The organism is Arthrobacter sp. ZBG10 (genome assembly GCF_001238605.1).
GTDB lineage: Bacteria > Actinomycetota > Actinomycetes > Actinomycetales > Micrococcaceae > Arthrobacter.
The window spans coordinates 1-56,808 of record NZ_LFQH01000050.1 but is presented as its reverse complement, the minus strand read 5'-3'; the positions used below and the strand labels follow the sequence as shown (position 1 = coordinate 56,808).

At 68.0% G+C, this 56,808-nt stretch carries 49 protein-coding genes, 3 tRNA genes and 1 riboswitch (1 of these 53 only partly in view); of the genes, 27 read left to right on the top strand and 25 right to left on the bottom strand.

Annotated elements, in window-relative coordinates:
• Together ACU18_RS13025 and ACU18_RS13020 are read right to left on the bottom strand one after the other, a co-directional pair.
• On the bottom strand, window positions 1-494 hold the 5' portion of the coding sequence (locus ACU18_RS13025) for an ABC transporter ATP-binding protein (protein ID WP_050686151.1). The gene continues 211 nt to the left of window position 1, outside the view; the window shows 494 of its 705 coding nt (coding positions 1-494); the start codon lies at window positions 492-494; the stop codon falls past the left edge of the window.
• 70 nt (window positions 495-564) lie between these two features.
• A complete protein-coding gene (locus tag ACU18_RS13020; protein WP_050686174.1) occupies window positions 565-1,677 on the bottom strand; it encodes an FtsX-like permease family protein in 1,113 nt (370 codons plus the stop codon).
• A gap of 165 nt (window positions 1,678-1,842) precedes the next feature.
• Here ACU18_RS13020 and ACU18_RS13015 point away from each other — a divergent pair, with 165 nt between their 5' ends.
• The 4 genes from ACU18_RS13015 to ACU18_RS13000 are packed head-to-tail and all read left to right on the top strand — an operon-like array spanning window position 1,843 to window position 5,069.
• Window positions 1,843-3,171, top strand: a complete 1,329-nt coding sequence (locus tag ACU18_RS13015) for a sensor histidine kinase (RefSeq protein WP_082178321.1) — start codon at window positions 1,843-1,845, stop codon at window positions 3,169-3,171.
• On the top strand, window positions 3,168-3,827 hold the full coding sequence (locus ACU18_RS13010; RefSeq protein ID WP_050686150.1) for a response regulator transcription factor: 660 nt from the start codon (window positions 3,168-3,170) through the stop codon (window positions 3,825-3,827). The genes ACU18_RS13015 and ACU18_RS13010 overlap by 4 nt, the downstream gene beginning before the upstream one ends.
• Before the next feature lie 28 nt (window positions 3,828-3,855).
• The gene (locus ACU18_RS13005; RefSeq protein ID WP_050686149.1) at window positions 3,856-4,845 is read left to right on the top strand and encodes a hypothetical protein; all 990 of its coding nucleotides are present in this window, start codon (window positions 3,856-3,858) and stop codon (window positions 4,843-4,845) included.
• A 38-nt stretch (window positions 4,846-4,883) separates the two neighbouring features.
• Window positions 4,884-5,069, top strand: a complete 186-nt coding sequence (locus tag ACU18_RS13000) for a hypothetical protein (RefSeq protein ID WP_050686148.1) — start codon at window positions 4,884-4,886, stop codon at window positions 5,067-5,069.
• Between the two features lie 129 nt (window positions 5,070-5,198).
• Here ACU18_RS13000 and ACU18_RS12995 read toward each other — a convergent pair whose 3' ends face one another.
• From ACU18_RS12995 to ACU18_RS12950, 10 genes are all read right to left on the bottom strand, one after another.
• Window positions 5,199-6,044, bottom strand: coding sequence for an aldo/keto reductase (locus tag ACU18_RS12995; RefSeq protein WP_050686147.1), 846 nt, complete (start codon window positions 6,042-6,044; stop codon window positions 5,199-5,201).
• Window positions 6,045-6,107: 63 nt separating this feature from the next.
• Entirely contained in the window at window positions 6,108-6,584 is a 477-nt protein-coding gene (locus ACU18_RS12990) for a hypothetical protein (RefSeq protein ID WP_050686146.1), read from the bottom strand.
• Between the two features lie 6 nt (window positions 6,585-6,590).
• Entirely contained in the window at window positions 6,591-7,226 is a 636-nt protein-coding gene (locus tag ACU18_RS12985) for a bacterial proteasome activator family protein (RefSeq protein ID WP_050686144.1), read from the bottom strand.
• A 78-nt stretch (window positions 7,227-7,304) separates the two neighbouring features.
• Window positions 7,305-7,508 carry a YbdD/YjiX family protein gene (locus tag ACU18_RS12980; protein ID WP_050686142.1) on the bottom strand — a complete coding sequence of 68 codons (204 nt, stop codon included), beginning with the start codon at window positions 7,506-7,508 and terminating at the stop codon, window positions 7,305-7,307.
• The gene (locus tag ACU18_RS12975; protein ID WP_050686140.1) at window positions 7,508-9,808 is read right to left on the bottom strand and encodes a carbon starvation CstA family protein; all 2,301 of its coding nucleotides are present in this window, start codon (window positions 9,806-9,808) and stop codon (window positions 7,508-7,510) included. The genes ACU18_RS12980 and ACU18_RS12975 overlap by 1 nt, the downstream gene beginning before the upstream one ends.
• A 358-nt stretch (window positions 9,809-10,166) precedes the next feature.
• Window positions 10,167-10,451 carry a DUF1540 domain-containing protein gene (locus ACU18_RS12970; protein WP_050686138.1) on the bottom strand — a complete coding sequence of 95 codons (285 nt, stop codon included), beginning with the start codon at window positions 10,449-10,451 and terminating at the stop codon, window positions 10,167-10,169.
• 142 nt (window positions 10,452-10,593) lie between these two features.
• Window positions 10,594-13,458, bottom strand: a complete 2,865-nt coding sequence (locus ACU18_RS12965; protein WP_050686134.1) for a hypothetical protein — start codon at window positions 13,456-13,458, stop codon at window positions 10,594-10,596.
• A complete protein-coding gene (locus ACU18_RS12960; RefSeq protein ID WP_050686133.1) occupies window positions 13,458-14,195 on the bottom strand; it encodes an ABC transporter ATP-binding protein in 738 nt (245 codons plus the stop codon). The genes ACU18_RS12965 and ACU18_RS12960 overlap by 1 nt, the downstream gene beginning before the upstream one ends.
• Window positions 14,192-14,797 carry a PadR family transcriptional regulator gene (locus ACU18_RS12955; RefSeq protein WP_050686132.1) on the bottom strand — a complete coding sequence of 202 codons (606 nt, stop codon included), beginning with the start codon at window positions 14,795-14,797 and terminating at the stop codon, window positions 14,192-14,194. Before ACU18_RS12955 ends, ACU18_RS12960 begins: the two co-directional genes overlap by 4 nt.
• Before the next feature lie 137 nt (window positions 14,798-14,934).
• On the bottom strand, window positions 14,935-15,918 hold the full coding sequence (locus ACU18_RS12950) for an NAD(P)H-quinone oxidoreductase (RefSeq protein ID WP_050686131.1): 984 nt from the start codon (window positions 15,916-15,918) through the stop codon (window positions 14,935-14,937).
• Window positions 15,919-16,026: 108 nt separating this feature from the next.
• Between ACU18_RS12950 and ACU18_RS12945 the strand changes: the two genes are divergently transcribed.
• The 3 genes from ACU18_RS12945 (at window position 16,027) to ACU18_RS12935 (ending at window position 21,885) form a co-directional block, all read left to right on the top strand.
• Window positions 16,027-16,114, top strand: a tRNA-Ser gene (locus ACU18_RS12945).
• A 166-nt stretch (window positions 16,115-16,280) separates the two neighbouring features.
• Window positions 16,281-17,072, top strand: a complete 792-nt coding sequence (locus ACU18_RS12940; RefSeq protein WP_050686129.1) for a VOC family protein — start codon at window positions 16,281-16,283, stop codon at window positions 17,070-17,072.
• Between the two features lie 262 nt (window positions 17,073-17,334).
• Window positions 17,335-21,885, top strand: coding sequence for an ExeM/NucH family extracellular endonuclease (locus ACU18_RS12935; protein ID WP_050686124.1), 4,551 nt, complete (start codon window positions 17,335-17,337; stop codon window positions 21,883-21,885).
• A 67-nt stretch (window positions 21,886-21,952) separates the two neighbouring features.
• On the opposite strand, the gene ACU18_RS12930 is transcribed toward ACU18_RS12935, so the two are convergent.
• A complete protein-coding gene (locus ACU18_RS12930) occupies window positions 21,953-23,890 on the bottom strand; it encodes an FAD/NAD(P)-binding protein (protein ID WP_050686123.1) in 1,938 nt (645 codons plus the stop codon).
• Between the two features lie 74 nt (window positions 23,891-23,964).
• Here ACU18_RS12930 and ACU18_RS12925 point away from each other — a divergent pair, with 74 nt between their 5' ends.
• The 4 genes from ACU18_RS12925 (at window position 23,965) to ACU18_RS12910 (ending at window position 28,533) form a co-directional block, all read left to right on the top strand.
• Window positions 23,965-26,193 (top strand): prolyl oligopeptidase family serine peptidase, encoded by a 2,229-nt coding sequence (locus ACU18_RS12925; protein WP_050686122.1) that lies wholly within the window; start codon window positions 23,965-23,967, stop codon window positions 26,191-26,193.
• A 5-nt stretch (window positions 26,194-26,198) separates the two neighbouring features.
• Window positions 26,199-26,714: a GNAT family N-acetyltransferase gene (locus tag ACU18_RS12920; protein WP_331456841.1), complete on the top strand. Its 516-nt coding sequence runs from the start codon at window positions 26,199-26,201 to the stop codon at window positions 26,712-26,714.
• 97 nt (window positions 26,715-26,811) lie between these two features.
• A tRNA-Ser gene (locus tag ACU18_RS12915) sits at window positions 26,812-26,899 on the top strand.
• A gap of 185 nt (window positions 26,900-27,084) precedes the next feature.
• Window positions 27,085-28,533: an MFS transporter gene (locus ACU18_RS12910; RefSeq protein WP_050686118.1), complete on the top strand. Its 1,449-nt coding sequence runs from the start codon at window positions 27,085-27,087 to the stop codon at window positions 28,531-28,533.
• Window positions 28,534-28,561: 28 nt separating this feature from the next.
• Here ACU18_RS12910 and ACU18_RS12905 read toward each other — a convergent pair whose 3' ends face one another.
• Entirely contained in the window at window positions 28,562-30,787 is a 2,226-nt protein-coding gene (locus ACU18_RS12905; RefSeq protein WP_082178319.1) for a RecQ family ATP-dependent DNA helicase, read from the bottom strand.
• 152 nt (window positions 30,788-30,939) lie between these two features.
• Here ACU18_RS12905 and ACU18_RS12900 point away from each other — a divergent pair, with 152 nt between their 5' ends.
• The 4 genes from ACU18_RS12900 to ACU18_RS12885 all read left to right on the top strand — a co-directional run bounded on the left by ACU18_RS12900 (window position 30,940) and on the right by ACU18_RS12885 (window position 34,638).
• Entirely contained in the window at window positions 30,940-32,358 is a 1,419-nt protein-coding gene (locus tag ACU18_RS12900; protein ID WP_050686117.1) for a phosphomannomutase/phosphoglucomutase, read from the top strand.
• 3 nt (window positions 32,359-32,361) lie between these two features.
• Entirely contained in the window at window positions 32,362-32,865 is a 504-nt protein-coding gene (locus ACU18_RS12895; RefSeq protein WP_050686114.1) for a hypothetical protein, read from the top strand.
• Between the two features lie 12 nt (window positions 32,866-32,877).
• Window positions 32,878-33,327, top strand: coding sequence for an RrF2 family transcriptional regulator (locus tag ACU18_RS12890; RefSeq protein WP_050686112.1), 450 nt, complete (start codon window positions 32,878-32,880; stop codon window positions 33,325-33,327).
• Between the two features lie 150 nt (window positions 33,328-33,477).
• Window positions 33,478-34,638, top strand: coding sequence for a globin domain-containing protein (locus ACU18_RS12885; RefSeq protein WP_050686111.1), 1,161 nt, complete (start codon window positions 33,478-33,480; stop codon window positions 34,636-34,638).
• Between the two features lie 144 nt (window positions 34,639-34,782).
• Here the strand turns inward: ACU18_RS12885 and ACU18_RS12880 are convergent, their stop codons facing one another.
• Window positions 34,783-36,609 carry a phosphoenolpyruvate carboxykinase (GTP) gene (locus tag ACU18_RS12880; RefSeq protein ID WP_050686110.1) on the bottom strand — a complete coding sequence of 609 codons (1,827 nt, stop codon included), beginning with the start codon at window positions 36,607-36,609 and terminating at the stop codon, window positions 34,783-34,785.
• Between the two features lie 276 nt (window positions 36,610-36,885).
• On the opposite strand from ACU18_RS12880, the gene ACU18_RS12875 reads away from it, so the two are divergent.
• The 6 genes from ACU18_RS12875 to ACU18_RS12850 all read left to right on the top strand — a co-directional run bounded on the left by ACU18_RS12875 (window position 36,886) and on the right by ACU18_RS12850 (window position 42,957).
• Window positions 36,886-36,962: transfer RNA gene (locus ACU18_RS12875), tRNA-Arg, on the top strand.
• A gap of 141 nt (window positions 36,963-37,103) precedes the next feature.
• Window positions 37,104-38,558 carry a dihydrolipoyl dehydrogenase family protein gene (locus ACU18_RS12870; protein WP_050686109.1) on the top strand — a complete coding sequence of 485 codons (1,455 nt, stop codon included), beginning with the start codon at window positions 37,104-37,106 and terminating at the stop codon, window positions 38,556-38,558.
• A gap of 77 nt (window positions 38,559-38,635) precedes the next feature.
• Window positions 38,636-39,469 (top strand): ABC transporter ATP-binding protein, encoded by an 834-nt coding sequence (locus ACU18_RS12865; RefSeq protein WP_082178318.1) that lies wholly within the window; start codon window positions 38,636-38,638, stop codon window positions 39,467-39,469.
• Window positions 39,466-41,502, top strand: a complete 2,037-nt coding sequence (locus tag ACU18_RS12860; protein WP_050686106.1) for a YhgE/Pip family protein — start codon at window positions 39,466-39,468, stop codon at window positions 41,500-41,502. Before ACU18_RS12865 ends, ACU18_RS12860 begins: the two co-directional genes overlap by 4 nt.
• Entirely contained in the window at window positions 41,499-42,266 is a 768-nt protein-coding gene (locus ACU18_RS12855) for a TetR/AcrR family transcriptional regulator (protein WP_050686104.1), read from the top strand. Before ACU18_RS12860 ends, ACU18_RS12855 begins: the two co-directional genes overlap by 4 nt.
• Before the next feature lie 7 nt (window positions 42,267-42,273).
• On the top strand, window positions 42,274-42,957 hold the full coding sequence (locus ACU18_RS12850; protein WP_231686074.1) for a hypothetical protein: 684 nt from the start codon (window positions 42,274-42,276) through the stop codon (window positions 42,955-42,957).
• Window positions 42,958-43,070: 113 nt separating this feature from the next.
• Here the strand turns inward: ACU18_RS12850 and ACU18_RS12845 are convergent, their stop codons facing one another.
• Complete coding sequence (locus ACU18_RS12845) at window positions 43,071-44,045, bottom strand: EamA family transporter (protein WP_197273576.1); 975 nt, start codon at window positions 44,043-44,045, stop codon at window positions 43,071-43,073.
• A gap of 72 nt (window positions 44,046-44,117) precedes the next feature.
• Here ACU18_RS12845 and ACU18_RS12840 point away from each other — a divergent pair, with 72 nt between their 5' ends.
• Entirely contained in the window at window positions 44,118-45,026 is a 909-nt protein-coding gene (locus tag ACU18_RS12840) for a LysR family transcriptional regulator (RefSeq protein ID WP_050686164.1), read from the top strand.
• Here the strand turns inward: ACU18_RS12840 and ACU18_RS12835 are convergent.
• Together ACU18_RS12835 and ACU18_RS12830 are read right to left on the bottom strand one after the other, a co-directional pair.
• On the bottom strand, window positions 45,004-45,531 hold the full coding sequence (locus ACU18_RS12835) for a SixA phosphatase family protein (protein ID WP_050686102.1): 528 nt from the start codon (window positions 45,529-45,531) through the stop codon (window positions 45,004-45,006). The two genes, ACU18_RS12840 and ACU18_RS12835, sit on opposite strands and share 23 nt — an antisense overlap.
• Window positions 45,532-45,597: 66 nt before the next feature.
• Complete coding sequence (locus ACU18_RS12830; protein ID WP_050686100.1) at window positions 45,598-46,461, bottom strand: winged helix-turn-helix domain-containing protein; 864 nt, start codon at window positions 46,459-46,461, stop codon at window positions 45,598-45,600.
• Window positions 46,462-47,162: 701 nt separating this feature from the next.
• On the opposite strand from ACU18_RS12830, the gene ACU18_RS12825 reads away from it, so the two are divergent.
• The 4 genes from ACU18_RS12825 to ACU18_RS12810 all read left to right on the top strand — a co-directional run bounded on the left by ACU18_RS12825 (window position 47,163) and on the right by ACU18_RS12810 (window position 50,992).
• Entirely contained in the window at window positions 47,163-47,903 is a 741-nt protein-coding gene (locus tag ACU18_RS12825) for a response regulator transcription factor (RefSeq protein WP_050686098.1), read from the top strand.
• 5 nt (window positions 47,904-47,908) lie between these two features.
• Window positions 47,909-49,420, top strand: coding sequence for a sensor histidine kinase (locus tag ACU18_RS12820; RefSeq protein ID WP_050686096.1), 1,512 nt, complete (start codon window positions 47,909-47,911; stop codon window positions 49,418-49,420).
• Window positions 49,421-49,539: 119 nt separating this feature from the next.
• Window positions 49,540-49,691: riboswitch (cyclic di-AMP (ydaO/yuaA leader) on the top strand.
• A gap of 5 nt (window positions 49,692-49,696) precedes the next feature.
• Window positions 49,697-50,449, top strand: a complete 753-nt coding sequence (locus ACU18_RS12815) for a hypothetical protein (RefSeq protein WP_050686095.1) — start codon at window positions 49,697-49,699, stop codon at window positions 50,447-50,449.
• Window positions 50,450-50,542: 93 nt separating this feature from the next.
• A complete protein-coding gene (locus ACU18_RS12810) occupies window positions 50,543-50,992 on the top strand; it encodes a YdeI/OmpD-associated family protein (protein WP_050686094.1) in 450 nt (149 codons plus the stop codon).
• An 86-nt stretch (window positions 50,993-51,078) separates the two neighbouring features.
• Here the strand turns inward: ACU18_RS12810 and ACU18_RS12805 are convergent, their stop codons facing one another.
• The 3 genes from ACU18_RS12805 to ACU18_RS12795 all read right to left on the bottom strand — a co-directional run bounded on the left by ACU18_RS12805 (window position 51,079) and on the right by ACU18_RS12795 (window position 53,017).
• Window positions 51,079-51,456: a glyoxalase superfamily protein gene (locus tag ACU18_RS12805; RefSeq protein WP_050686093.1), complete on the bottom strand. Its 378-nt coding sequence runs from the start codon at window positions 51,454-51,456 to the stop codon at window positions 51,079-51,081.
• 102 nt (window positions 51,457-51,558) lie between these two features.
• Window positions 51,559-52,194 carry a uracil phosphoribosyltransferase gene (gene upp / locus ACU18_RS12800; protein WP_050686092.1) on the bottom strand — a complete coding sequence of 212 codons (636 nt, stop codon included), beginning with the start codon at window positions 52,192-52,194 and terminating at the stop codon, window positions 51,559-51,561.
• Window positions 52,195-52,270: 76 nt separating this feature from the next.
• The gene (locus ACU18_RS12795) at window positions 52,271-53,017 is read right to left on the bottom strand and encodes a phosphatase PAP2 family protein (protein ID WP_050686091.1); all 747 of its coding nucleotides are present in this window, start codon (window positions 53,015-53,017) and stop codon (window positions 52,271-52,273) included.
• Window positions 53,018-53,078: 61 nt separating this feature from the next.
• Here ACU18_RS12795 and ACU18_RS12790 point away from each other — a divergent pair, with 61 nt between their 5' ends.
• Window positions 53,079-53,711, top strand: coding sequence for a nucleoside deaminase (locus tag ACU18_RS12790; RefSeq protein WP_050686089.1), 633 nt, complete (start codon window positions 53,079-53,081; stop codon window positions 53,709-53,711).
• Between the two features lie 98 nt (window positions 53,712-53,809).
• Here ACU18_RS12790 and ACU18_RS12785 read toward each other — a convergent pair whose 3' ends face one another.
• The 4 genes from ACU18_RS12785 to ACU18_RS20240 form a co-directional block, all read right to left on the bottom strand.
• Window positions 53,810-54,925, bottom strand: coding sequence for a glycosyltransferase family 4 protein (locus ACU18_RS12785; protein ID WP_082178315.1), 1,116 nt, complete (start codon window positions 54,923-54,925; stop codon window positions 53,810-53,812).
• 3 nt (window positions 54,926-54,928) lie between these two features.
• Window positions 54,929-55,324 carry a 6-pyruvoyl trahydropterin synthase family protein gene (locus ACU18_RS12780; protein ID WP_050686088.1) on the bottom strand — a complete coding sequence of 132 codons (396 nt, stop codon included), beginning with the start codon at window positions 55,322-55,324 and terminating at the stop codon, window positions 54,929-54,931.
• 3 nt (window positions 55,325-55,327) lie between these two features.
• Window positions 55,328-56,350: a zinc-dependent alcohol dehydrogenase gene (locus tag ACU18_RS12775; RefSeq protein WP_050686086.1), complete on the bottom strand. Its 1,023-nt coding sequence runs from the start codon at window positions 56,348-56,350 to the stop codon at window positions 55,328-55,330.
• Window positions 56,351-56,599: 249 nt separating this feature from the next.
• Window positions 56,600-56,808: hypothetical protein (locus ACU18_RS20240; RefSeq protein ID WP_231686073.1), on the bottom strand; the 209-nt coding region annotated here is incomplete at its 5' end.

The following is a 56,808-nucleotide window of genomic DNA, read 5'->3' as shown; positions in this document are numbered from 1 at the left end:
ATCAACGCGCGCGCAATATTGACGCGCTGGCGCTGCCCGCCTGACAGCTGGTGCGGACGCTTGCCGGCGCAGTCCGCCAGGCCCACCAGTGACAGCAGCTCCTTAGCCTTGGCGCCCGCATCCCGGAGCGGTGCACCCCGCAGGTGGGCGCCGATTACAAGCTGTTCGACGGCGGTCAGGGACGCCAGAAGGTTCGGCTGTTGGAAGATGATCCCGATGGTTTCCCGCCGCAGGGCACTGAGCTCCCGCTGCCCCAACCCGCCGGCGTCGGTGCCGGCTATCAGCACCAGCCCGGACGTGGGTTGGACCAGGGTCGCGGCAACGGCGAGCAGGCTGGATTTGCCGGATCCGGACGGACCCACCAGGGACATCATCCGGCCGGCGTGCACGGCGAGGTGGACGCCGTCGAGGGCCTTGACGGTGCCTTCGCCATCCGGATACTCAAGGGTGGCGTTGACGAGGGACAGCGGCGCGGAATCGGAGTTGGCTGACATGGGTTAAATCCTTCTGATGGCTGGAGATGGCGTGCAGGCTGGGTTGGCTGCGGCATTACGGCGGGGCGGGTCAGTTGCCACCGAGGGCAAGCAGTGGGTCCACCCCGGCGACGCGGCGCACCGCCAGCGCGGCGCCCGCCAGCCCTAAGCCGGTAATGCCGAGCACGGGCACCAGTGTGGTGGCCGGTGTGATCAGGAACGGCGCCGCCTGGCCGGCGAGCAGGCCGCCAACAACGCCGGCACCACCACCAACGGCCGCGCCGGCCACCAGGACCAGCGCCGCCTGCGCCATGGCGTCCCGCAGGATGTAGCCGCTGCCGGCGCCCAGGGCCTTCAGCACCGCGATGTCCCGGGTCCGCTGGATGGTCCACACGGTCAGGAACGCCACAATGACCAGCGCGGAGATGCCGTACAGGAACCCCTGCATCAACATCAGCGACCCGTTCTCGCTGCGGAACGAGCCCAAAGCCTGGAACGAGCCTGTGCGGGTGGCACTGACGGTGCCGGCCGCTGCGTTGGCCGCGGCTTCATCCGCGCCGGCCGGCCCGAGCGTGACAGCGGCGACGGTGCCGGCCTGGGCGGGCCCGGACACATGGGCCAGCGCAGCCCAGACGGGCAGGTCCACCCACACGACGCTGGTATGGGAGTACCACTGGTCGGCCACAACGGCGGCGACGGACAGTTCCATGCCGCCCACAGTCACCGGGTCGCCGACAGACAGCGACAGGTCGTCCGCGACCCCCGAGCCGAGCACAGCTGTACCTGCCGTGACCGGGCCAGGCGCCAGGCCGCCGTCGGGCGCTACCCCGAAGACTGCGACGTTCGCGGTGGCCGTGACCTCCCCGTCCGGGCCGGTGGCCTGCACGCGGGACTGGCTGATTCCCACCGCTTGGGCGGCCTCGACGCCTGGCTGGTCCCGCCAGAGTGCCACTTGGTCCGCAGAGACGGCGCTGTCGGTAAAGGATGCCTTGGCGCCCGCACCGGCCGGCCCGCCGAACACTATCCTGTCCACGGTCCCGGTGCCGCCGCTGCCCAGCCGGGCGATCGCGGACGTGGACTGGTCGGCCAGGCCTGCTGTCAAGCCGGAGAGCAGGACCAGGAGCAAGGTGATCAAAGCGACCACGCTGCCCATCAGGGCAAACCTGCCCTTGGCAAAACGGATGTCGCGGATGGCGAGGAACACGTTGGACTTCTTCCGGTAGGGCGGGGTGGCTTTCCCTTTCAACTCTCCGCCGGTGCACGCCGCGGGCCATCGTGCAGGCGGTTGATCCCTGCGGCCCATGGTGTGGAGACCGGACTCAACCGATCGGTTGATCCGCTGGTTGCCGCCGGCGCATAGGCTGGACAGATGCCAGCCACCGAACCAGCCAGCCCGCCTGCGGCGCCTGGTTCCGCCGCCCCTGCCGCGCCGCCGGCAGGTCATGAGGGCGGATCTTCGGCAGCCATCCTCCGCGTCCTGCGGATCACCCTGCATGTGGGCTTTGCGGTCCTGCTGGCCGTGGCAGCGGCAAGGCTGTGGCTGGCCGGCGATCCCCATCCGCTGCGGCCGGCCCTGATGGGCGGCGCCGCACTCCTGGCGGCCGCCTACCTGGCGGGCACCATCCTTGAAAAGCGGTTCTCGGCCAGCGGCCAGGGCTTCGATCCGCGCCGTTACGGCCTGCCGTGGCTGGCGACGGTCACGGTGCTGTGGGCCGTGCTCCTGGCCGGCAGCGCGGACTTTTCCTGGCTGGCGTTCCCGCTGTTTTTCCTGCACCTGCACCTGCTGCCCCGGCGGGCTGCACTGGTGGGCATCGCCGTGATGACGGCCGCGGTCATCGGCGCCCAGTGGGCTGCCGGCGGGCTTCCCGTTCCACATGCGGCGGTGGTGCTGGGGCCCGCGCTGGGCGCGGCGTTTTCGGTGGTAACGGGGCTGGCGTACCGGGCCCTCTACCTGGAGGCGGAAAGCCAGCGCCGGGCCGCCGACGAACTCCGCAGGACCCGGGCGGAACTCTCAGCTGCCCAGCACAACACCGGTGTCCTGGCCGAGCGCACCCGGCTGGCCCGCGAAATCCACGACACCCTGGCCCAGGGGCTTTCCAGCATTGTGCTGATGGCCCGGGCCGCGGAGAAGTCTTTGCAGGACGGCGACACCACCACCGCCCGCGACCGCCTCCGGGTGGTTCAGGATACCGCCGCCGGCAACCTGGCCGAGGCCCGCAGCTTTGTCCGCGGCCTCTCCGCCCCGCAGCTGCAGGACGCCTCCCTGGTGGTCAGCCTGCGCCGGCTCTGCGCGGCCACGGAAGCCGCAGTTGCGGCCCGCGGGAAGGTGCTCCGCTGCCGCTTCGAACTGGACGGTGTCCCCGTTGAACTGCCACCGCCGCACGCCGTGGCACTGCTCCGGGCGGTCCAGGCCAGCCTGGCCAACGTCACTGCCCACGCGCAGGCCTCCGCAGCCGTGGTGACGCTGGCGTTCCTGGGCAACGAGGTCACGTTGGATGTTTACGACGACGGCATCGGCTTTGACCCGGCAGCACAGGTCGCGGAGGTGCGCCCCGCAGCGGACGGGCGGGGCTTTGGCCTGGGTTCCCTGGCCGCGCGGGTGGCGGCGCTGCACGGCACCCTGGAGCTGCAGTCGGCGCCCGGGGAGGGCACCGTGGTGGCCATCCGGCTGCCGTTGCCCGGACCGGGCACCCCATGACCGCCATCCGGGTGCTGCTGGTGGACGACCACCCCGTGGTGCGGGCCGGCCTGCGCGCCATGCTCACCGATTTTGCGGGCATCCTGGTGGCGGCCGAAGCCGCGGACGGGCAGGCCGCCGTCGACGAACTGCAGCGCCGGCAGGTCCTGGGCGATCCAGTGGACCTGGTCCTGATGGACCTGCAGATGGGCGCCGGGATGGACGGTGTGACCGCCACCCGGCTGATCCGGCTGCTGGACCCGGCTCCGCCCGTCCTGATCCTCACCACATACGACACCGACGCCGACATCCTTGCCGCCGTCGAAGCGGGCGCCAGCGGCTACATGCTCAAGGACGCGCCACCGGAGCAGATCCAGCAGGCGGTGCTTGCCGCCGCTGCAGGCCAAAGCGCCCTGGCACCCAAAGTGGCCGCGCTGCTGATGGACCGGATCACCAACCCCGGCACGGCCCTCACCCGGCGTGAGGTGGAGCTGCTTGAACTGCTCGCCACCGGGCTGTCCAACCGGGCCATGGCGCAGCGGGTGTTCATCTCAGAGGCCACGGTCAAGACCCATCTGGTCCACATTTACGGAAAGCTGGGCGTGGACAACCGCACGGCCGCCATTGCCGAGGCGACCCGCCGCCGCATTATCCGGTCCCCCGGCCAGCAGGCCTGACTCCGCGCGCATGCCTAAGATGGCGTGCATGGACGACGACCAGCTGGCCGGCATCGCAGACACGCTGTACAGCACATCCCTGGACGACTTCGTGGCCGTCCGGGCGGCCGCAGCCAAGGCGGCGGCCGCCGGAGACAAAGCCCTCGGGGCCGCGGTCCTGAAGCTGCCCAAACCATCGGTGGCGGCCTGGGCCGTGAACATGCTGGCCCGAGACAAGCCGGACGTCCTGGCGGGCCTCGCGGACCTGGGCCACCGGATGCAGGCCGCGCAGGCGGACCTCGACGCGGCGGCCCTCCGCGGGCTGGCCCGGGAGCGCCGCACCCTCCTGGCAGCCGCGGTCGACACCGCCCGGACAGTGTCCACTGATCACGGCAGGACCATCAGCGGCGCCATGGCCACGGACGTCGAAGAGACGCTGCGGGCCCTGACGGCCGATCCCGGGGCCGCCGGCGCCGTACGCAGCGGCCTGCTCCTCAAGGCGCTCGCGGCTGATGGCGTGAACGCCGTGGACCTTGACGGCGCCACTGCAGTCCCGGGAGCAACAGCACCCGCGGGCGTTTCCTCCGCGTCGCGGGCAGAACCCGCCGTCGACGAACCCGCGGACACCGAACCACTGCAGAAGCGCCCGACGCCGGAACCCGCCAAAGCCCCGGCCCGCACCAAGCCACGGCTCGAGGCGGTCCGGCAAACCCCCCGGGCGGCCTCCGCACCAGCGCTGGACCGGGCGAAGGAATCACTCGCCGGGGCCAGCGCCGAGGAAGCCAGGACCGCGCAACTCGCGGCGGACCTGCTGGAACAGTCGGAACGCTCGCGTGCCACTGTCGCTGACCTGGAAACGGAAACCGGGCAGCTCCGCAGCCGGCTCAAGGCAGCCGAGGAGCAGCTCGCTGCGGAGCGGAAGGCCCTGGCCGCGGGCGCAGCGGAGGCCAAGCAGGCCGCCCGGGCAGCGGCGAAAGCTGAGCGGACGGCCATGCTGGCGCAGGAACGGGTGCTCCGCCTGGGCAACACGCGGGACTGATCCCGGGGAATGTCGTACCCCGGTTGCAGACTTGAAGCATGGAAACGCACACCGTTCAGGAATTTCACGTCACGTACTTTGACGCCGACTGCGGCCGCGCCCGGGCTGAAGTCTTCGACACCTTGGCCGGCGCCCGGCGGTTCGCCGACCGGCACAGCACCGGTGCGGACGGCTGGGCCGTGGTGGACACCGTCACCGTCGAGCAGGTCCGCCTCGCCGCTTAGCGCCGGGCACAGCGGGGCGCCGCAGCAACGCGGTTAACGCGGGAACCCGCACCGCCCATGCGGGCAGTACGGGTTCCGGCGGCTTCACGCGGCCGGCGTGGGGGCCGTGCCGGTGCCTGACCGTGGTGGTCAGGCGAAGTCGGAAACGGCCGGGTCGGCACCGATCCGGCCTTCGCCGGCAGCGGTGCGGTCCAGGCCGTTGAGGGCCTCGATGTCGCCGGCGTCCAGGGCCACTTCGAGGGCCGCGAAGTTCTCGCGGATCCGGGATTCGGTGACGGACTTGGGGATGACCACGTTGCCGATCGCCAGGTGCCAGGCGATGACGACCTGCGCCGGGGTGACCTGGTGCTTGGCCGCGACGGCAGCCACTGCCGGGTCTTCCAGGAGCTCGCCGCCCTGGCCCAGCGGAGACCAGGCCTGGGTGAGGATGCCGTTCGCAGCACCGAACTCGCGGAGTTCGCGCTGGCTGAAGTAAGGGTGCAGTTCGATCTGGTGGATGGCCGGAACCACGCCGGTTTCATCGATCAGGCGCTGCAGCCCGGCCGTGGTGAAGTTGGAGACACCGATGGACTTGACCCGGCCGCGCTTCTGCAGCTCCACCAGGGCCTTCCAGGTGTCAACGTACTTGTCCTGCTTGGGCTGCATCCAGTGGATCAGGTACAGGTCAAGGGTTTCCAGGCCGAGCCGGGCCATGGACTCTTCGAAAGCGGCCAGCGTTTCCTCGTAGCCCTGATCCGCGTTCCACAGCTTGGTGGTGATGAACAGCTCTTCCGGGGAGATGCCGGAGGAGGCGATGGCGCGGCCCACGCCGGCTTCATTGCCGTAGATCTTCGCGGTGTCGATGTGCCGGAAGCCTGCTTCGAAAGCCTGGCGGACCACTTTTTCCGCTACGTCGTCCTCAACCTGCCACACGCCATAGCCGAGCTGGGGGATCGTGTTTCCGTCATTGAAAGTCAGTGTTGGTGAAGAAGTCATGCCCTCATCCTGCCAAACCGCTGCCGCCTGAAGGGGTGAATCCGGCCGGACTATGCCAGGCGCTTAACCGGGAATATCCTGCTGTCCTGCTGCCGGAGCGTCCCCGCGAAGGTGCCTCTCGGCGTCGGCCACCTGTTCAAAAACCGATTCGGCCCGGCGCCGCACAGAGGCTGCCCCGACCGGAACCGGGCCAACGGCCAGCCGCAGCATGGCGGCAGCTTCAGCGGTGGTGGCCAGGGAATTGCCGGCCTTGGACAACGCCCGGTGCACCCCGGACAGGGCCACGGGAATGTCCAGCCCCTCGCTGGGGGAGCGCCGCTGGGCTTCCACGCAGATGATCCGGACGCGGTCCAGGAGGGCTGCGAGGCTGTTGGCGACCTCCACCAGCTCGGCATACAGCTGGTCGTCCTCGACGCCTTCCAGGACCTGGTGGAACCGGTCAAGGCCGCGGTGGAAGCGGTCGTGGGCGCGCCGCCACAGCCCCTTGCCCAGTTCTGTGTCGTCCTTGCGCCCTTGCCTGGCGGCGCTGAAAAAACCCAAGCTGGCCTACAGGTACTGTCCGGGACCGTGGTCCGGATCGTTGGGCTGGCCAGGCTGCGCGGGCGATCCCGGCGGGGTGCCGGCTCGTTGGGGTTCGCCGTTGTCGCCGATTACTACCCCGGGGGCAATCACAGTGCCGGGCGGCAGCTGGCGCAGCTGGAGCTGGGCGGAGTGTTCCCTGGCTGCGTGCTGGGCAGCGATGGCGGTTTGGATGCCGTGGAACAGGCCTTCCAGCCAGCCCACGAGCTGGGCCTGGGCGATGCGCAGCTCGGCGTCCGAGGGCGTGGCGTTATCGTCAAAGGGCAACCGGATCCGGTCCAGTTCCGCCACCAGCTCGGGCGCCAGCCCGTCTTCGAGTTCCTTGATGGAGCGGGCGTGGATCTCGGCCAGCCTGCCGCGTGCGGCGTCATCCAGCGGCGCGGACTTCACCTCGGCAAGGAGCTGGCGGATCATGGTGCCGATCCGCATCACCTTGGCCGGCTGGTCCACCAGGTCCTGCAGGTTGCCGCCTTTGGTCCGGGCGCCGGCCCCGGGCGCGGGTTCCGCCGGAGCGGACCCGCCGTCGCCGGGCCGGTCCCCGTCAAGGGTGGTGCCTTCCACCGGTAGGTCCTCGGCTGCCTGTGCGGGGATCGGATCGCTCATGCGTTCATACTCTCATGAGCGATCCGTCCCCGGCCCCCGTGTGAACGTCCCTGACGGGGTTGTCCGCTGCAGGCTCAATCAGCAGCAGCGGCCCTGGGGGTTGGCGTCCTGGCGGTCCGTACGGTCACGCCAGAACTCCCGCTCTGTCAGGGGCGCCGACTGGTGCCCCATAGCCTGGTGGTGTTCCAGGTACCGGGTGTAAGCGTCGGCGCCCATCACGCTGCCCAGGTAGCGGGCAGCGCCCCTGACGCCTTTGGCCAGGACCGCCATGGGCGCCGGCATCAGTGGTGTCCCGCCCGTTCGAACCGCTGGCTGGCGGGCACCTTGTCCCACTCAGCCAGCAGGGCACGCTCGGCGGCCGTGGGGATGACCCCGGCCGGGGCGAACACCTTCGATGGCACGGCCGGGTCCTCGTTGCCTTCAGGCCGCCCGGCGGCGTCCCGGGTCCGGAAGGCCTTTACGGTTGCCAGCAGGGCGGTGGCGATCACGATGATGCTCAGCACCACAAAGATCACCGACAGCCAGCCCTGGATCCCGGTGTTGCGGACCACTGCCTCCATGGCAGCCACAGACTTGGCCGAGCCGAACTCGGTTTTCCCGTCCGCCAGCGCCTTGCTGAATGCTGCGTTGTTGGCGAAGTAGCCCACCGACGGGGTGGCGGAGAAGATCTTCTGGAAGCTCGCCGTAATGGTGACGACGGCGGCGAATGCCAGGGGCAGGGCCACAATCCACAGGTACTTGAACGTGCCCTTCTTGGCCACAATGGCCAGACACACGGACAACGCGATGGCGGCCAGCAGCTGGTTGGCGATGCCGAACAGCGGGAACAGGGTATTGATCCCGCCCAACGGGTCCGTGACGCCCATCAGGAGCACCGCACCCCACGCCCCCACCATGATGGCGGTGCAGAGCCAGGCTCCGGGCCGCCAGGAGGCTTCCTTGAACTTGGGAATGAAGTTGCCCACCGAGTCCTGCAGCATAAAGCGGGCAACGCGGGTGCCGGCGTCCACGGCGGTCAGGATGAACAGGGCCTCAAACATGATGGCGAAGTGGTACCAGAACGACATCATGGCCGTGCCGCCGATGAACTGCTGCATGATGTGGGCCAGGCCCACTGCGAGGGTGGGGGCGCCGCCGGTGCGCGAGATGATGCTTTCCTCGCCCACGTTGGCAGCTGTCTGGGCCAGGAAATCGGGGGTGATGTTCACGCCGGCGAGGCCCAGGCTGTTCACCCAGGTGGCGGCAGTTTCGACGGTGCCGCCGGTCAGCGCGGCCGGGGCGTTCATGGCGAAGTACAGGCCGCGGTCGATCGAGATGGCAGCCACCAGGGCCATGATGGCCACAAAGGATTCCATCAGCATTCCGCCATAGCCAATAAAACGCGTCTGCCGTTCCTTCTCCACCAGTTTGGGGGTGGTGCCGGAGGAAATCAGGGCGTGGAAGCCGGAGAGCGCGCCGCAGGCGATGGTGACGAACAGGAAGGGGAACAGCGCTCCGGAGAACACCGGGCCGTTGTCGCGGCCGGCGAACTCGCTGAACGCCGGCACGGTGATTTCAGGCCGGACCACAATGATGGCAAGTGCCAGCATCACGATCACGCCGATCTTCATAAAGGTGGACAGGTAGTCGCGGGGGGCAAGCAGCAGCCAGACCGGGAGGATGGCGGCGATGAAGCCGTAGATGATCAGGCCCCACGCCAGGGTGACCTTATCCAGGGTGAAGAGTTCGGCGCCCCACGCGGTCTCGGCCACAAAGCCGCCGCCGATGATGGCGGCCATCAGCAGGACAAACCCGATGAGGGAAACCTCCATGATTTTGCCGGGCCGCAGGTAACGCAGGTAGACACCCATAAACAGCGCAATGGGGATGGTCAGTCCCACGGAGAAGACACCCCAGGGGCTTTCGCCGAGCGCGTTGACCACAACGAGCGCCAGGATGGCCACGATGATGACCATGATCAGCAGCGTGGCTACCAGGGCTGCGGTGCCGCCCACCACACCAAGTTCCTCGCGCGCCATCTGGCCCAGGGAACGGCCGCCGCGGCGCATGGAGAAGAACATCACCAGGTAGTCCTGGACTGCACCGGCAAGGACCACGCCGATGATGATCCAGATGGTGCCGGGAAGGTAGCCCATCTGGGCTGCGATGATCGGCCCCACCAACGGGCCCGCGCCGGCGATCGCGGCGAAGTGGTGCCCGAACAGGACGTTCCGGTCGGTCCGGACGTAGTCCTTGCCGTCAGCCTTATATTCGGCGGGGGTGGCGCGTTTGTCGTCAGGTTTGGTCAGGTAGCGCTCGATGACCTTCGAGTAGAAGCGGTAGCCGATGAGGTACGTGCAGACGGAGGCGAAGACGAACCAGATGGCGTTGACGGTTTCGCCGCGCACAATGGCCAGCATGAACCAGGCCACGCCGCCCAGCAGCGCAATGGCGGCCCACAGGGCGATTTTCGCCGGTGTCCACTTCCTGTCCTCGGCTTCCAGGACGGCGTCGTCCACGGCGACGGCGGGCAGGGCCGGGTCAGTGGCCACGGCACCTTCCCCCGGCGATGGATTCCTTCGTTGCTCAGGTGTTGGTGCCATGTCTCCTCCTTGAGAGTGTTCACTGTTGCTTGCAGGCACCTTACCAACGCATCCGGCTGCGGGGACGGCTTTCGGGTTATGCCGCCGGCGGGGTGCGGCGAACGGCGGGCATGGGGCGGCGAACGACGCCGGCACCTGGCTTGCAGGGTGTGCTCACGTCTTGGGCGGGCCGGGCAGCGGGCGTCCGGCCGGGCAGTCCGGCCGGTCGGATGGATGGGGTTTGCCGCTGTTGGGTCGGTACGGGATTGGCGGCTGGGTTGCAGCTGTCGGTACCTGCGTGGCAGTGCCGCCAAACAGGCAGGGCCCCCGGCCGGGTGTCCGGTCGGAGGCCCTGTCCCGGGACAGTGGTGTCCGGTGGTCAGGCGTGGGAGTAGGTGAGGCAGTCGGCGTTGTCCGCGCCCGGGCCAACGTGCACGGCGGGGGCGTTGCACATCAGGTGGTCGTTGTGAACGCATTCGGAGCGCTGGCAGGCCCCGACATCGGCCAGGACCTTGGGCAGGCCGCCACTGTGGCCGGTGTCGATGAAGGTGGCGCAGGAGGCGTGGTCTTCCGTTCCCCCCACAGTGATGGCATGCGCTGTGCAGCCTTCATGGTCGTTGAACGAACAACGGGTGACACTGCAATCGGCAACGTGGGTTGTCATGAGCTTCCTCCGTGGGCTCCGCCGCCCCTGGCAGGCGGCTCCTGCAACCCACGCTAGGCCTGTTGCGGTCAATCAAAAAGACCCAATTGTGTGACCTATTGGCTTCTGGCCCCAGCCCGGACCCGGCCATGCCCGCAGGCCGTCAGGTTCCTTGCTCCCGCCGGCCCGTGGGCAGGGCCGCCCTGGTGAACGTCCAGGCGAGGGCGGCGGCCACCAGCGGGACTGCCAGCACCAGGACCAGCAGGTACGTCCACGGGACCGCCAGCGCGATCCGCATTTCCGTGGCTGCCACGAGCAGCACAGCGGGGACCACGCCGGCCGCTGCACCCAGTGCCGCGCCCAGCCCGGCCGTGAAGAGCGCCTGGCTTCCGGCGAGCGCTTTGCGGAGCCTGGGTGCGGCACCCACCGCGGCCAGGGTCCTCTGATCCCGGCGGCCATCGGCGAGCGCCAGACCGGTGGTGATGCCGGCGGCGCTGACGGTGATCAGCGCGCTGGCCAGCACGATGGCCCACATCTGCCAGGAACTGTCCCTGGGGATCCCCGGTTCCACCCAGAGGGCGGCGCCGGGGTGTTTGTACGTCGAGGCAATAACGCCGTTGGCAGTGTCAACCTGGGCCGCGGAGGGGTGCTCCGTGAGCTGGACCAGCAACTCACTGGGACGCGGCTCCATCCCCAGCCGCGCTGCCGTGCCGGCGGAAATGACGCCGTAGTAGGGAACCGGAACCAGCGGTTCCACCACCGCCGCCACCAGGGGGACGCTGCCGACCGGGTCATACTGCATTTGGCGCCCCGCTGGTTCGGCCATGGGCCGGCGAAGGTCCAGGGTTTGAAGTTCCACCCTCCCGTCGCGGACAAAGACCTGGTTGGTCACCACCATTCCGCCGTTCGCCAGGACGGCCAGGGCAGCCGGCCCGGGTTCCACGCCCAGGACGGCACGGATCTCATCAGCGCCGCCCACCACGATGGACCGGGGCGAGCCGGTCCCCTGGGCCAGCGGTCCCTTACAGCGCGGGTCGCCGGGATCCTGCAGCCGCCCCATCGGCGTCACGGGGCAGGCGTTGCCCGGCGGGGTGCCCAGCGCGTACTGGAGGCAGTTCCTGGTGGCCGTCCGGGCGGGGGCAAGGTCTGCACCGGGACCATCGAAGCAGTTCAGCGGCGGGGCGGGCGTGGCGACCACCCTGGTCCAGGCCACGGTGCCCAGGGCTCCGCTGAGCGCTGCGGAAAGCTGCTCCGGCGCCACTGCCGTGGCTGGCTGCGGGGTGCCGTCCACCAGGGGCGGCTGCTCCAGCGACAGGGGCAGGAAGGCCTGGTTCTCAAGGGCGGTCCAGGAGTAGGTTTCGCGGATCCCGGCCTGCTGGCTCGCCGCCAGGACCAGGGCACTGCTGGCCAGCGCCGCCGCGGCCAGGACTGCGGCCACTGCGGGCACCGTGCGGTTGCGGTTCCTGGTGGCATCGCGGGCAGCCAGGCGGAGCGCCAGTGGCAGCCGCCCGGTCCGGCGCGGGAGAAGGGTAAGGAGCCACCCGGTCAGCAGTGACAGCGCCACCACGGTCAACACCGCACCCCCGGTCAGCAGGCCCGAGGCCGCGGGGAACAGCTCCGCCAGCCGGTCCGGATCGCTGGTGGAGTGTCCCACGAACCAGCTTCCGGCGAAGGCACCGGCGGCGGCCAGCAGTAGGGCAGCGCCGGTGATGGCACTCTTTTTCGCGCTTCCGGCCGGGGCGCGCCCGGTCTTCAGCGCCCCCAGCACCGCCCGGCGGGCCACGTGGTGTGCAGGCGACCGCGCGGCGAGAAGGCAGGCGGCAAGCCCCATCACCATGGCGACGGCTGTAGGCACCGGGTCCGGGTGCACCCCGGCCAGGCGGGCCGAACCGGCAGCCCGGACCCACAGCACCACAAGGGCTGCCGCGCCGAACCCCAGGGCCGCGCCCAGCACAACGGCGGTCCCGCCCAGCCACAGGCCTGCCGCCGTGACGACGGCGCGGAGGGTGGGCGCTTCGGCGCCGGAAGCGGCCAGCAGTGCAAGTTCGCGGATCTGGCCTTTGGCGCCAACGGAAAAGGCGGTGCCCGCCAGCAGGCCGACCTCCAGCAGTGCCAGCGCTCCGATCAGCGCAAACGTTGCATACATGCCGAGTTCCGCGGCCAACCCCTGGTCCGGCAACGGGCCGCCGTCGAACGTTTGCTGGTCCGCGGGCGGCGGATTGAGCACCACGTCACGGGACAGTACGGCCACCCCCGCCCGGTTGGCCGCCCGGACCTGCTGCCACGTGACGGGTTCGGGTCCGGCGAGGTAGTAGGACGTGGTGACAGAGTCCGCGGCCACCCCGGCCAGCAGCCCGGCCGGAACCTGGTCCGCCGCAAGGTAGAGGAACGAATTGCCGTCAGAGGTGTCGGCGTCACGGAGGATGCCCACGGGTGTGAACGTGCCGGCGGAAGTGGTGATGGTGGTGCCCGGCTCCAGGCCGAACCGGTCCAGGAACCCTGGGGAGGCCAGTACCTCAGCGGGGGACTGCGGCGCGCGGCCGGAAAGCAGTGAGTAGCGGCCGGCGAAGGCCGGGTGGAGCGCGTCGACCACCCTCGCGCCGAAGGAGGCGTCGCCGTCGCCCACCCGGGTGGTCAGCTGGAGCTGCCGGTGCGGGACCACCTCATACCCCGCCGGGACAAGGTCCAGCGGGTCACTGCCAACGAACCCGGGATCGTGCGCACCGGAGCTGGAGACCACCCTGGTGTCATCCAGCGGGTCCTGGACGGAGTCGCCGTTGGGAGCGGGAAGCGTGCTGAACCGCGCCTGCATGCCGCCCAGTTCATAGCGGACGGTCTCATCGGGAGTGCGGTGCAGGCTTTGGTTCAAGGTCGCCGCCCCGGTCATGGCCGCGACGGGCAGCAGGATCAGCAGGACAATCAGCACCGACCTGCCGCGGTGGCGGCGGATGTCCCGGCGGGCCATCCGGAGGGCAACGCGGAAGCTGCCCCGCCGCCCGCCAGGCGCCGGAGCCAGATTCAACGGCATCAGAGGCCGGCCTGGGTCAGCAGCATCGTGGGATCGTGCATGGCCGAGGCCTGGTCCACGATCCGGCCATCACGCAGGAACACCACCCGGTCGGCCCAGGCCGCGTGCCGGGCCTCGTGGGTAACCAGCATCACGGCGGCACCCGCATCGGCGCGGGCCCGCAAAACCTCCATCACCCCGTGCCCGGTGGTGGAGTCCAACGCTCCGGTGGGCTCGTCGGCAAGAATCAGGCGCCGCTCGCCCACAATGGCGCGGGCGATTGCCACCCGCTGCTGCTGTCCGCCGGACATCTGGTCCAGGAAGCGGTCCGCCAGCTCCGGGATACCCACCTGGCGCAGCGCGTCGGCGGCCTGCCGGCGGGCCTTTTTCAGGGGTGTGCCATCCAGTTCCAGCGGCAGGCTGACGTTCTCCGCGGCCGTCAGGGTGGGGACCAGGTTGAAGTCCTGGAACACATACCCCACAGCGCGGCGGCGGAGCCGTGCCAGGTCATTCAGGCCCAGCCCGGCAAGGGGTGTGGATTCCACAAAGACCCCGCCGCCCGTGGGCTTGTCCAGTCCGCCTGCGAGAGCGAGGAGGGAGGATTTCCCGGATCCGGACGGTCCCATCACGGCCACAAATTCTCCTGCTGCCACGCTCAGGTCCACTTCGCGCAGGGCCGCCACCGCCGTGGCGCCCGCGCCGAATGTCCGGCTGACTTTGGCGAGTTCGAGGACCTGCTGCGGACCCTGGACGCTCATCGGCGGGTATCCGCGGTGGGCGTGGCTTCTTCCGGGACCCCGGCGGATGATGGGCGGGTGACGGCCTGGCCGGCGGCCTGCGCCTGTTGGACCATCCGCGCCTCGCAAAGGTCAAGCCACCGGACTTCCGCTTCGGTCTGGAAGATCAGCGAGTCGAGCACCAGCAGCCAGGCCGTATCTCCTGTCCGCGGTGTGCCGGCGGCGTCCCGGCGGGCCCTGGTGTAATCCTGCAGCGCCCTGATGGAGGCAACGCGCTGCGCCTGGATGATGGCCTGGACATCCACTCCCGGCAGCGTCACGGCGAGCGCGAGCTTGATGGCGAGCTCATTCCGCGGCGGGTTGTTCCGTTCCACCGGGGCGGCGAACCAGCCCCGGACTTCAGCAGTCCCGGCGGCGGTGATGCTGTACACCACGTGTCCTTCGCCGTCGTCGCCCTCCTTGGCCACCAGGGCGTCGCGTTCCAGCCGGTCCAGGGTGGTGTAGACCTGCCCGATGTTTAACGGCCAGGTAGCGCCCGTACGGTTTTCAAACTCGACCCGGAGCTGGTAACCGTACCGCGGCTGGTCCTGCAGGAGGGCGAGGAGGCTGTGGCGGATGGACATACGGCTCCCTTGCGTGGCTGGCTGCCGGTATGCACGGACCCCCAAGACCCGTGCATACCGCGTATAGACGAGCCTAGCCGGAGTGAAGTCCCCTGGCAATACTGAGTATCTAGCGCCTGCGCCGCCGGAATGGCGGACTACATCACCAGCAGGATCTTGCCCACGTGATCGCCGGTATCGAAGTACCGGTGCGCCGCCCTGACCTGTTCCAGCGGGAAGGACCTGGCCACCAAGGGGCGGATCCGGCCGTCACTGACCAGCGGCCACACCGCGTCGCGCACCGCCGTCATGATGGCGCCCTTTTCGGCGACAGGCCGGGGCCGCAGGGCCGTGGCCACCACCGCACCGCGCTTGGACAACAGCTTGCCGAGGTCGAGTTCGCCCGTGGCACCACCCTGCAGCCCGATAACCACCAGCCTGCCGTATTCGGCCAGGGCATCCACGTTCTGGCGGAGGTATTTGGCTCCCACCACATCCAGGATCACATCGGCCCCCTTGCCCCCGTTCTGGCGGCGCAGGCTCTCCGGAAAGTCCTCTTCCCGGTAGTTGATGGCGATATCCGCACCGAGGAAGGCCGTGGCGGTGCCAACCTTCTCATCGGACCCTGCGGTGGTGGCAACCCGCGCGCCGAAGGCTTTGGCCAGCTGGATGGCGAACGTGCCGATCCCGCCGGTGGCCCCGTGGATCAGGACCGTTTCGCCGGCCTGCAGCTGCGCGGTCATGATCAGGTTCGAATAAACAGTGGCCGCAACCTCGGGCAGGGACGCAGCGGTGACCAGGTCCACGCCGTCCGGCAGCCGCAGGACCTGCTCGGCGGGGACCGCCACCTGCTGGGCATAACCGCCGCCGGCCAGCAGGGCCACCACCTTGTCGCCCAGGGAAAACGCCTTGGCGACCCCGGGCCCGAAACCCGCGATCCGGCCGGAAACCTCCAGGCCGGGAATTTCGGACGCACCGGGCGGGGGCGGGTATACGCCCTTGCGCTGCTGCACGTCCGCGCGGTTCAGGCCGGCAGCCACCACGTCGATCAGCACCTCGCCCGTACCCGGCACGGGGGCGTCCACCTCGCGGACTTCCAGCACCTCCGGGCCGCCCGGTTCCGATATAAAGACGGCTTTCATGGACCTCTCCCGTTCCTGACTGAATACTGGCCTGCCACCAGTGTGCACCGGACACTTTCCGGGCTCTGTTTTGTTGCAGGCAAGTGCCTATGAAACACTACTCGTTGAGGAAGGTTGTCCGAGCGGCCGAAGGAGCTAGTCTTGAAAACTAGTGTGCGGTAACCCCGTACCAAGAGTTCGAATCTCTTACCTTCCGCGGAATAACCCCGGCGTGCCAGTGATCTGGCCGCCGGGGTTTTTTGCTTAACCGCCCGATCCGCACCCGCCGCACAGGGCGCTTGCCAGTGTCAGGGGCCCGCCATAGTCTCTGGAGTGATCCGGCCGCTGGGGCCGGACAGCTGACCTTGCACCCAGGAGATTCCATGCCCACTCCGGATTTCATCAACGGTTCGCCCTGCTGGATCGACCTTATGACCAGCGACACGGACCAGGCCTGCGCGTTTTACGGCAGCCTGTTCGGCTGGGAATTCGAGGTGGGCGACACCGAAAAATACGGCGGCTACATCATGGCTGCCAGGAACGGCAGCACGGTGGCGGGCATCATGGCCCGGCAGCCGGACCAGGTGGGCATGCCGGACCTGTGGTCCGTCTACCTGCGCACCGATGACGCTGCAGCCACCGCCGACGCCGTGGTGGCGCATGGCGGTTCCATCCACCTGGGTCCCCTGGAGGTCCCGGATCAAGGCACCATGCTGTTCTTCCAGGACTCCGCCGGCGCCGCCACCGGCGCGTGGCAGCCCGGGGCCATGCACGGCTTCGATATCGCGGCCGAGCCCGGCGCCCCGGCCTGGTTCGAACTGCACGCAAAGGATTACCAGGGGGCCCTGGAGTTCTACACCTCCGTGTTTGGGTGGCATCCCGCCGTCCTGAGCGACACACCGGAGTTCCGGTACGCCACCTCCGGCGAGGGCGAAAACGCCCACGCCGGAGTCATGGACGCGTCCGCCTACCTGCCGGCCGACGTCCCGCCGCACTGGCAGGTTTACTTTGCCGTGGACGACGCCGACGCCAGCGTGGCCGCGGCGCTGACCCTGGGTGCCACCTTGCTGGAGGGGCCGCAGGACAGCGGTTTCGGCCGGGTGGCGCAGCTCGCCGACCCCACCGGCGCGCGGTTCAGGATCGTGGAAGACAACCGGCAGCAGCCTGCGGGCTAGAACCTCCGCAGCCCGTTACGGGGGCGTAAATTCTTCGCCGGACCACCCGCAACCGGCCCGCCCCAAAGCTACCCACGGGTAGTGTTTGTGATGTCCAGCACACCAACCGAATGCACGTCCCATCAATACTGCGTTCATTTGGAGGTGTTGTGATGGCCCGGGCCACGCCTTTTCGGCATTGCCCCGATCAGCACACCTGGCGGCAATCCCCACCCCTTCCGTCGCGTCCCTACAGGGGCAAACCAACGAAAGCCGGAGCAGAATGCATCACTCAACCTGGAAACTGGCGCTGGGCACAGCGCTGTCAGTGGGGCTAATAGCCGCCCCGCTGGCAGCCCTGCCCGCCGCCGCCGTGGACGCCGCACCAGCGGCCGCGGGCACTTCCCCCGTCACCATCAATGAGGCCTACCTGAGCGGGGGCAGCGGCGGGGCAGCGTTCAAAAACAAATTTGTTGAACTCTACAACTCATCGGACACTGCCGTTCCGCTCAGCGGCTGGTCGCTCCAGTACCGGGCCGCCGGCTCCACCGGCAACCCCAGCGGAGTGGCTCCCCTGACGGGCAGCATTCCCGCCAAGGGCCACTACCTGGTCCAGGGTGGAAGCAACGGCGCCAACGGCGCGGCCCTGCCCACCCCGGACCTGGTGGCCGGCAGCATCAACCCCGCCGGCGCCGGCGGCACCCTGATCCTGGCCAGGCAGCCTGGTGCCCTCGCGGTACCCACCGGCAGTGCGGTCGAGCCCGCCAACGTGGCAGACCTCCTGGGCTACGGCGGCTCCAACACCTTCGAGACGGCCCCGGCGACGGCGCCGTCGGGTAACTCCGATGTCCGGTCCCTGAACCGCGCTCCCGGGGTGGACACCAACAGCAACGCCGCTGACTTCACCCTCGCCGCGGCGATCACACCGACGAACGCGGGCGGCACCGCCCCTGACCCGGATCCCACGCCGGATCCTGATCCCGAGCCCACCCCGGATCCGGTCACGCGCACCATCGCCGAGATCCAGGGCACTGGAACGGCCAGCCCCATGGTGGGGGCCACTGTCACCACCCGCGGAAAGGTCACGGCAGCCTTCCCCACCGGCGGCCTCAACGGCTACTACCTGCAGACGCCCGGCACCGGCGGTGACCTCAATGCCACCAACCACGCGGCCTCGGACGGCATCTTCATCTACTCCCCCGCCACCGTGGCCGGCGTCCGGATCGGTGACCACGTCGAGGTCACCGGCGCCGTTGCCGAGTACTACGGCATGACCCAGGTCAACGTGACCGCGGCCGCCGGCTTCACCAAACTTGCCGAAGCCGCGCCCGAGGTGAAGGCCACCGCCTTCACCCTTCCGGCCAGCGAAACCTTCCGGGAATCTCTCGAAGGCATGCTCCTGGCCCCGCAGGGTCCCCTCACGGTGACTGACAACTACACCCTGAACCAGTACGGCGAAATCGGCCTGGCCGGCGGCACCGGACCGCTGGTCCAGCCCACCGCCGTCGCGCCCTTCGGGTCAGCCGAATACACCGCCACCGTGGCCGGCAACACGGCGCGTGGCATCAAGCTCGACGACGGCTCCAGCACCAACTTCCTCAAGGACGCGGGCACCAAGGCAGAGATCCTGCCGTACCTGACCACAACGGACCCGGTCCGCGTCGGATCCCCCGCAACATTCACCACGAACGTGGTGCTGGGCTACTCCAACGACGCCTGGAAGTTCCAGCCGCTGACGCACCTCACCGCAGCGAACAAGGACACGGTGCAGCCGGCATCCTTCGGCGCCACCCGCACCGAAGCGCCGCAGGCTGTAGGCGGCAACGTCAAGATCGCCTCGTTCAACGTGCTGAACTACTTCCCCACCACCGGCGACACCCTTGCCGGCTGCACGTTCTACCCGGACCGGGCAGGCAATCCCATCACGGTCCGCAGCGGCTGCGACGCCCGCGGTGCCGCCAACGCGGAAAACTTCGAACGCCAGCAGGCCAAGATCGTGGCGGCCATCACCAAGGCCGGCGCGGACGTGGTCACGCTGATGGAAATTGAGAACTCCGCCCAGTTCGGCAAAAACCGCGACGACGCCCTGGCCAAGCTGGTGGCGGCGCTGAACATCGAGACGCCCGGTATCTGGGACTACGTCCGGACCCCCGCCAACGCTCCCCCGCTGTCCGATGAAGACATGATCCGCACGGCCTTCATCTTCAAAAAAGCGGCAGTCGAAACGGTGGGCGAGTCCATCATCCACAACGACACCGCGGCATTCGCCACCGCCCGCAAACCGCTGGCACAGGTTTTCAAGCCGGTGGGCGGCGCAGCCGGCACCGAATTCATCGCCATCGCCAACCACTTCAAGTCCAAGGGCTCCGCAGCCACCCCGGACGACACCGACAAGGGCCAGGGCGCTTCGAACCTCGCACGTACCGCCCAGGCCCGGTCCCTGCTGGCGTTCACCGAGGGCCTGCAGGCCAGCAAGGCCACCGATAAGGTCTTCCTGATCGGCGACTTCAACTCCTACGGCCACGAAGACCCCATCAATGTCTTCACCGCCGCCGGTTACGTCAACCAGGACAACAAGGCCCGCAACACCGACGGCTCCGCGAAGCATTCCTACCTCTTCGGTGGCCTGGTGGGTTCCCTGGACCACATCCTCGCCTCCCCCGCGGCTGACGCCGTGGTGTCCGGTGCCGACATCTGGAACATCAACTCGGTGGAGTCGGTGGCCCTTGAATACAGCCGCTACAACAACAACGTCACCGACTACTACGCCCCGGACCAGTTCCGCGCCAGCGACCACGATCCCGTGGTGGTGGGCCTGAACCTGCAGTCCGCTCCAGCCAGCGTTGACCTGAACTTCCTGGGCATCAACGATTTCCACGGCCGGATCGACACCAACACCGTCCAGTTCGCCGGCACCATCGAGAAGCTGCGGGCAGCCGCTGCCCCGGGCGCCACGGCGTTCCTCTCCGCAGGCGACAACATCGGCGCCTCGCTGTTCGCATCCGCCGTTGCCAAGGACCAGCCCACCATCGACGTGCTGAACACCCTGGAGCTGAAGGCATCCGCGGTGGGCAACCACGAATTCGACGGCGGCTGGGCGGACCTGCGGGACCGCGTCATCGCCGGCGGCACCAACGCGAAGTTCCCGTACCTGGGCGCCAACGTCTACGCCAAGGGCACCACCACCCCGGTCCTGCCGGAGTACACGGTCCTGGACATGAACGGCATCAAGGTGGCCGTGATCGGCACCGTCACCCAGGAAGTCCCGTCGCTGGTCACCCCGGCCGGCATCACCGGCCTCGAGTTCGGCGACCCCGTAGCGGCCATCAACCGGGTGGCTGCCACCATCACCGCCGGGAACCTGGCGGACGTCATCATCGTGGAGAACCACGACGGCGCCGGCTCGGGAACCCCGGACGGCGCAACACTGGAGCAGGAAGTGGCAGCCGGCGGACCGTTCGCCAAGCTGGTCACCGAAACCTCAGCCGACGTGGACGCCATCTTCACCGGCCACACGCACAAGGAATACGCCTGGGACGCACCCGTCCCCGGTGTTGACGGCAAGACCCGGCCGATCGTCCAGACCGGCAACTACGGCGAGAACATCGGCCAGATCCAGCTGACCGTGGACACCGCCACCAAGGCCGTGACCGCGTACAAGGCCGGGAACGTCAAACGCACCACCGACCCCGCCGCCGGCCTGATCGCCGCCTACCCCCGCGTCGCAACGGTGGACGGCATCGTCAAGAAGGCCCTCGCGGACGCAGCCGTCATCGGCGACCAGCCCATCGGTTCGGTCACCAAGGACATCACCACCGCGTTCACCCCGGACCCCGCGGGAGGCCCCGCCAAGCGTGATGACCGTGCCAGCGAGTCCACCCTGGGCAACCTGGTGGCCGATTCCCTGTTGGATTCGCTGAAGTCCGCGGACCTCGGCGGCGCGGAGATCGGCGTCGTCAATCCCGGCGGCCTGCGCAACGAGCTGTACTACGCCCCGGACGGCACCATCACGTACGCCGAGGCCAACGCGGTACTGCCGTTTGTGAACAACCTGTGGACCACGTCGCTGACCGGCGCGCAGGTGAAAACCCTGCTGGAGCAGCAGTGGCAGACCAACGCCGACGGTTCGGTTCCCAGCCGCGCCTACCAGCAGCTGGGCCTGTCCAAAAACGTCAATTACACCTACGACGCAGCCCGCGCCGCCGGTGACCGGATCACCTCGATCCGCGTGAACGGCACCCTGATCGATCCGGCGAAGTCCTACCGGATCGGCACGTTCAGCTTCCTGGCAACGGGCGGCGACAACTTCCGGGTCTTCACGCAGGGCACCGGCACCAAGGACTCCGGCCTGGTGGACCGGGATGCCTGGATCGGGTACCTGCAGAAAAGTGGTCCCGTGGCACCGGACTTTGCCCGGCGTTCCGTGGCCGTAGCCAACAGCACAGCGGCCGGGGTCAAGCCCGGCGAGCCGGTGACGCTGGCCATCACCAGGCTGGACCTCACCTCCCTGGGCAGCCCGGTGAACACCTCGCTCACCGCGGTGTTTACCGACGCGGCCGGAAAGGTGACCCGGCTGGGCACGGTTCCCGTGGCAGCCGGAACCGCCGCCGTCAGCCTGCCGGTTCCCGCCGGAGCTGCGGCGGGCGCTGCCACCCTGGTGCTGACCGCCGCGGAATCCGGAACGACCGTGACTGCGGACGTGACGGTTGCACCCGTCACTCCGCCGGCACCGGTCTGCAAGGCCCCCACGGCCCCCACCAAGTGGTACGACGTGCTGGGCTGGATCCGCTATGGCATCCAGTGGCTCCAGTACCAGGTTTGCCTGCGGGGCTGATCCGCCCCTGACGTCCAACGCCCGCCCACATCCGTGGGCGGGCGTTGGACGTTAACCGGGCCGGGGGTCAGGCGGCCAGGATGGCGGCGGCGATTTCGTCGGCGTCCCTGAGGGTCCGCTGGGCGCTGCGGTAAGCGGGGCTGCCGGGCTGGGCCGCTTCAGCCGCGATGGCGGTACCCCACTGGGCCGATGAGAGCTGCAGGCCCAGCACGTAGAGGCCCTCGGTGACCGACCCGTTCGCGGCAAGCGGCCGGTACGGGTGCGGCGCCACGTCCAGGCCTGTTGACTGGATGGGGGCGCCCTCGGCGGTCATCATCAGCCGGGGCCGGACCAGGCCGTCCGCCAGGAGTTGTTCCAGCAGCGGCGAGTCATTCGCGGACACCCGGTTGCCCGGCGCCAGGGCCTCCACCATGGTCCGGGCTGCCACCGGCGCATCGTGCACCCAGGGCGAGGTGACGGTGAACGTCCGGCTCTTGCGGTCCACGCCGAACTTGGGGTCGGGTCCGGCAAAGCTGACCACCCCGGCGGTGGCCAGGGCTGCGAGCTGCTCGGAGCGGAGGGCGGGCGGGCCGCTGGCCAGGCCCTCCACGAAGTTTTCGAACCAGCCGCGCAGGCCGGCCACCCACGATTCGTCGGTGATGCCGCCGTCGGCCACTGCGGTTTTGAGGAGCGCCCGGCCGTGGTGCAGGGCACCGATGGCCATCTTGACGGGATCGTCCTCGCCCAGGCCGGACCGGCGGGCGTCATCCAGCAGGTATTCCACCACTGCGGCGTCCTGCTCCGCCCGGGACGCGAACGTCCGGCCGGCCAGGGGCGCAGCCAGCCCACGAAGGTCCAGGCGGTGCCGCGGTCCCACATGCACGGCCAGCACACTCTCCACGGTGTCTTCCCAGTTCGCGGCCGTGTGGGCGTGCGGGTGCAGCGCCTCATCCAGGGCAGCCAGGAAAGCGTCAGCGTCCGGGACCGCGCCGGGCTGCGAGCGCACCAGCGTGGCGTAGTAGGCCCACAGCGTGTCCCGGTGCAGGAGCGGCCACAGGTCGAAGTCGAAACCGGGCCTGATCCCTGCCTTCCGGAGCCGGCCCAGGGCCTCTTCGGTGAAGTAGCGGAGGGATACCGACGCCGGGTAGTAGCCTTCCAGCGCCGCCTTGGCCCGGTACGGGGTTCCGCGGCGGGACGCGGCAATGATGAGGGGTTCCTGGCCGGAAGGCTGATACTCCAGCCGGCCGCCGTTGCTGAGGAACGTGCCGCCGCGGCCCTCGGTGAGCTGGCCGATGGTGTCGAAGAAGTTCAGGCCCATCCCGCGGACCAGGACGGGTTCGCCGGCGGGGACACTGTCCCAGTCGACGTCGGCGGGGACCGCGGGCGGCAGGTAGCGCAAGCCAAGCTGCTGCGCAGCGGCCTGCAGGTCCCGCTGCTCCGGGTTCAGGCGTGACGGGATGTGCCCCAGCGCCAGCACCACGGACCCTGCCGTCAGCACGGCCCCGGCGGCCAGGCCGACGTCGAACATCCCGTCGTCGCGGCGGTGGACCGACAAGGCGCTGGTTTCGTGGAACTCAAGGGTGACATCCTGCGGCGCGTGGTCCACCAGCTGCTCGAGGGTGCTGCGCAGGTACCGGCCGTAGAGGGCGCGGCTGGGGAAGCCGGTGGAACCAAGACCCGCCAGTTCGGCCCGTTCAGCTGCTGAAAGGGAGGACGCCGGGTGCTCCTGCTGACGGATCCGCCACTGGTCGAAGGTGGTGCCGGCCACCGGAGCCGGGAGTTCGGGGTCCTCGGGAATCAGCGTCGGATAAAACGACTGGGTGTTCATCAGGAACAGCCGGGACTGGTGCGGCTGCCAGACATGGCCGGGCCCGGCCGGGTAGGGGTCAACCACGTCGATGTGGAGCCGCGGACCGGCCGTTGCGGCGGGACGGGCTGCGGTGTGGGCGAGCAGGCGCTCCAGCACACTGGTGCCGCGGGGACCGGCACCGATGATGACGGTCCGGATGCTCTGCGTTGTTTCCACGGCATCCAGCGTATCCGCTAAGGGCTGAACGCTTGACTTGCCCGCAGGCGGAAGATGTTGTTTGGATGGGGCGCATGACCACCACAGCAGCTGATTCATCGTCCGCCACGGGTGCGGCGCCGGAGCCTACCGACGAAAACGTCTGGCTGGAGGAGATCTACGGCGAAGAACAGCTGGCCTGGGTCCGGGAGCAGAATTCCCGGACGGAGGACCTCCTGGAGGACGCGGAGTACGCAGCCCTGGAAAGCAGCATCCTGGAGGTGCTGGACGCCACGGACCGGATCGCCATGGTGGGCAAGCGCGGGGACTGGTACTACAACTTCTGGAAGGACCAGGACAACCCCAAGGGCCTGTGGCGCCGGACCACGTGGGAGAGCTACTGCACGGATACGCCCGAGTGGGACGTCCTCCTGGACGTGGACGCCCTGGCCGCCAGGGAAGGCGTGGAGTGGGTCTTCCACGGTGCCACGTTCCTGCGGCCCGCACCCGGGGAACCGCACCGCCTGGCGCTGCTGGCCCTCTCCCCCGACGGCGGGGACGCCAACCGGTACCGCGAATACGATGTCCAGTCCCGCGGGTTTGTGGACCCGGCCGACGGCGGCTTCGACCTCCCCACAGCCAAGGGCAACGTGTCTTGGCTCGACGCCGACACCCTGCTGGTGGCCTCCACGGCCGAAGGTCTGCCCGTGACCGCCTCCTCGTACGCCCGGACGGCCGTCACCCTCAAACGCGGTACGGCCCTGGCTGACGCGCCGCTGCTCTTCGAAGTGCCGGCGGACCACATGGTGGCGGTGGTGGCCCACGACTCCACCCCCGGCTTCGAGCGGACCTTCGCCATTGACTACATCGATTTCTACAACCAGACCAACCTGGTGCTGCGGGACGGCGGCTGGGTGGCGGTCGACGTGCCCACGGACGTCAACCTGAGCGTGCACCGGGAGTGGCTGCTGTTCCGTCCCCAGCAGGACTGGACCCTGGCCGGCACCACGTATCCTGCCGGCTCGCTGCTGGCCACGAAGTTCGAGGACTACCTCGCAGGCGGCCGGAACATCTCGGTGCTGTTCGCCCCTGACGCCGCCACGTCATTGCAGTCCTGGAGCTGGACCCGGAACTTCCTGCTGCTGAACCTGCTCAAGGACGTCTCCGCCGAGATCCGGGTCCTGGACCCCGCCACACCATCGGGCAGCGCGGACGCCGCCTGGACCTCCACGATCCTGGATGCCTGCCCGCCGCTGCACGACGTGAACGCCTACGCGGTGGACGATGAGGACACCACGGACGGTGGCGGCGCGGGCGACGATTTCTGGCTCATCGCCACGGGCTTCACCACACCCAGCACCCTGTTCCGGGGCTCACTGGAGCGCACGGACGCCGGCGGCCAGGACTCCGGCGCCCCCGCGGTCCTGAGCCGGCACGCCGAAGTGAAGTCGTCGCCGTCGTACTTTGCCGACGGCGGCTACGAGGTCCAGCAGCATTTTGCGGTCTCCGAGGACGGCACCCGGGTCCCCTACTTCCAGATCGCCGCGCGGGGCATGGCCCTGGACGGCCAGAACCCCACGCAGCTTTCCGGCTACGGCGGCTTCGAGGTGTCCCGGACCCCGGCCTACAGCGGTACCGTGGGCCGGGCCTGGCTGGAGCGGCGCACCACCGGCGCGGCCGGGGTTGACGGCGGCGGGACGCACTCGCGCGGCGGCGTCTACGTGGTGGCCAACATCCGCGGCGGCGGCGAATACGGGCCGTCCTGGCACCGCGCGGCCCTGAAGGAAAACCGGCACAAGGCGTACCAGGACTTCGCGGCCGTGGCCCGGGACCTGATCTCCCGCGGCGTGACCTCAAGGGAGCGGCTGGGGTGTGTGGGCGGGTCCAACGGCGGCCTGCTGGTGGGCAACATGCTCACCTCGTACCCCGAACTTTTCGGCGCGGTCTCCTGCGGGGTGCCGCTGCTGGACATGCGCCGGTACACCAAACTGTCCGCCGGGCACTCGTGGATCGCCGAATACGGCGATCCGGACGTAGCGGACCAGTGGGAGTACATCCGGACCTTCTCGCCCTACCACCTGCTCAAGGACGGCGTGGAATACCCCGAAACGTTCATCTGGACCGCCACCTCGGATGACAGGGTGGGTCCCGTGCAGGCCCGAAAGATGGCTGCCCGGATGCTGGCCATGGGCATCCCCAACGTGTGGTTCCACGAAGCGCTCGAGGGCGGCCACGCCGGCGCCTCCGACAACCGGCAGGCAGCAGCGCTGCAGGCCCGAAGCCAGCACTTCCTGTGGAAGGCCCTTGCCGGCGGGGCCGGGTGAGCCCCGTGCTGTCCATAAGGCCGCCCACGGCGGCGGACGCCGGGCGGCTTGCCGAGGTGCACGTCCGCTGCTGGCAGGAGGCCTACCACGGCATCCTGTCGGACGGGTTCCTGGCGGCACTGGAACCGGCAGGCCGGCTGCCGTTGTGGACGCAGCTGCTGGCGGATCCGCCGGCAGGAAGCCTATGGGCAGCGTACGACGGCGGCACGGCAGTGGGGTTCGCCGGCGTCCGGCCCGTGCCTAGCACCGCAGGCGTGGAACCGCCAGCGGCGGACCGTGAACTGTGGGGGCTGTACCTGCTGGCCTCGCACCAGGGCCTGGGTCTTGGTGGCCGACTGCTGCGGGCAGCGCTTGGCACCGATGCCGCTAGCCTTTGGGTGGCCTCGGAAAACGCCCGGGCCATCGGTTTCTACCGGCACTTCGGCTTTAGGGCCGATGGTGCGGCGGACCTGGTTCCGGAGTGGGAAAACCTTGCCGAAATGAGGATGGTCCGGCCCGGGCAGGGCGGGATTTCCGGCTGAAACCGCGCGCCCGGGAAGCCTGCTGCGGACAGGGCGGCTGCCGTTTTGCACTGCATGGCCACATCTGCGTATTCTTGGTGGGCTAGGAATAGCAATTGGAGACGTGCCAGAGCGGCCGAATGGGCTTCACTGCTAATGAAGTGTGGGGCACAACTCCACCGGGGGTTCAAATCCCCCCGTCTCCGCGTTCGGCCCCGGTCCTTGACCGGGGCCTTTTGCGTAACCTCGGGCTTGTGCGTACCTGGCCTTTTGCGTACCCGGGGCTTCCGAGCACCCAGGCAGCCGGCAGGGCCGGGCGTTTGTCCGGCCTGCCGGTCCGCAGGACGGACAGCACCACCGGCGCCGGCGGGCCCGGTGGCAGGATAAAACGATGTCAACAAGCAAGCAGGCCGCCGCGGAACCGGGTACCGGGCCGGCCTGGAACCCGCGCCTTGCCCTCCTGGTGGCGGCGGCGTTTTTTATGGAGTTCCTCGACGGAACCATCCTCACCACCGCCATCCCCAACATCTCCGCTGACTTCGACGTCCCCGCCGCGGACGTGAACATCACCATGACGGCGTACCTGTTGACCGTGGCCGTGGGGATTCCCATCAGCGGCTGGCTGGCGGAACGTTTCGGCGCCCGTCGGGTGTTTTGCCTGGCCCTGGCCGTGTTTACGGTGGCTTCACTGGCCTGCTCGCTGAGCCAGGACCTGACGGCCCTGACCATCAGCCGGATCATCCAGGGCGCGGGCGGGGCCATGATGGTGCCGGTGGGCACGCTGGTGGTGCTCCGCGGCACGCCCAAGTCAGAGCTGCTGCGGGCCACGGCTTTCCTTGTCTGGCCCGGATTGCTCGCCCCCGTGCTGGCCCCGCTGGTGGGCGGTGCGCTGACCACGTATCTTTCCTGGCACTGGATCTTCCTGATCAATCTGCCCCTGGGCCTGGCCGCGTTTGTGGCGGCGCTGCGCCTGGTTCCCGTTTCCGCGGGCGATCCCGGGCGGCGGCTCGACTGGCCCGGCCTCGCACTCACCACCATGGGTGTTGGCGCCCTGGTGGTGGGCCTTGAGCTCGCCAGCGGTCACCCGGAGACGCCGTGGGCTGCCCTGTCGGCGGCGGCAGGGGCGGTGTCCCTGCTGGGAGCGGTGCTGTGGATGCGCCGCGCCCGGAACCCGCTGTTCAACCTGGAGGTGTTCCGGACCCGCACGTTCCGGGCCATGGCCACGGGCGGTTTCATTTATCGGTTGACCATCAGCTCGGTCCCGTTCCTGCTGCCGCTGATGTTCCAGTCGGGCTTCGGCTGGTCGCCGTTGCAGGCAGGCATCATGGTGGCGGCGGTCTTCATCGGCAATATTGGCATCAAGCCGGCCACCACGCCGCTGATCCGGCGCTTCGGGTTCAAGGCGATGCTGGTGTTTGCTTCCCTGTCATCAGCGGTGACCTTCGCCTTGTGCGCCGCGCTGACCCCGGATACACCCGGCGCCCTGATCTTCGCCCTGTTGGTCCTTAGCGGCGTTTTCCGGTCCATCGGGTTCTCCGCTTACGCGTCGGTGCAGTACGCGGACATCGTCCCCGCCATGCTGACCTCGGCAAACACGGTGTCGGCCACCCTGGTGCAGCTCGCCGCCGGGGCCGGCATCGCCGTGGCGGCCCTGTTGATCCGGCTTTTCGACGGGGTGGCCGTTTTTGGGCAGGACCAGGCGGCCCCGTTCCGCGGCGCGTTCCTGGCCATGGCTGTCCTGATGCTGGCCAGCACCGTGGACAGCCTCTTTTTATCGCGGCACGCCGGCGCGGAAGTCAGCCGGCCCGGCAACGCAGCAAACGCAGCCGGACCTGCCTGAACCCGGACCTCCCCGCGCGCCCTGCCCGTCAGCCGGCCTGCGCCAGCACCAGCGGCAGCACGGCTCCCGCCCCGGCCTGCAGGAGGGCACGGCCGGCCACGGTCACCGTCCAGCGGCTGTCCACGAGGTCGTCGATGAGCATCACGCTCTGGCCCTGCACCCCGGTCAGGGCTTCTTCCAGTTCGGGGCCCACCACCAGCCTGTCCCAGACGCCGGCCAGGCGGTAGGCGCTGTTGCCGCCGCGGGCGCCGGTGGGTCCGCCGTGGGCCAGCTGCAGCTCCCCCAGGTAGGGGATGCGGCCAATCTCGGAGATGCCCCGTGCCAGCGAGCCCACCAGCTGGGGCTTGCTCCGCGACGGGATGCTGATGATGGCGGCCGGCCTCCCGGCGCCGCTCCAGCCGGCGCTGCGGCCGTCCCCGGTGCCCCATTCGCGCAGGACCTGCACGCAGGCCTGCAGCATGCCCGGCTCCACGGGCTGGTCCTGGGCCCCTGAAGCGAAGATCCCCCGCAGGGCCCCGCCCCACCCCAGGTCCGTCAGCCGCGCCAGGACCCGTCCTTCCGACAGGCCCTCCCCCGCTTTAAGCTTCCCCTTCACCGGGACGCCCAGCCGGTCCATGCCGCTGGGCCACTGCAGCCTGGCTTCCAGCGGGCCGCCCGCCCGGCTGAGGGTCTGGCCCGCGGCTGCCGTGGCATCGGCAGCCACATCGGCCTGGAACCATTGCCCGGCGCAGTTGTCGCAGCGGCCGCAGGGGTGGGCCGTTTCGTCGTCCAGGACGGAGGTTATGTACTCCATCCGGCACCCGGTGGTGTCCTGGTAGATCACCATGGAGTCCTGCTCGTCCACCCGGGCTTCGGCAATGCGCTCGTACCGCTCGGCATCGTAGATCCAGGGCTGGCCGGTGGAGCGCCAGCCGCCGCCAACGCGCTCCACTGCGCCGTCCACGGACAGTACCTTCAGGAGCAGCTCCAGCGGGGTCCGGCGAAGGTCCACACGCGCTTCGAGCGCCACCGTGGACAAGGCGGATCCGGCTTCGGCCAGGGCGGTGAGCACTGCCGCAGCCTTTTCCTCTGACGGCATGGAGGCGGTGGCGAAGTACTGCCAGATGTCACGGTCCTCCGAGCCAGGGAGCAGCAGGACGTCCGCGTTGGCGGCGCCACGGCCGGCGCGGCCCACCTGCTGGTAGTAGGCAACCGGAGAGGACGGCGCCCCGAGGTGCACCACAAAGCCGAGGTCCGGCTTGTCGAAGCCCATGCCCAGCGCGGACGTGGCCACGAGGGCCTTGACCTGGTTGTCCTTCAGGAGCTGCTCGGCACGTTCGCGGTCCGCCGGATCGGTGCGGCCGGTGTAGGCAAGGACCTCGTGGCCTGCCTCCGCCAGCAGCCGGGCGGTGTCCTCCGCCGCGGACACCGTGAGGGTATAGATGATGCCGCTGCCGGGGAGCTCCGCCAGGTGCGTGAGCAGCCAGCCCAGACGCTGCCGGGAGTCCGGCAGCCGGAGGACGCCCAGCCGCAGCGAGTCACGGCCCAGGGCGCCGCGGATGGTCAGGACACCTGCGCCGAGCTGCTCCTCGATGTCATGGACCACACGTGAGTTGGCGGTGGCCGTGGTGGCCAGCACGGGGACGGTGTCCGGCAACTGCGTGATCAGGTCCGCAATGCGGCGGTAGTCCGGCCGGAAATCGTGGCCCCAGTCGGAAATGCAGTGGGCCTCGTCAATGACCAGGAGCCCGGTCCGCCGGATCAGCTCCGGCAGCTGGGTTTCGCGGAACGCCGGGTTGGTAAGCCGTTCCGGGGACACCAGCAGGACGTCCACCTCATCATTTGCCAGCTGTTGGCGCACCGCATCCCATTCCAGCTGGTTTGCGGAGTTGATGGCCACCGCCCGGACTCCGGCCCGCGCCGCGGCGGCCACCTGGTCCCGCATCAGGGCCAGCAGCGGCGAAACGATCAGGGTTGGCCCCGCACCGCGCCGGCGCAGCAGCAGGGACGCCACAAAGTAGACCGCCGATTTGCCCCAGCCGGTGCGCTGGACCACCAGGGCCCGCCGGCCGCCGTCGACCAGTGCCTCGATGGCTTCAAACTGGCCGTCGTGGAACGCGGCGTCAGGGTGGCCCACCAGGCCACGCAGGACTTCCAGCGCCTGCCCGCGGGTGCCGCCGGGAGCCGGGGCATCACCGGCCACCAGGGTGCCGGTGGGGGCGGTTCCGGTTTCTGTGGAAGGGGACATTGCGGTGGCGTTCTGGTTATCGACCATTGATTCAGTATCCCAGCCGGCACCGACACCCCGCCCAACCGGAGTCCCGTTTGTGGACAACCGGGCCGGGGGCCGTGCCCCGGCGGCGTCACAAAATGCCGCCGCGCCCGCGCCTGAACAGCCGCTTCACCGGCCCACGTAAGATAAAGCCCGTGACTAGCGAACAGACAAAGACTTTTGATCTTTCAGCATCCTTCAAGGCCTACGACGTCCGTGGCATTGTGGGCGAGTCCATCACCGCCGAAATTGTCGAAGCCGTGGGGGCCGCCTTTGTGGACATTCTGGAACTTGAGGGCCAGACCATTCTGGTGGGCGGGGACATGCGGCCCTCATCCCCCGAGTTCAGTAAGGCCTTCGCCGACGGCGCAGCCACCCGCGGCGCCAACGTTGAGCTGCTGGACCTGATCTCCACCGATGAGCTGTACTTTGCCTGCGGGTTCCTCAACCGGGCGGGCGCCACGTTCACCGCCAGCCACAACCCCGCCGGCTACAACGGCATCAAGATGTCCAAGGCCGGGGCCGTGCCCATTTCCTCCGAAACCGGGCTCAAGGACATCCAGGCCCTCGCCGAGCAGTACCTCAACACCGGCAGCATCCCCGCAGCGGAAACCCGTGGCCTGATCGGCGTCCGTGACGTCCTCAAGGATTACGCCGAGTACCTGCGCACGTTGGTGGACCTCGCCGGTTCCCGCCCGCTCAAGATCGTGGTGGACGCAGGCAACGGCATGGCCGGCCTGACCACCCCCGCCGTCCTCGGCGACACGTTGCTGCCCAAGCTTCCCTTCGACATCGTTCCGCTCTACTTCGAGCTGGACGGGTCCTTCCCCAACCACCCGGCCAACCCGCTGGAGCCGGAAAACCTCCGCGACCTGCAGGCAGCGGTGGTGGCGCACGGTGCCGATATCGGCCTCGCCTTCGACGGCGACGCCGACCGGTGCTTTGTGATTGACGAAAAAGGCGAGCCGGTGTCGCCGTCGGCCATCACCGGTATGGTGGCGCGCCGCGAGATTGCCCGCGCGAAAGCCCAGGGCGAAAGCACCCCCACGATCATCCACAACCTCCTCACCTCCCGCGCGGTTCCGGAACTGGTGGCGCACGACGGCGGCCGCGCCGTCCGCACGCGTGTCGGCCATTCCTTCATCAAGGCCGTTATGGCTGAGGAAGGCGCGGTGTTCGGCGGCGAGCACTCGGCCCACTTCTACTTCCGGGACTTCTGGAACGCGGACACCGGCATGCTGGCCGCCATGCACGTCCTCGCCGCGCTCGGCGAGCAGGACGGCGCGCTCTCCGACCTGGGCCGCGAATATGAACCGTACGTCAGCTCAGGCGAGATCAACTCCGAAATCGAGGACAAGGCCGGCGCTGTGGACCGCGTCCGGCAGGACTTCGCCGCCGAGGACATCACCATCGACACCATGGACGGCAGCACGTTCACGGCCAACGACGGCAGCTACTGGTTCAACCTCCGCCCCTCCAACACCGAACCTTTCCTGCGGCTCAACGCAGAGGCCACGGACCGCGCCACCATGGAACGCGTCCGCGACCGGGTCCTGTCGATCGTGCGGGCCTGACCCTTGGCGGAAGAGAACGGCGTTGCCGCCGCGGACCAGACCACGAACGGCGACCTCCCATGGCGCGATTCGGTGCCCGAGGCCACGGCCACGGACCTGGAAAACCTCCTGGGGACCGGCGTCAGTGCAGCCCAGGAACAGCTGGAGCGCAACGGCGGTTTCCTGCCCTTCGCCCTGACCGTGCAGAACGACGGCGAGGTGCGCCTGGTGGCGGTCTCCCCCGCTGATTCCCCGGCAGGGGAGGACGCGGATTTCGACGCCGACGCCATGATCAGCGACCTGCACGCCCTGCTGCGCCAGAACCGGGACGATTTCCGGGCGGCGGCAGTGGTCTGCGACATCATGCTGCTCGAGGAGGACTCGGACGCCATCTCCGTGGCCACCGAGCACCGGGACGGCGCAGTGTTCGCCGCCGTGCTGCCGTACGCGGCCAACCAGGCCGCCCACACGTGGGAGTTCGGGGAACTCGCGGCAGACACCAACGAGCCCGTTATCTGGGTGGACTAGACCAGAGCTGCCGTGAAGATCAACGCGTTCGCGGATGTCAGCCTGCGGGCACTGCTGGTGCTCGCCGCAGTCCCGGACGGGACCCTGCTCACCACCCAAAACATCGCCGATGCGGTGGGGACGCCGTATAACCACGTGAGCAAGGCAATGGCCAGGCTGCGGGCCCTTGGCCTGATCGATGTGGAGCGTGGCCGCTCCGGCGGTTCCCGGCTGAACCCTGCCGGCCGCCGGGTCACTGTTGGCCGGGTCCTCCGGGAGCTTGATACGCGGACCGATCCTGCGGACTGCGTGGCCCCCGGCGGACCGTGCCCGCTGATCAACGACTGCAAGCTGCGGGCCGCGCTGGCCAGGGCCCGCGAGGCCTTCTACCGGGAGCTCGACACCGTCGTGGTGGCGGAACTGCCCGGAAGCGGCCAGATGGCGCCGGTCTTCCAACTGATTGGCCTGCGCCCCGGGCTCTGACCCGACCGGTTTTGCCCGCACCCAGCTGCCCGCCCACGAGGGATTTGACCCAAATTTCTACGCAGTGTAGAAATGGGGCATAAATACTTGCATTAAATATGCAAGTATTTCGGCCGAACGAAGGCCCCGGTCCCTACTTCAGGAGTTCCCATGCTGTCGGACAAATCACGCCCCGTCATCGAAGCCACCCTCCCGCTGGTTGGCTCACGGATCGGTGCCATCACCACCAACTTCTACGACCGGCTGTTCACCGCCCACCCGGAACTGCTGGACGGCCTGTTCAGCAGTTCCAATCAGCGCTCCGGCACCCAGCAGCAGGCCCTGGCCGGCAGCATCGCCGCATTTGCAACCCATTTGGTGGACAATCCAGGAACGCTGCCCGAGGCTGTCCTGGCGCGCATCGCCCACCGCCACGCGTCGCTTGGCATCAGCGAACCGCAGTACCAGGTGGTGTACCAGCACCTGTTCGCCGCCATCGCCGAGGACCTCGCCGCAGTCATCACCCCCAACATCGCCGCAGCCTGGACCGAGGTCTACTGGCTGATGGCGGACGCCCTGATCAAACTCGAAAAGGGACTGTACGCCAGCCAGGCCAACAGCCGCATGTGGATGCCCTGGACCGTCACCGCCAAAACCCCCGCCGGCAGCGGCGCCCTGACCTTCACACTGGAACCTGCCGACGACACCCCCGTCACTGCAGCGCTGCCCGGCCAATACATCAGCGTCAAGGTCGCGCTGCCGGACGGGATCCGCCAGGTCCGCCAGTACTCCTTGTCGGGGGACGCCGGCACCGGCCGCAGCTTCACCGCCAAACTCGACGACAGTGGCGAGGTCTCCCCCGTCCTGCACCGGGACGTCCAGGTTGGCGACATCCTGGAGATCTCCAATCCCTACGGCGGAATCACGCTCAAAGACGGTACCGGCCCCGTAATCCTGGCCTCGGCCGGTATCGGCTGCACCCCCACAGCCTCCATCCTGCGCTCGCTCGCGGCGGCCGGTTCGGAGCGGCAGGTCCTGGTGCTGCACGCAGAAAGCACAATGGACAGCTGGGCGCTGCGCAGTCAGATGACGCATGACGTCGCGCGGCTGGACGGCGCGGAACTGCAGCTGTGGCTGGAGGAGCCCGCAGCCGGATCCAACCAGGGCTTTATGTCCCTGCGGGAAGTGGACCTGCCAGCCGGCGCCGCCCTCTACCTCTGCGGCCCCCTGCCTTTTATGCGCAGCATCCGCAGCGAGGCCATCGACGCCGGCATCCCCGCCACCTCGATCCACTACGAGGTGTTTGGTCCCGACATCTGGCAGGCAGGCTGAGCTGCACCGACCCCGCGCCCGCCGCTGTCCAGTGGCCACTGTCCACTACCCACCGCCCACTGCGGCGGCACCGCGGCAGCATAACGACGGCGGCCCCGCACCTTTTCGGAAAAAGGTGCGGGGCCGCCGTCGTACGCGTAAGAATCAGCCGAGGCGTTCCTTCAGCCCGGCGAGTTCCGACTGGAGTGCGTCCGGGAGCGAGCCGCCGAAGTTGGCGTACCACTCCTCGATCGATGCGAGCTCGGTGGCCCATTCGGCGGGATCCACGCGGACGGCGTCCTCGACCTCCGCCGGGGTCATGTCCAGGCCCTTGAGGTCGATCGCGTCGCCGGTGGGCACAAACCCGATGGGGGTCTCCACGGCGTCAGCCTTGCCTTCGAGGCGCTCGATGGCCCACTTGAGTACCCGGGCGTTGTCGCCGAAGCCGGGCCAGGCGAAACCACCCTCGGCGTTCCGGCGGAACCAGTTGACCAGGAAGATCCTGGGCAGGCGCTCGGGGTTGCCCTTGGCGGACAGGTTGACCCAGTGGTTCAGGTAGTCGCCGGCGTCGTAGCCGATGAAGGGCAGCATGGCCATGGGGTCGCGGCGGACCACACCCACCGCGCCGGCTGCCGCGGCAGTGGTTTCCGAGGACAGGGTGGAACCCATGAAGATGCCGTTGGACCAGCTGCGGGCCTCGGTCACCAGGGGGATGGTGGTCTTGCGGCGGCCGCCGAAGAGGATCGCGGAAAGCTCCACGCCGTCGGGGCTGTTGTACTCCTCGGCAAGCATGTCGATCTGGTCGATCGGGGTGCAGAAACGGGAGTTCGGGTGCGCGGCCGGGGCGTCGGAATCAGGCGTCCAGGAGTTGCCCTGCCAGTCGGTGAGGTGCGCCGGCACTTCCTCCGTCATGCCCTCCCACCACACGCCGCCGTCGTCGGTCAGCGCCACGTTGGTGAAGATGCTGTTGCCCTTGGCGATGGCGCGCATGGCGTTGGGGTTGGTGCCCCAGCCGGTCCCCGGAGCCACGCCGAAGAGGCCTGCCTCGGGGTTGACGGCGCGCAGCTCGCCTTCCTTGCCAAAACGCATCCAGGTGATGTCGTCACCCAGGGTTTCGACCTTCCAGCCATCGATGGTGGGGTCGAGCAGCGCGAGGTTGGTCTTGCCGCAGGCGGACGGGAAGGCAGCGGAGACGTAGTACGTCTTCTGTTCCGGCGAGGTGAGCTTGAGGATGAGCATGTGCTCGGCCAGCCAGCCTTCGTCGCGGGCCATCACGGACGCGATCCGCAGGGCGTAGCACTTTTTGCCCAGCAGGGCGTTTCCGCCGTAGCCCGAGCCGAAGGACCAGATGGACCGCTCTTCCGGGAAGTGCACAATCCACTTATCCGGGTTGCAGGGCCAAGGCACATCCGCCTGGCCGGCTTCCAGCGGGGCACCCAGCGAATGCAGGGCGGGGACGTAGAACGCGTTGGTCTCGGTGATCCGGTCCAGGACGTCCGTGCCGATCCGGGCCATGATCCGCATCGAGGCGACAACGTAGGCGCTGTCGGTGATTTCCACGCCGAACTTGGGGTCCTCGGCGTCAAGGTGGCCCATCACAAACGGGATGACGTACATGGTGCGGCCGCGCATGGAGCCGGCGAACAAGGCGCGCAGCTTCTCCTTCATGCTGGCCGGTTCCATCCAGTTATTGGTGAAGCCTGCATCGCGCTTGTTTTCCGAGCAGATGAAGGTCTGCTCCTCGACCCGGGCAACGTCTGCCGGGTCGGAGAACGCCGCGAAGGAGTTCGGGAAGGTGTCCTGGTTCAGCCGGGTGAGCGTTCCGGCTGCCACGAGCTCATCGGTGAGGCGGGTGTTTTCAGCTTCAGAGCCGTCCACCCAGTAGATACGGTCCGGCTGCGTGAGCTCGGCAACCTCTTCAACCCAAGCCAGCAGGCCGGCATGGGTGGTGGGTGCATTCTCAAGCAGCGGCTTGTGCGCCAGATCGCTCATATCGGATCCCTTCCTGGGGTTCATCGGTGTGTGCTAAATGCTATGGTCCGGACCACTCGTGTTTTTGGGGTCTTTTCAGGGGCCGCCGGGGGCCGGAATGGGGAAACCGCGGAAATACGCGGAATATTTCGCCCGAAAGCGTGACTTAAGTGATCAAGGTCACGTAGACCGGTCTAGTTGTGCAGATTACAGGCGTTTCGATTTGGCACACGGCCAACCCTCGCGTAAAGTAATTCGAGGTTCAGGGAGTGCGGTTCTTCTCCCGGGACACGGAATGCGCCCATAGCTCAGCTGGATAGAGCGTCTGTCTACGGAACAGAAGGTCAGGGGTTCGAATCCCTTTGGGCGCACCAACAAGGTCCGCACCGGTTCGCCGGTGCGGACCTTTTTTGTGTGCCGGTGCTGGTTTTGCGACCGGACCCTGCATCCGCCGTACCGCCGGCCCCGGGTCTGCCAAGCGCTTCTTCACACGTTGCCCGGCGTAGGCTTTTCCCATGATGCCCGAGGCCGTTGAGCGCGAATTTGATGTAGTGGTGATCGGCGCTGGCGCCGTTGGTGAGAATGTGGCGGGCCGGGTGGTCCAGGGCGGGCTCTCCGTGGTGCTGGTGGAGGCCGAACTGGTGGGCGGCGAGTGTTCCTACTGGGCCTGCATGCCCTCCAAGGCGCTGCTCCGCCCGGGAACCGCCCTGCATGGAGCGCAGACCACCCCCGGCGCCAAGGAATCGGTGACTAAACCCCTCGATGCCGCCGCGGTGCTGAAGCGGCGGGACTATTTCACGTCCAACTGGCAGGACGACAGCCAGGTTGACTGGGTCAAGGACACCGGCATCGAGCTGGTGCGCGGCCACGCATGGTTGAGCGCACCCAAACAGGTGGAGGTGGCCGGGCTGGACGGCGTGCAGCACCGGCTGCTGGCGCGCCACGCAGTGGTCCTGGCCAGCGGCTCGATGCCCACCATGCCTCCCATCGATGGGTTGGAGGACCTCCAGGTCTGGGGTACCCGGGAGGCCACATCTGCCAGCGAAATCCCGGCGTCCCTGGCCGTCCTGGGTGGCGGCGTTGCCGGCGTCGAACTGGCACAGGCTTTTGCCCGCCTTGGCGCGGCCGTAACCCTTGTAGCGAGGAGCAGCCTGCTGGGCAGCTTCCCCACCGAAGCCGCCGACCTTGTGGCCGCAGGCCTGCGGGCAGACGGCGTGGAGCTCCGGCTGCACACCGCCACCAACAGCATTAAGGAGAACGACCACGGGACGTTCAGCCTGGCGCTGGGCGACGGCACCACCGTAACGGCGGATAAGGTCCTGGTCTCCACCGGGCGGCACCCGGCCCTCGAGGGCCTCGGCCTGGAAAGTGTTGGCCTGGGCCCGGACAGCAACGGCCGCTTCAACCTGGCCACAGACAATACCGGCCTGGTGGCAGGCGCACCTGGCGACGAGCCGTGGCTGTATGCCGTGGGCGATGCCGCCGGCAGGAACCTCTTCACCCACCAGGGCAAATACGGGGCCCGGGCCACGGGGGACGCCATCAGCGCCCGGGCCAACGGAACCCTCAAAGGCGCAGCCCCCGATTGGAGCCGGTACGCCCAGACCGCCAACCAGCACGCCGTGCCGAGTGTGGTGTTCACCGACCCTGAGCTGGCAATGGTGGGGCGCACCCTGGACACCGCGAGGAAGGACGGCTGCAACGCCTCCTCGGTGGAGTTGCCCATCGAGGTGGCCGGCTCATCCCTGCACTCCGAGCACTATGAGGGATGGGCCCAGCTGGTGATCGACGAGGACCGCAAGGTGCTCCTGGGCGCCACCTTCGCCGGACCCGACGTGGCGGAGCTTTTGCACGCGGCCACGATCGCCATTGTGGGTGAGGTTCCGCTGGACCGGCTGTGGCACGCCGTCCCCTCCTACCCCACCATCAGCGAGGTGTGGCTGCGGCTTCTGGAGAAATACGGGCTCTAAGCACGAGGCGTAGCTATTTGAACTGACCAGTCAGTTCGGTTAGGCTGGATACAGACGTATCCCCTGAAAGGCCTTCCTTGCTCTCAGCACACCAGCTTCACGTCCCCGGACGCCGGGACCCGCTAGTCCCCGCCACCTCACTCTCGGTGCGGCGCGGCGGGCTCCTTCTGGTCACCGGCGCCCGGCAGGACCAGCGGACCGCGCTGGCCCTTGCCCTCAGCGGCCGGATGAAGCCAGGCGGGGGAACCATCACCTGGGACGCCAATCCGCGCATCAAAGTGCTTCGGCAGGCCAGTGCGCTGGTGGACGCGGTGGACGTCAACGAGCCCGAGCGGCACCTCAGTGTCCGCGACCTGGTGACCGAGGACCTGGCACTCATCCCCCGCCGCTACCGTGGGGCGCTGCTCAGCAAACCCTGGCTCAAGGTCCACAGCTTCGAGGACATCGCGGACCTCTGGACCGAGCAACTGGGCCCGAAGCGGCGCCTCGAACTGTTGACGGCGCTTGCCCTGGCGAACCCGCACACGGACCTTGTGGTGGTGGATTCCCCGGACCGGCACAGCGCGGATCCCCAGGACTGGCTGCCGCGGCTGATGCAGTTGGCGGCCGACGGCGGCCGGCAGCTCGCCGTCGTCGCCACCGTCAGTGCCGTCCCGGCGTTGTGGTCGGGGGCTGTCGCGGAAATCGGCAACGCTGTGCCCGGGCAGGAAAATGACGGGCCGGAAACTGCCGTACCAGAGCCCACCACGCCGGGTTCCGTGGCCGTGCGCTCCGGCGCAGTGGAGCCACAGCCGGCGGAACCCACCCCTGCTCAGCCGGCGCCGGCCACCACAACGCAGCCGGAGCCGGAGCCGGAGCCAAGAGTGCCGGCCAGACAAATAGCCGAAACCGAAACTGAGGTTGCCAAGTGACAGTGCTGCGGCTGGCCCGCTCCGAACTCAAGCGCATGACCGGTGGGCTGCTGCCCAAGCTGACCATTCTTGCCCTGACAATGGTCCCGCTGCTGTACGGCGCGGTGTACCTCTACGCCAACTGGGATCCGTACGGCAACCTGGACCACCTGGACGCCGCCCTGGTGGTGGAGGATACCGGCGCCACCGCAGCCGACGGCAGCACCCTGGCCGCCGGCGAAAAAGTGGCCGACAGCCTGGTGGACGGCAACGTCTTCCACTGGATCCCCGTGGCAAGCACGCAGGAGGCGGATCAGGGCGTCAGCAACGGCGACTACGCCTTTGCGCTGAAAATTCCGCAGGACTTTTCCGCCAACCTGGTCTCGCCGGGCAGCTTCGACTCCGCCAGCCAGGCCATGCTCAATGTCACCACCAACGACGCCAACAATTACCTCCTGAGCACCATCGTGGACAAGCTGACCACCGCGGTGCACAGCACCGTGGCCACGGAGGTGGGCGAAGAGACTGCCAACCAGCTGCTCACGGGCTTTGGCACCATCCACACCCAGATGCTCAAGGCCGCTGACGGCGCGGGGCAACTGGCCGATGGTGTAGCCACCCTTCGGGACGGAACCGCTACCCTGCATGATGGAACAACTGCCCTGAACAGCGGAGCCAACGAACTCTACGCGGGGCAGGTGAAGCTCCGCGACGGTGCCAACCAGCTGACGGAGGGTGCCGGCTCCCTGAGCAGCGGGCTGTCCCTTCTTAGGGACAAAACGTCCATGCTCCCCACCGATTCAAAGACGCTGGCGGACGGTGCGGCGCAGGTCGCGGCTGGAAACGCGCAGCTCAACACCAAGGTCCAGGACGTTGCCGCACAACTGGAGGCCGCGGACAAAGGCCTCCGGGACCGGGTGGTGGCATCCAACACCCGGCTGATGGACGCAGGCGTGATCACGAAGGAGCAGGCAGACAGCATTCTTGCCGACTTCGACGCAGTGGCCGCGTCCAACCCGGTCACCACGGCCAAAACGAAGCTGCAGACCGACGCCGCCCAGATCCAGCAGCTGGCGGACGGCGCAGAAGCTGTCAGCGTCGGCGCATCCCAGCTGGCTGCCGCTACCCCCGCCCTGAAGGACGCCATTGTGCAGGCTTCAGGTGGTGCGGACCAGCTGCACACCGGCGCCGCCACCCTGGCCACCGGCGAACAGACCGCCGTGGACGGCACAGGTTCCCTGGTGGCCGGAGCCGGAAAGCTCGACGACGGCGCCGCCCAGCTTGCCGCGGGTGCCGGCACAGCCGCGGACGGGTCCAGGACCCTGGCAGACGAAATCGGCAAGGGCGCGGGCCAGGTACCCAACCCCGACGACACACAAAAGAGCAACCTCTCCCGCGTGATCGCCGATCCAGTGTCCGTCAGCAACGTCTCGCAGGCGAAGGCAGGCTCGTACGGGGCGGGGCTGGCACCCTTCTTCCTCACCCTCGCCATGTGGATCGGAATCTTTATGCTGGTCCAGGCGATGCGGCCCATCACCCAGCGTGCGCTGGCCTCCAACGCGCCGTCGTGGAAGATTGCGGTGGGCGGCTGGCTGCCGTTCCTGGCGGTATCGGTGGTCCAGGCCACCCTGCTGACGCTGGTGGTGGACCTGGCGCTGGGACTGAACCCGGCCCACCCGTTCCTGATGTGGCTCTTCCTGCTGGCGGCCGCCATGGCCTTCAGCGCGCTCATCCAGGGTGTGGTGGCCCTGCTGGGTTCCCCCGGCAAGCTGGTGGTGCTGATCCTGCTGGTACTGCAGCTGGTGTCCTCCGGCGGCACGTTCCCGTGGCAGACCACGCCGCAGCCCCTCCACGTGGTCCATGAAATCCTGCCCATGGGATATGTGGTCACCGGCATGCGGCACCTGATCTACGGCGCCGACCTGTCCATGATCATCCCCACCGTGCTGGGGCTGCTGGGCTACACCCTCCTGGGGGCAGCCCTGTCCACCCTGGCAGTACGCAAAAACAAATACTGGACGCTGAAAAGCCTCAAGCCGGAGATCGCCGTATGAGCATCGGAACCCCTGAGCCTGCCAAAGCCCTGCGGCCCGCACGCACCGGCGCCACCCGGCAGAAAATCTTCGACGCTTCCATGGAGCTGATCGGCGAGCGCGGGGCCGCCGGTGTGACTGTTGATGAGATCGCTGCGGCCTCGGGCGTTTCCAAGGGCACCGTCTATTACAACTTCGGCAGCAAATCCGAGCTGATTGCCCAACTGTTGCGGCACGGTGTGGACATCCTCAAGGCCCGGCTGGAGGGACCTGCCCCCGCCGTTCCCGCCGGCGCCCAGGACCCAGCCGGCACGCAGGATCCCGCCACCGCTGGCACGCAGGATCCCGACACCTCCGGCACGCAGGATCCCGCCGGCACCCAGGATCCCGCTCAGCCTGTTCCCGCCGGCACCCAGGATCCGTTGCTTGCCATGGAATGGATGATCGGTGCGGCCATGGACTTTATGTCCGACTACCCTTCCTTCGCCCGCCTGTGGGTGAGCGAAAACTGGCGCATCCCCAGCGAATGGCAGGGAACGTTCGCTGTGCTGCGCGGTGAACTACTGGCGGTGATCGGCGCTGCGGTGGAGAACGTGGCCAAAACCTACCCCGTGGACACGACCGTTTCGCGCGGCAGCCTGGAAACGGCGATCTTCGGCGCCTGCTTTGTGGTGGGACTGGACCGGCAGACCTACAACCCGGAGCGCACCCGTGACCAAAGCGTTGCAGCAATCATGGCCATCATGCGCGGCTACGTCCTGAAGGCGCCCGCGCCTGCGGGATGATGGAGCAATGCGCCACATTGGGAACAGCGGCAAGTTCGCGGTAGTCACGGGGATCGTGGCCTTGGGCCTGCTGGTCCTCACCGGGATGACACTCGCGCTGCCCGTGTTCTTTGCGTTCCTGGGGGTCCTCACAGTGGCATTTTTGGCCGCCGTTGGCGAGATCCTGGTCCGCGGCCGGCGGGTTGCCCTCTTGGCAGCGGGCGCCTGTTTCAGCCTGGCCATTGGCTTCAGCCTGGCGTTCCTGAGTACCTGGGAGCTCGCCTTCGCCGGCCAGCGCTCGTTCATTGGGACCCCGCTGCCCACCGGCGATCCGGACGACTACTTTTATGGGGCCGGGGCTGCTGCCGCGGCTACACTCGTCATCCTCGTCCTTGGAGCAGCGTGGCCGGCTGGCCGCCGGGCCAGGCAGGGAACCTCCGGACGGCGCATGCCGGGCCAAACCCGCGCCGGCCGACCCCGCCCCGGCCAAACCGGCACCACACGGACCCGCAGCACGCCACGCGGGACCTCCCAAGGGGGAAAATCCCAGCGGGGGGCTGCCACCGGCCGGGCACGTACCGGCGTACCAGCCCAGGCCCGGCGCGCGGCCGCAGCCCGCGCTGCCGCCGCCGGGCGCACTGCGTCCCAGCGGACATCAACGCAACGCACAGCCGCCCAACGCTCAGCAACCCAACGCACGCCGCAGCAGTAGGCGCCGGAACACCAGCCCAACAAACGCCGCCGCAGCGCACGCCGCCGCAGTAAACGCCGGAACACCAACCCACAAACGCCGCCGCAGCACACGCCGGCACAGCGCACCCCGGCTCAGCGCACCCCGGTCCCGCGCATACCCGCGGCGCCTACCCCGTCCACGCCGTCAACCCCGTCTACCGTCAACGGATCCAGGCCTGCGCGCCGGCTCTGGCGCCGGCCCCGCCCGAAGGTGAGGACCGCCGTCGCCACCCCCGCCAGGAGCAGCAGCCCGCCGGCAACTTCCGGCCCCGAGGGCACCTCACCCAGCACCAGCCAGGCGGCGCTCATCCCCACCACTGGCACCAGCAGCGTAAACGGCACCACCGACGACGACGGGTGGCTGGCCAGGAGCCGGTTCCAGATGCCGTATCCCACCAGCGATGCGAAGACGGCCGTGTAGAGCGCGCTCAGGATGGTGGGTGCCTGCAGGTTGCCCAGCGTAGTGAACACCGCTTCGGGGCCGTCCACCACGAGTGACAGGCCGGCCAGCGGCAGCGGCACCACGGCCCCCGACCAGACCACCAGGCCCAGCCCGGATGCCGCCTTGGCCCGCCGGGCAATGACATTTCCCGCCGCCCAGGAAAGGGCCGCCGCCAGCACAATCACCAGGGGCAGCAACGGTGCAACGGCACTGCGCCCGGTAGCCACGACGGCGAGGCCCGCCACACCAAGAACCACCCCGCCCACCTGCCGGCGGCTGGGCCGTTCACCCAGGAACATCGACGCCAGCAGGATGGTCAGCAGGACCTGCGCCTGCAGGACCAGTGAGGCGAGGCCCGCGGGCATCCCCAGCGCCATGGCGAGGTAGAGGAGCCCGAACTGGCCGGCGCTCATAAAGAGTCCGACACCGATGATTGCCGCCCAGCTTACGTCCGGTTTCCGGATGAAGAAGATGCAGGGGAACACCACCAGGACAAACCGGATGGCCACAAACAGCAGGGGCGGAACCTCCTGGCCAGCGGGGTGCAGGCCGATGTCGATGGCCACGAAGTTCAAGCCCCACAGGACGGCGACTGCTATGGCCAACAGGGTGTCACGGAGATTCATGGTCTCACTGTCGCAGACTGACGAATGAAGCACCAGCGTTGAATTGTTTATAAAACAATGTACGTTTGCTTCATGATCGATATTGGCTCACTGCGTGCCCTTGCAGCCGTTGAACAGCACGGATCGGTGATCGCCGCTTCGGAGTCGATCGGCTTCAGCCCCTCGGCCGTTTCCCAGCAGGTCAAGAAGCTGGAGAAGGAGGCGGGCTTCGCGGTCCTGGAACGGCGGGGCCGCGGTGTGCTGCTGACCGAGCGGGGTCAAGCGCTGGCCGCCTACGGCCGGCGGATCCTTGCCGAACTGGAGGAACTCCAGTCCACCCTGCTGGCCGATCCCGCAAAACCCGAGGGCAAGCTCCGGGTGGTGGCCTTCTCCACCGCCTGCCGGGGGCTGGTGGGCCCCCTCCTGGGCCGCCTGGCTGCGGCCGGCACCATGCTGGACGTTAGCGTCCTGGCCGAGGATCCGCGGGAGGCGGTGGCCCGCGTGGCCAATGGAGAGGCCGACTTAGGCCTGGTCCACAACTGGAACTCAGTGCCCCTGGTGATTCCGGAGCACCTCACCCTCGAGTGGCTGTGCGAGGACGTGGCCGATGTTTTGGTCCATCGGGACCACCCGCTGGCCGGCCGGACCGAGGTTGAACCGGCCCACCTGGTGGGGGAACGGTGGATCAGTACGCCCAACGGGGCAATCTGCAACGAAGCCCTGCTGCGGATCTTCACCGGGCTGGGCCGGGTGCCCAACATCCAGGTCTACGATCCTGATTTTGCCACGCACATCGCGCTGGTCCAGCAGGGCGCCGTGGTGGCCCTGGTGCCGCGGCTGGGCCGGGGGGTGCTGCCGCCGGAGGTGGTGGCCGTGCCGGTGACCAACCCGGCGCAGGCACGGCAGGTGGGGATCGTCTACCGCCGCACCATGACAGCCAGCCCGGGCATCAGGCACGTGGCAGCGATACTGCGGGAGATCAGCGGGCCCGCGGAACTGTAAAGCTGGTGATCCGGGCGTCCTGGCCGTCCAGTTCGGCCCACGTCTTCTCCGTCTCCAGCACCGTGAGGGCATTTGTGGGGTACCGGGTGGCGGCGTCCATGTAGGCGTCATGTTCCGAATCACGCGACGCCAGGTGCATGGCCAGGTCCTGGACACCGGGCAGGTGCGAGATCAGCATCAGGGTGGTCACGGTATCCGGCACCTGGTTGACCACCGAGAGCATCCGCAGCGCGGATGCGGCGTACAAGCCACCTTCCAGCTTGGGCGTGGGCGCCTTATCGCCCAGTTCCGAGCACACCCAGGTGCAGGTCTGCCGCGTCCGCAGCGCGCTCGAGCAGAGGATGAAATCCGGCAGCACGTTATGGTCCACAAGCCAGCGGCCGGCGGCGGGCGCATCGCGGTGCCCCCGTTCCTCCAGCGGACGGTCATGGTCGGCCACCCCGCCCGGCCAGTCAGCCTTGGCATGGCGCATCAGGACCAGGCGTTTTACGTGATGCTCACTCATGGCCCAAGCCTATCGCCCGCCCCGCACCCAACCGCGGCGGCCATCTGCCTCCGGGCGCTAGTAAGGCTAGATCGAGTATTCCGGAGCGGCCCAGACAACAACTTCGGGGTGCTCGTAGAAGCGGTAACCCTGGCCACGGACCGTGCGCACCGTGTTGGCCAGGCGTCCCAGCTTGGAGCGGAGGCGGCGGATGTGCACGTCGATGGTGCGCTCATTGGGCACTTCCTCGGCGTTGCGCCACAGCCCCTCAAGAAGCTCGTCACGGCCAACCGTGCGGGTGCCGTTTTCCACCAGGTAGTTCAGGAGTTCGAACTCCTTGAAGGTCAGGTTCAGCGACTCGCCGTCCAGGTGCACCTCGCGGCGGGCCAGGTCGATCAGGACGCCGGAGGGCCGGGGTTCCTGGGGAAGCTGGGGACGCGGGGTTTCGGTGCGCTGGCGGGCGTTGACGGTGGGGTCGCCAAAGGTGGAACGGACGACGTCGAGCGCGGAACCGGGGGTGCCTGCCGGAGCCACGGCAACGGCGGCGTAGCTTTCGGCGCCGGTGACCAGGGACTGGGCGTAGGCCCGGATTTCCTGGGCGAGCTTGGCGATGGAGGTACCTGCGGCTGCGGCGGTTTCCTCATCGATGCCCATGTAGAGAACAAAGCCGCGGGCCACGTTCTCGTTCGCCACAGGGCGGACGGCGTTGGGCCCGGCAATCACGGGGGTGGGGGCCGTAAGGGGCGCGGGCTCGGCAGGAACGGCGCGGAGCTGCCCGTAGGAGTTGGGGTTATATCCCTGGGGGGCGTAGCCCTGCGCAGGGAAGGTGTTTCCGCTGCCTGCGGGAGCCAGCGCGGGGCGGGGTCCGAAGCCCGGGCGAAGACCCGAGGGCTGGCCGGCCTTGGCGGCGTTACGGACGGAGATGTGGACGTATCCGGATGCAACGGTCATGTTGTGCTTACCTCAATGTGAATGGCCGCCTGGGCGGCTCGAATGCTGGGTTTCCCCGCACTGCGAATTGGGGAGGGACGCCCGACGCTGGGCTGGGGGCGAATGCCTAAGAACTTCGGAGGGTGGGAAGTCAGGCGTACATTCGACAACAGCGCATGTCGGCAGCAGCGGGTGTGCTGGGCCAATATTCTGCGGCTGCAGGTGCTGTTGAGTTCTTGTTCACATTGGAAGTGTGACGCGTAACAATGCCAACTTGCAAGTAACAATGGACGGCATCGTCCGCATGGTGAGACAAAATGCGCTTTTGTGTTGCAGATCACGATTCTGTCCGGTGTAAAGAATAACGTTCGTTATCCGTTCAGCACCTGGAAAATCCATGTTGTTGAGAACAATATTCGGCAATTCCTTCTTTTAGGATTAAGAACTTCAGCCAAGCCGAATTCACGAAAATTCCTCCCTTCCCGCACCCTGCTGTCCAGCCGATGTCCGGCTTTTCCGGAAAAAGTTCCCGGTGCGCTCCCGCAAGATCCCTGCAGCCTGGCCCCTGGACGTTCTTCGAAGGCCCTGGAGCCGGTCGGGACTCCCGCCAGCTGCGGCGGACGTTCCAACCGGAGCGGCACCCAGGTCGCTAGGCTGGGATTCACAGCCTGGACACAGGAACCCCAAAGCCGGGCTTAACCGAACGATCGGAGAGTTGTCCCATGGCCACTTCGCACTCCATGACCAACAACCTCCCCCAGCTGTCCCACCCGGACGGGTCCCCCATCCGGGCCCTGGTGGTTGACGACGAGCCCAGCCTCTCCGAACTGATGAGCATGGGCCTGCGCATGGCGGGCTGGTCTGTTGCCGTGGCCGCGGACGGGCCGGAGGCCGTGAAGCTGGCCAAGGACTTCCGCCCGGACGTCCTGGTGCTGGATGTGATGCTCCCCGGCTTTGACGGCGTCGAGTTGCTGGGCCGGATCCGGGCGTTCGCCCCGGAGGTACCCGCGCTGTTCCTGACGGCCAAGGACGCCATCCAGGACCGGATAGTGGGCCTGGCGGCGGGCGGGGACGATTACGTCACCAAACCATTCAGCATGGAGGAGGTCCTGCTGCGGCTGCACAGGCTGGTGCAGCGTTCCGGGGTGGCCGCCATGGATACCTCCGAACTGGTGGTGGGCGACCTGGTCCTGAATATCGATACCCGGGAAGTGACCCGCGCCGGTGACGACGTGCAGCTGACCGCCACCCAGTTCGAGCTGCTCCGCTACCTGATGGAGAACCCCAAGCGGGTCATCAGCAAGGCCCAGATCCTGGACCGGGTGTGGGACTACGACTTCGGTGGCCAGGCCAACATCGTGGAGCTCTACATTTCCTACCTGCGCAAAAAAATTGATGCCGTGCACCCGCCCATGATCCATACCGTGCGCGGTGCCGGCTACGTCATCAAGCCTGCAGAGTAGGTTCCGTGGCCACCACACCAGCCCCGGAGGCACCCCGCCGGAGCGTGCTCCGACCCGCCACCTGGCATCTGCGGACGCGCTTGGTGGCATTGGCCATGGCCCTGCTGATCGCCATCTGCGGCGCGGTGGGAGTGGTCAGCTACGCCTCAATGGATGCCTTCCTCACCCGCCAGCTTGATGCCCAGCTGAGCCAGGCGGCGGAGCGGGCCAACGATCCCGGCCGCCCGCCGCAGGGCGGCTTCAACGGCCGGGACCCACTGGACGCACGGGGCCAGAGTGTGGGCACCGTCAACGCCAGCATCCGCAACGGCCAGGTGAACACGGGCGGTTTCCTCGCCTCAGACACCACCCGCACCCCCCTCGCGGCTGACGACAAGCCTGTCCTCCTGGGCCTGGCGACGGACGGCAAGCCAGTGGACCGGGAACTGTCCAACGGCAGCTACCGGCTGGTGGCCGTCGAAACCTCTTTCGGCGACGTCCTGGTGACCGGGCTCCCCCTGGCAGTCAAGGACAGCACGCTCACGTCGCTGGTGTGGACATTCATTTTTGTGTCCCTGGGCGGTCTCCTGCTGGTCGGGCTGATCGGCACCGTCCTGATCCGGCGCACCATGAAACCGCTGGAACAACTCTCGGAAGTGGCCACGAGGGTCTCCCAACTGCCGCTGGACGCCGGCGAGGTGGCACTCGCGGTGCGCGTCCCGCCGTCGAACTCCAATCCGGGAACCGAGGTGGGCAGCGTGGGGCATGCGCTGAACCTGATGCTGGACAACGTGGCCAGCGCGCTGCAGGCGAGGCAGAAAAGCGAAACCAAGGTGCGCCAGTTTGTGGCTGACGCCTCGCATGAACTCCGCACCCCGCTGACGGCCATCCGTGGTTATACGGAGCTGATGCGCATGACGGAGCAGTTCACGCCCGACGGTGCCCGTTCGCTGGCACGCGTGCAGAGCCAGTCCGAGCGTATGACGGCGCTGGTGGAAGACCTGCTGCTGCTGGCGCGGCTGGATGAGGGCCAGCCGCTGAAGCTCAGCGAGGTGGACCTGACGCAACTCATGGTGGAAAGCGTCAGCGACGAGAAGGTGATGGCACCCGGACACAATTGGCGCTTCGAACTGCCGGACGAGCCTGTGGTGGTCACGGGCGATCCAGCCCAGCTCCGTCAGGTCCTGATGAACCTGCTCTCGAACGCCCGGAAGCACACGCCGGCCGGAACCACCGTCCTGGCAGGGGTGGGTACGGCCGACAACACGGCGTTCGTCACGGTGACGGACGACGGCGGCGGGATCCCGGCAGGGTTCGTGGACCAGGTCTTTTCACGCTTTGCCCGCGCGGACGCGGCCAGGAAAGGCAGCGGCGACCAGGCCGGGGCCGCCGCCGCGGAGGGCACCAGCGGGCTGGGGCTTTCCATCGTCCAGTCGATCATCGAGGCGCACGGCGGGAAGGTCTGGGTGACGTCCGAGCCGGGCAGAACGCAATTCACCATCTCCCTCCCACTCGCGGCAGCCGCCCCCACAACCTGACACGCCGCCGTCGTGATGTCCGTTACCTAAATGTGACTTAAGCTTCGGACTCCTGTACCGTCGAAAGGGTGCGGTTCCCGTTCGGGGCGCATGTCCGGATGACGCCTAGCTCTGCCGCTTCCCGGATCCTTCTTGACCCATGGCAGAGGCGGGGGACCCACAGTCCCGGGCACTGCGTGCCCTTGGGGTTAAGCCATTTTCGTGAATTTTCCGGATGGCCGGATGCCCTCATCCGAACCCGACAGCTAACTCCGCAGGTGTGAGAGGCGATCCATCATGTCTGAATTCCCGGTAGAAACGCGCCCGAAAAATGGGGCCGACAGTCCATTCCACACCAAAAAGCGCGGCATTGCCTTCCTGGGCCGGCGCACGGCCATCCTCGCCGCGTCCTGCGCCCTGCTGGTGGGAGTCGGTGCCGCCGGCCAAGCCACCAGCTCCGTCACCTCCCCTGTGGCGGCTGAAACAAAAGCCGCCGAGGCAAGCTCCTCACTGAGACTGGAGAAGAGCGAAATCCAGGCTGCGCCGAGCGAATCTGCGGCGCCGATCGCTGTTGCACCCCAGGCCGCCGAGCCCGCTCCGGCTGCTCCTGCTGCGGAACCGGCGCCCGCCGTGGAAGCCGCTCCTGCCCCGGCCCCCGAGCCTGCACCGGCACCGGTTCCCGAGCCTGCCCCTGCGCCGGAGCCCGCTCCCGCACCGGAGCCCGCTCCCGTCGTCGCGGTTAATGACCCTGCCGGTGCGCAGGCCTATGCGGCCAGCCAGCTGGCATCCTACGGCTGGTCGGCGGACCAGATGCAGAGCCTGCTGACGCTCTGGACCAAGGAATCCGACTGGACAACTACGGCCACCAACGCGAGCAGCGGCGCCTATGGCATTGTCCAGTCGCTGCCGGCCGAGAAGATGGCAAGCTCCGGCGCGGATTACCTCACCAACTACCGCACCCAGATCAACTGGGGCCTGAACTACATCAAGGAGCGCTACGGCTCCCCCGCAGCCGCCCTGAACTTCCACCTCGCCAACAACTGGTACTAGGACCCGCGGGGTCCATCCCGGCGGTCCCGTCCCCGGGACCGCCGGGTCGCCTGCAGGTGACGCGGCGCTTCCGCGGGCACCATACTAAGGGGCATGAAATTCACCACCGTTATTGCCGGCTCCGGCAACAAGACCGGCATCGAAGTCCCGGCCAGCATTGTGGACGCCTTGGCGGCCGGAAAACGGCCGCCGGTGGTGGTGACGCTGAACGGGGCGTCCTACCGCAGCAGCATTGCCGTTATGGGCGGGCAGTACCTGATCGGCCTGAGCGCAGCCAATCGTGAGCTGACAGGGGCGGGCGCGGGCGACGCCGTTGAGGTGGACGTGGTGGTGGACACCGAACCACGCGTGGTGGAGGTGCCCGCTGACCTGGCGGCCGCGCTGGCTGCAGACAGCACCGCGTCCGACGCGTACGCCGCCTTGAACTACAGCGCCCAGCGGCGCCTGGTAGAGCCCCTGGCCCTGGCAAAAACCGAGGAGACCCGGGCCAGGCGCGTGGCTAAGGCAGTCTCGGACCTGAACCCTGGCCAGCAGCACGGTTAGCCGTTCAGTGCCCCAGCGCCCCGTCCGGCTTTGCACGTCACCCGGCTCCTGGCGTGCCCGTCCGGATTTTCACGGCAGGCCGTCAGCTACATGGGTGGAAGTTTAGCCATGCACTGGACGGCCCACTGGTTGCCGTCCGGGTCCTTGAAATACACAAACTCACCCCAGCCGGGGTCCGAGATATCCGTGACATCCACACCGTTGGCTTTCAGGTGCCGGTGCGCCTCCTGGATGTCAGGAACCACCAACTGCAGGTTGGGGGCGGACCCTGCCGGCGCATCCGAGAGCCCCTCGCCGATGGCGATGGAGCAGCCTGATCCGGGCGGGGTCAGCTGGACGAAGCGCAGGTTCTCGTTGACCCGGTGATCGTGGTCAAGGGTGAAACCCACTTGGTTCGCATAAAAATCCCGGGCACGGTCCACGTCGGAGACGGGCACCAGTACAAGTTCAAGTTTCCAGTCCATCCGCTCAGGGTAGCCCGGGTGCCGGGGCCAGGAAAGGGTTCCTGGCCCCTGGTTCGGCCACAACTGACCGCGCCGGCAGTTTTTGCGCGGCCCGGTGGCTGGTTAGCCTGCGATGCCGTAGAGTCGGTCGCCGGCGTCACCGAGGCCGGGAACGATGTAGGACTTCTCGTTGAGCCGCTCGTCAATGGAGGCCAGCACGATTGTCACATTGGACTCGCCCAGCTCCTCCTCCAGCTTCGCCAGGCCTTCCGGAGCTGCGAGGAGGCAGATGCAGGTGACGTCCGAGGCGCCGCGCTTGAACAGGAACTTGATGGCCTCGCGGAGTGTGCCGCCGGTGGCCAGCATGGGGTCCAGGACGAAGATCTGCCGGTCGGTGAGGTCTTCGGGCAGGCGCTCGGCGTAGGTGATGATTTCCAGGCTCTCCTCGTCCCGGGCCATGCCCAGGAAACCCACCTCAGCGGTGGGGACGAGCTTGGTCATGCCTTCAAGCATTCCCAGCCCCGCGCGCAGGATGGGAACCACCAGTGGTGTGGGTTTGGTGAAGGCGGTGCCCACCGTGGTGCTGACGGGAGTCTCGATGGTGACGGGCTGGGTGCGGACTTCGCGCGTGGCCTCGTAAGCCAGCAACGTCACCAACTCTTCCGTCAGTTGCCGGAACACCGGCGACGGGGTGTTTTTGTCCCGCAGGACGGTGAGCTTATGGGCGACCAGCGGGTGGTCCACAACAAGAGTGCGCATGGGTCTAAAACTATCATCCGGCGAACAGGTGGATCGGGCGTGCAGGCCCGTAAAGGCACTGTGGGTTGCGCTACTTCTACTCCTCGCGAAGGACCGGGTGCTCAAATGTCGGCGCGGGTCCGGCGTGGGCCTTCCTGCGGGTCAGATGGAACAGCCTGTGGGCCAGGATTACCATGCCCACCCACGCCAGGCCCAGGAACCAGCCTGCCATCACGTCCGTCATCCAGTGATGGCCCAGGAAGACCCTGCTCAGGCCCATGGCGACAATAAAGGCGCCGCCCACGGCGATAGCGGTAATGCGGACGGAGAGCCGTTCGAACTGCAGGCACATCAGGTAGATGAGCACACCGATCACCACAGTGGTGTTGAGGGTGTGGCCGCTGGGGAACGAGGGTGAATCCTCATACGGCGGAACGGCTTCGGCGTGGTCCGGCCGGGTCCTGCCCACCAGCCTTTTGCCTACGGTGGTTGCCAGCGTGGACACGGCTGCAGCGCCGGCAACGAGAAGGATGGGACGCCAGGTGCGGCTAAGGAACGTCAGCCACGCGGTGAGGATGCTGGCCAGGATCGGCATGCCGATGCCGCCGCCTACGTTGGTGAAGCCCGTGACGAAGGCGTCGGTTTCCGGGTTGCGGAGCGTTTGGGCGTAGTCAAGTGCCGGCAGGTCCAGGCTTGCAAGGCCCTCATCGTCCACCACGTCCGAATAGACTTCGGCGCCGAGGAGGGCAAGCGTGATGACCAGGGCACCGCCGATGATCAGGGTCAGCCAAAGGGCTGCGTATGGCTTGATCCACTTGTCCACACGGTCTCTGACGGTGCTCATTGTGCCTCCCGGCTAAAGTGCGTCACGGGTTCCGGATATCCGTCGAAACTATCATTGACCCATGGTCTCCGCTGGAATGAATCACAACGAATGGATGCGCCTTGCCCTGACGGAAGCCCGCGGCGCCCTCGACACCGGGGATGTTCCCATCGGGGCCGTGGTGGTGGGCCCTGACGGCGCGGTGCTGGGCTACGGCCGCAACCGGCGCGAGGAACTGGGCGATCCCACGGCCCATGCCGAAGTGGTGGCCATCCGCGCTGCTGCTGCCCGGCTGCGGGAGCTTGCCGCCACTCGCGGCGACGAGGGCGCTGAGCAAGGCAAAACTGCAGCGGGGAGCGGCGGGATCCAGCCCGTGGGCGGCGCGTCGGGCGCCGGTGCGCCTCTGGCCGATAAGCCCGTGGCCGGCACGCCCGCTGCCGGCCCTCTGGCCGGGGACGGCTGGCGGCTGTCGGACTGCACCCTTATAGTGACCCTGGAACCGTGCGCCATGTGCGCGGGTGCGGTGGTGCTGTCGCGGATTCCCCGCGTGGTCTTCGGGGCGTGGGACGAAAAGGCCGGGGCTGCGGGGTCTGTCTTCGATGTCTTGCGGGAACGCCGGCTCAATCATTGGGTTGAGGTTTATCCCGGAGTCCGCGAAGACGAATGCGCGGTGTTGCTCCGCGATTTTTTTGCGGGACACCGGAACGGGTCCTGACCGGGCGCCACGCCTGGGGTTGGCTGGCCGGGCACCAGGCGTGCGGGCGGTCCGGACCCCGGGCACCCGGCCTGGGGATGGGCTGGCCGGGGCTCGGGTCAGGCGCCGGCGAGGGCATCGAGGACGGACTGTGCCGTCACCGCCCAGCCAGGCAGGGCTTTCCGGGCTTCGCCGGCCGCGTCCCGCCACTCTGTCCGGGTTGCGGGTTTCGTGAGCCAGTTCCGGAGAACCCCCGCTAGCCTGGCCGGACTGTCTGCGCCGGCCTCGGGAAGTGCCACGGTTGTGCCGGGAAGCCGGGGCCCGCCGTCGTCCGCCACCAACCCCGCAAGCCCCAACGCCTCGACTGCCCCCGTGCCGTGGCGGACGACCGCGGGAATGCCGCGGGCCAACGATTCAGTGACCACCATGCCGAATGCTTCCGCCCGCGAGACCAACAGGCTCAGGTCAGCGGCATGCCACTCATTCGCCAACTCCTGACCGGCCAGTTCGCCCGGAACCCGCACACGTCCGTTCAGCCCGTTGGCCGTTATCGCCGCGCGGACCTTCACGGCGTAGCCGGGGTCGGCCTGGTCGGAACCCACCAGGGCGGCTGTCCAGTCGAGGTCCTGCAGCCGGGCAAGCGCCGATACCGCCAGCAGCTGGTCTTTGTTGGGGAGCAGCGCGGCAACGGCAAGGATATGCGGCGGCGCGGAGCCTGCGGCGAGTGCGGCGGGGGCGACCCCGGGACGGGCGGTATGGATCCGGCGGAGGTTGTGGCGGGCTGCAAGCGTGGCTGCGGCGGTGGCGCTGGTGCAGATAACACCGGTGGCGGCACGCAGCGCCCGGCCTTCCTTTTCCTGCGGGCCGGGATCCTGCGATGCCGGAACCGGCATGTGGACCAGGACCCACGTGTTTTGCCCGGCTTTTGCTGCCCATTCCATCTCGTCCGGTGCGCCGACGGCCACCAGCCCGTCAACGATGGTTGCTGGCGGGATGGGAGGGGTGGTGTGCCACCCGGAATCAGCTGCCGTGCCAGCGGTATGGTCCCAGGCGCCGAGGAGTGAGCCGAGGCGCCGCCGCTGGTTCGCGGAGGCGTCCGGCCAGGTCCCTTCGATGGCCAGTAGTTGCACCTTTGCGCCCAGTGATTCCAGTCCTGTCACCAGCCGGGCGTTGTAGGCGTTGCCGCCGGAGTTGTGGCGGATGTTTGCCGGCACCAGGAAGCGGAGGCGGGCCATGTTTCAGGTGGCGAGGTCCAGCGAGAAGGTGGCCCAGGCGTCGGGATTTTCACGCAGGGTGACGTCGATGCCTTCCAGTTGGCCGCCGTCGTCCGTTTCCTTGATTTCCGCTGCAACTTTTTGGGCGATGTATTCCGCCAGCGCCTCCGTGGTGCTGAGCTTTCCCTGGAAGTCGGGGTGCTCGTCCAGGTTCTTGTAGTTCAGGCCGGCGAGCACCCCTTCGATGACCGTGCCGGCGGCGCCGATGTCCAGGACTATGGCGTCGTTGTTAAGGCTCCGCCGGCGGAATGACACTTCCGCGACAAACGTGGCGCCGTGCAGGCCCTGGGCAGGGCCGAACGCTTCGCGCGGCAGGCTGTGGGCGATCATAAAGTGACGACGGACGGTCAGGTTGAACATGGGCTACCTCTGCGGGCTGGAAGGGACTTCGGGGTCTTGGGGGTATTCGATGACGTGGCACAGCGCGTTCCTCGCGCCGCTGGCGAGGTCCCTGACCACGTCCGGCAGGTCAGCAAAGGGCGACGAGCCCGTGAGGAAAGCTTCGAAGACGGGATCGGCCAGGAGCTGGACGGCGAGGTCCAAGCGGTCCGCGTTGGTGCGGCGATGGCGGCGCGCCCGTGCGACGACGCCAACCTGGCTGGCGCGGATCGAGAGGCGCCTGGCGTGGAAATCCTCGCCGAGTGGCAAGGTGACTTCCCGGTCGGCGTACCAGGACATTTCAATGACGTCGCCCTCGTCACCAACCAGTTGCAGGCTTCGCTCCAGGCCTTCCTGGGACGCGGAGCAGTGGAAGACGATGTCGCAGTCAGCCAGGGCGTCATCGGGGTGCGTGAAGTCGACACCAAGTGCGTCGGCGAGCTGCTCGCGGTCCGCATCGACGTCGATCAGCTGCAGCCGCCCCAGCGGGAACGTCCGCAACAGCGTAGCCACCATGCCGCCCACCAGCCCTGCGCCCACAACCGCCACGCGGTCGCCCAGCCGGGGGCCGGCTTCCCAGAGTGCGTTCACCGCTGTTTCGACAGTTCCCGTGAGCACTGCACGCCTGGACGGCACGTCAGCGGGAATCCTGGTCAACGAGCTGATAGGCACCACATAACGGTCCTGGTGCGGGTTCAGGCAGAAAACCCGTTGTCCCAGCCAGGCTTCGGGGCCGTCCTCCACCACTCCCACCGACAGGTAGCCGAATTTCACCGGCCCGGGGAAGTTCCCCTCCTGGTGCGGTGCACGCATCTCTTCGGCCACCCGGGGAGGCACCGAGCCGCGGTGCACCACCATCTCCGTGCCCTTGCTGATGCCGGAATAGAGCGTCCGGACCAGGGCTTCGTCGGGGCCCGGCGCGGACAATTCCTCGGAGCGCAGTTCGCCGTGCCCGCGCGCGGTGGTCCAGTACGCGGTGGCTTGGGTGTGATTCGCGAAATTAGTCATCTTACTGATGAATCTAGCGGGATATCTGCAGCCGGGGAAAGCCCGACGCCGGTGGAGTGCGTTCTGAAAAGGTCCGGAGCGGGACACTCAGGGCCCGGGACAGTCCTCCCGCATCGCACTAGGTGACGGGGGCTTTCTCGTAGGCCTGGCCCCTTTTGGTTGCCCTTTGCCCGGTCGGGTGCTTGGTACTGCTTTTTCGATGAGGTGTGCTGGAGTCAGCCGGTGCCGAAGCACGTGGATCGGCTGTTGTCAGCTGATATGTCTGGGCGTCTGGTAGTTCCGACTGCTCCGGCGCGCGCCGGTTGGGGACGTGGTGTTCAGGTGGCGGAGCGTCTTGGGTGTGCTGTTCTGCTGCTTGGTGTCTTTGGTGTTGTGGTTCCTGGTGTTGCCGTTCTGGTGCTGGGGTTTCTGGCGCTTGGCGTTGCTCCGTGTGGGGTTGTGTGGGGTGTTGTTGGGTC

Excerpts from the sequence above, each read along its gene's own strand:
- ACU18_RS13015 (WP_082178321.1), top strand. The coding sequence starts at position 1,843 with ATGCCAGCCACCGAACCAGCCAGCCCGCCTGCGGCGCCTGGTTCCGCC.
- ACU18_RS13010 (WP_050686150.1), top strand. The coding sequence starts at position 3,168 with ATGACCGCCATCCGGGTGCTGCTGGTGGACGACCACCCCGTGGTGCGG.
- ACU18_RS13005 (WP_050686149.1), top strand. The coding sequence starts at position 3,856 with ATGGACGACGACCAGCTGGCCGGCATCGCAGACACGCTGTACAGCACA.
- ACU18_RS13000 (WP_050686148.1), top strand. The coding sequence starts at position 4,884 with ATGGAAACGCACACCGTTCAGGAATTTCACGTCACGTACTTTGACGCC.
- ACU18_RS12995 (WP_050686147.1), bottom strand. The coding sequence starts at position 6,044 with ATGACTTCTTCACCAACACTGACTTTCAATGACGGAAACACGATCCCC.
- ACU18_RS12985 (WP_050686144.1), bottom strand. The coding sequence starts at position 7,226 with ATGAGCGATCCGATCCCCGCACAGGCAGCCGAGGACCTACCGGTGGAA.
- ACU18_RS12980 (WP_050686142.1), bottom strand. The coding sequence starts at position 7,508 with ATGCCGGCGCCCATGGCGGTCCTGGCCAAAGGCGTCAGGGGCGCTGCC.
- ACU18_RS12975 (WP_050686140.1), bottom strand. The coding sequence starts at position 9,808 with ATGGCACCAACACCTGAGCAACGAAGGAATCCATCGCCGGGGGAAGGT.
- ACU18_RS12970 (WP_050686138.1), bottom strand. The coding sequence starts at position 10,451 with ATGACAACCCACGTTGCCGATTGCAGTGTCACCCGTTGTTCGTTCAAC.
- ACU18_RS12965 (WP_050686134.1), bottom strand. The coding sequence starts at position 13,458 with ATGCCGTTGAATCTGGCTCCGGCGCCTGGCGGGCGGCGGGGCAGCTTC.
- ACU18_RS12960 (WP_050686133.1), bottom strand. The coding sequence starts at position 14,195 with ATGAGCGTCCAGGGTCCGCAGCAGGTCCTCGAACTCGCCAAAGTCAGC.
- ACU18_RS12955 (WP_050686132.1), bottom strand. The coding sequence starts at position 14,797 with ATGTCCATCCGCCACAGCCTCCTCGCCCTCCTGCAGGACCAGCCGCGG.
- ACU18_RS12950 (WP_050686131.1), bottom strand. The coding sequence starts at position 15,918 with ATGAAAGCCGTCTTTATATCGGAACCGGGCGGCCCGGAGGTGCTGGAA.
- ACU18_RS12940 (WP_050686129.1), top strand. The coding sequence starts at position 16,281 with ATGCCCACTCCGGATTTCATCAACGGTTCGCCCTGCTGGATCGACCTT.
- ACU18_RS12935 (WP_050686124.1), top strand. The coding sequence starts at position 17,335 with ATGCATCACTCAACCTGGAAACTGGCGCTGGGCACAGCGCTGTCAGTG.
- ACU18_RS12925 (WP_050686122.1), top strand. The coding sequence starts at position 23,965 with ATGACCACCACAGCAGCTGATTCATCGTCCGCCACGGGTGCGGCGCCG.
- ACU18_RS12910 (WP_050686118.1), top strand. The coding sequence starts at position 27,085 with ATGTCAACAAGCAAGCAGGCCGCCGCGGAACCGGGTACCGGGCCGGCC.
- ACU18_RS12905 (WP_082178319.1), bottom strand. The coding sequence starts at position 30,787 with ATGGTCGATAACCAGAACGCCACCGCAATGTCCCCTTCCACAGAAACC.
- ACU18_RS12885 (WP_050686111.1), top strand. The coding sequence starts at position 33,478 with ATGCTGTCGGACAAATCACGCCCCGTCATCGAAGCCACCCTCCCGCTG.
- ACU18_RS12880 (WP_050686110.1), bottom strand. The coding sequence starts at position 36,609 with ATGAGCGATCTGGCGCACAAGCCGCTGCTTGAGAATGCACCCACCACC.
- ACU18_RS12870 (WP_050686109.1), top strand. The coding sequence starts at position 37,104 with ATGATGCCCGAGGCCGTTGAGCGCGAATTTGATGTAGTGGTGATCGGC.
- ACU18_RS12855 (WP_050686104.1), top strand. The coding sequence starts at position 41,499 with ATGAGCATCGGAACCCCTGAGCCTGCCAAAGCCCTGCGGCCCGCACGC.
- ACU18_RS12850 (WP_231686074.1), top strand. The coding sequence starts at position 42,274 with ATGCGCCACATTGGGAACAGCGGCAAGTTCGCGGTAGTCACGGGGATC.
- ACU18_RS12845 (WP_197273576.1), bottom strand. The coding sequence starts at position 44,045 with ATGAATCTCCGTGACACCCTGTTGGCCATAGCAGTCGCCGTCCTGTGG.
- ACU18_RS12840 (WP_050686164.1), top strand. The coding sequence starts at position 44,118 with ATGATCGATATTGGCTCACTGCGTGCCCTTGCAGCCGTTGAACAGCAC.
- ACU18_RS12835 (WP_050686102.1), bottom strand. The coding sequence starts at position 45,531 with ATGAGTGAGCATCACGTAAAACGCCTGGTCCTGATGCGCCATGCCAAG.
- ACU18_RS12830 (WP_050686100.1), bottom strand. The coding sequence starts at position 46,461 with ATGACCGTTGCATCCGGATACGTCCACATCTCCGTCCGTAACGCCGCC.
- ACU18_RS12825 (WP_050686098.1), top strand. The coding sequence starts at position 47,163 with ATGGCCACTTCGCACTCCATGACCAACAACCTCCCCCAGCTGTCCCAC.
- ACU18_RS12815 (WP_050686095.1), top strand. The coding sequence starts at position 49,697 with ATGTCTGAATTCCCGGTAGAAACGCGCCCGAAAAATGGGGCCGACAGT.
- ACU18_RS12810 (WP_050686094.1), top strand. The coding sequence starts at position 50,543 with ATGAAATTCACCACCGTTATTGCCGGCTCCGGCAACAAGACCGGCATC.
- ACU18_RS12805 (WP_050686093.1), bottom strand. The coding sequence starts at position 51,456 with ATGGACTGGAAACTTGAACTTGTACTGGTGCCCGTCTCCGACGTGGAC.
- upp (WP_050686092.1), bottom strand. The coding sequence starts at position 52,194 with ATGCGCACTCTTGTTGTGGACCACCCGCTGGTCGCCCATAAGCTCACC.
- ACU18_RS12795 (WP_050686091.1), bottom strand. The coding sequence starts at position 53,017 with ATGAGCACCGTCAGAGACCGTGTGGACAAGTGGATCAAGCCATACGCA.
- ACU18_RS12790 (WP_050686089.1), top strand. The coding sequence starts at position 53,079 with ATGGTCTCCGCTGGAATGAATCACAACGAATGGATGCGCCTTGCCCTG.
- ACU18_RS12785 (WP_082178315.1), bottom strand. The coding sequence starts at position 54,925 with ATGGCCCGCCTCCGCTTCCTGGTGCCGGCAAACATCCGCCACAACTCC.
- ACU18_RS12780 (WP_050686088.1), bottom strand. The coding sequence starts at position 55,324 with ATGTTCAACCTGACCGTCCGTCGTCACTTTATGATCGCCCACAGCCTG.
- ACU18_RS12775 (WP_050686086.1), bottom strand. The coding sequence starts at position 56,350 with ATGACTAATTTCGCGAATCACACCCAAGCCACCGCGTACTGGACCACC.